At 68.7% G+C, this 53163-nt stretch carries 47 protein-coding genes and 1 pseudogene; 25 read left to right on the forward strand and 23 right to left on the reverse strand.

Annotated features, from left to right (window positions below):
• Positions 1-436: 436 nt before the first annotated feature.
• From L0P92_RS03115 to L0P92_RS45385, 8 genes are all read right to left on the reverse strand, one after another.
• On the reverse strand, positions 437-1258 hold the full coding sequence (locus L0P92_RS03115; protein WP_234760868.1) for an SDR family oxidoreductase: 822 nt from the start codon (positions 1256-1258) through the stop codon (positions 437-439).
• A gap of 72 nt (positions 1259-1330) precedes the next feature.
• Positions 1331-1927: a TetR/AcrR family transcriptional regulator gene (locus L0P92_RS03120; RefSeq protein WP_234760869.1), complete on the reverse strand. Its 597-nt coding sequence runs from the start codon at positions 1925-1927 to the stop codon at positions 1331-1333.
• 188 nt (positions 1928-2115) lie between these two features.
• Complete coding sequence (locus tag L0P92_RS03125) at positions 2116-2580, reverse strand: VOC family protein (protein ID WP_234760870.1); 465 nt, start codon at positions 2578-2580, stop codon at positions 2116-2118.
• 35 nt (positions 2581-2615) lie between these two features.
• Positions 2616-3644 (reverse strand): Rieske 2Fe-2S domain-containing protein, encoded by a 1029-nt coding sequence (locus L0P92_RS45380; protein ID WP_234760872.1) that lies wholly within the window; start codon positions 3642-3644, stop codon positions 2616-2618.
• On the reverse strand, positions 3641-4819 hold the full coding sequence (locus L0P92_RS03135; protein WP_234760873.1) for a Rieske 2Fe-2S domain-containing protein: 1179 nt from the start codon (positions 4817-4819) through the stop codon (positions 3641-3643). Before L0P92_RS03135 ends, L0P92_RS45380 begins: the two co-directional genes overlap by 4 nt.
• Positions 4820-4878: 59 nt before the next feature.
• The gene (locus L0P92_RS03140; protein WP_234760875.1) at positions 4879-6117 is read right to left on the reverse strand and encodes an acyl-CoA dehydrogenase family protein; all 1239 of its coding nucleotides are present in this window, start codon (positions 6115-6117) and stop codon (positions 4879-4881) included.
• 63 nt (positions 6118-6180) lie between these two features.
• The gene (locus L0P92_RS03145; protein ID WP_234760876.1) at positions 6181-7875 is read right to left on the reverse strand and encodes an AMP-binding protein; all 1695 of its coding nucleotides are present in this window, start codon (positions 7873-7875) and stop codon (positions 6181-6183) included.
• A gap of 226 nt (positions 7876-8101) precedes the next feature.
• Positions 8102-9283 carry an acyl-CoA dehydrogenase family protein gene (locus L0P92_RS45385; RefSeq protein ID WP_234760877.1) on the reverse strand — a complete coding sequence of 394 codons (1182 nt, stop codon included), beginning with the start codon at positions 9281-9283 and terminating at the stop codon, positions 8102-8104.
• Positions 9284-9635: 352 nt separating this feature from the next.
• Between L0P92_RS45385 and L0P92_RS03155 the strand changes: the two genes are divergently transcribed.
• Positions 9636-10490, forward strand: coding sequence for a fumarylacetoacetate hydrolase family protein (locus L0P92_RS03155; RefSeq protein ID WP_234760878.1), 855 nt, complete (start codon positions 9636-9638; stop codon positions 10488-10490).
• A gap of 63 nt (positions 10491-10553) precedes the next feature.
• A complete protein-coding gene (locus L0P92_RS03160; protein ID WP_234760879.1) occupies positions 10554-11477 on the forward strand; it encodes a VOC family protein in 924 nt (307 codons plus the stop codon).
• 196 nt (positions 11478-11673) lie between these two features.
• Here the strand turns inward: L0P92_RS03160 and L0P92_RS45390 are convergent, their stop codons facing one another.
• The 9 genes from L0P92_RS45390 to L0P92_RS03205 all read right to left on the reverse strand — a co-directional run bounded on the left by L0P92_RS45390 (position 11674) and on the right by L0P92_RS03205 (position 21025).
• Positions 11674-12630, reverse strand: a complete 957-nt coding sequence (locus L0P92_RS45390) for a helix-turn-helix domain-containing protein (protein WP_234760880.1) — start codon at positions 12628-12630, stop codon at positions 11674-11676.
• A 192-nt stretch (positions 12631-12822) separates the two neighbouring features.
• On the reverse strand, positions 12823-13860 hold the full coding sequence (locus tag L0P92_RS03170; RefSeq protein ID WP_234760881.1) for an alpha/beta hydrolase: 1038 nt from the start codon (positions 13858-13860) through the stop codon (positions 12823-12825).
• Positions 13857-14681, reverse strand: coding sequence for a carbohydrate ABC transporter permease (locus L0P92_RS03175; RefSeq protein ID WP_234760882.1), 825 nt, complete (start codon positions 14679-14681; stop codon positions 13857-13859). Before L0P92_RS03175 ends, L0P92_RS03170 begins: the two co-directional genes overlap by 4 nt.
• Positions 14681-15610: a carbohydrate ABC transporter permease gene (locus tag L0P92_RS03180; RefSeq protein WP_234760883.1), complete on the reverse strand. Its 930-nt coding sequence runs from the start codon at positions 15608-15610 to the stop codon at positions 14681-14683. The genes L0P92_RS03175 and L0P92_RS03180 overlap by 1 nt, the downstream gene beginning before the upstream one ends.
• Positions 15607-16950, reverse strand: coding sequence for an ABC transporter substrate-binding protein (locus tag L0P92_RS03185; RefSeq protein WP_234760884.1), 1344 nt, complete (start codon positions 16948-16950; stop codon positions 15607-15609). Before L0P92_RS03185 ends, L0P92_RS03180 begins: the two co-directional genes overlap by 4 nt.
• Before the next feature lie 1030 nt (positions 16951-17980).
• A complete protein-coding gene (locus L0P92_RS03190; protein ID WP_237695166.1) occupies positions 17981-18361 on the reverse strand; it encodes a MaoC family dehydratase in 381 nt (126 codons plus the stop codon).
• Between the two features lie 17 nt (positions 18362-18378).
• Positions 18379-18849, reverse strand: coding sequence for a hypothetical protein (locus L0P92_RS03195; protein ID WP_234760885.1), 471 nt, complete (start codon positions 18847-18849; stop codon positions 18379-18381).
• Positions 18849-20012, reverse strand: a complete 1164-nt coding sequence (locus L0P92_RS03200) for an acyl-CoA dehydrogenase family protein (protein WP_234760886.1) — start codon at positions 20010-20012, stop codon at positions 18849-18851. Before L0P92_RS03200 ends, L0P92_RS03195 begins: the two co-directional genes overlap by 1 nt.
• Before the next feature lie 41 nt (positions 20013-20053).
• Positions 20054-21025 (reverse strand): zinc-binding dehydrogenase, encoded by a 972-nt coding sequence (locus L0P92_RS03205; protein WP_234760887.1) that lies wholly within the window; start codon positions 21023-21025, stop codon positions 20054-20056.
• Between the two features lie 114 nt (positions 21026-21139).
• On the opposite strand from L0P92_RS03205, the gene L0P92_RS03210 reads away from it, so the two are divergent.
• The 5 genes from L0P92_RS03210 to L0P92_RS03230 all read left to right on the forward strand — a co-directional run bounded on the left by L0P92_RS03210 (position 21140) and on the right by L0P92_RS03230 (position 24998).
• Positions 21140-21907: an SDR family NAD(P)-dependent oxidoreductase gene (locus tag L0P92_RS03210; protein ID WP_234760889.1), complete on the forward strand. Its 768-nt coding sequence runs from the start codon at positions 21140-21142 to the stop codon at positions 21905-21907.
• A gap of 2 nt (positions 21908-21909) precedes the next feature.
• Positions 21910-23049 carry an acyl-CoA dehydrogenase family protein gene (locus tag L0P92_RS03215; protein ID WP_234760891.1) on the forward strand — a complete coding sequence of 380 codons (1140 nt, stop codon included), beginning with the start codon at positions 21910-21912 and terminating at the stop codon, positions 23047-23049.
• Positions 23046-23816 (forward strand): SDR family NAD(P)-dependent oxidoreductase, encoded by a 771-nt coding sequence (locus L0P92_RS03220; protein WP_234760892.1) that lies wholly within the window; start codon positions 23046-23048, stop codon positions 23814-23816. Before L0P92_RS03215 ends, L0P92_RS03220 begins: the two co-directional genes overlap by 4 nt.
• Positions 23813-24586, forward strand: a complete 774-nt coding sequence (locus L0P92_RS03225) for an enoyl-CoA hydratase/isomerase family protein (RefSeq protein ID WP_234760893.1) — start codon at positions 23813-23815, stop codon at positions 24584-24586. The genes L0P92_RS03220 and L0P92_RS03225 overlap by 4 nt, the downstream gene beginning before the upstream one ends.
• Before the next feature lie 106 nt (positions 24587-24692).
• Positions 24693-24998 carry a hypothetical protein gene (locus L0P92_RS03230; protein ID WP_234760894.1) on the forward strand — a complete coding sequence of 102 codons (306 nt, stop codon included), beginning with the start codon at positions 24693-24695 and terminating at the stop codon, positions 24996-24998.
• Positions 24999-25413: 415 nt separating this feature from the next.
• Here the strand turns inward: L0P92_RS03230 and L0P92_RS03235 are convergent, their stop codons facing one another.
• The gene (locus L0P92_RS03235) at positions 25414-25914 is read right to left on the reverse strand and encodes a flavin reductase family protein (RefSeq protein ID WP_234760895.1); all 501 of its coding nucleotides are present in this window, start codon (positions 25912-25914) and stop codon (positions 25414-25416) included.
• Positions 25915-26227: 313 nt separating this feature from the next.
• Positions 26228-27424, reverse strand: coding sequence for an acyl-CoA dehydrogenase family protein (locus L0P92_RS03240; protein WP_234760896.1), 1197 nt, complete (start codon positions 27422-27424; stop codon positions 26228-26230).
• Between the two features lie 131 nt (positions 27425-27555).
• Between L0P92_RS03240 and L0P92_RS03245 the strand changes: the two genes are divergently transcribed.
• Both L0P92_RS03245 and L0P92_RS03250 read left to right on the forward strand, forming a co-directional pair.
• Positions 27556-28128, forward strand: coding sequence for a TetR/AcrR family transcriptional regulator (locus L0P92_RS03245; RefSeq protein ID WP_234760897.1), 573 nt, complete (start codon positions 27556-27558; stop codon positions 28126-28128).
• 22 nt (positions 28129-28150) lie between these two features.
• Complete coding sequence (locus tag L0P92_RS03250; RefSeq protein WP_234760898.1) at positions 28151-28966, forward strand: siderophore-interacting protein; 816 nt, start codon at positions 28151-28153, stop codon at positions 28964-28966.
• A gap of 177 nt (positions 28967-29143) precedes the next feature.
• Here the strand turns inward: L0P92_RS03250 and L0P92_RS03255 are convergent, their stop codons facing one another.
• On the reverse strand, positions 29144-29971 hold the full coding sequence (locus tag L0P92_RS03255; RefSeq protein WP_234760899.1) for a nuclear transport factor 2 family protein: 828 nt from the start codon (positions 29969-29971) through the stop codon (positions 29144-29146).
• Between the two features lie 125 nt (positions 29972-30096).
• On the reverse strand, positions 30097-30744 hold the full coding sequence (locus L0P92_RS03260) for a TetR/AcrR family transcriptional regulator (protein ID WP_234760900.1): 648 nt from the start codon (positions 30742-30744) through the stop codon (positions 30097-30099).
• 90 nt (positions 30745-30834) lie between these two features.
• On the opposite strand from L0P92_RS03260, the gene L0P92_RS03265 reads away from it, so the two are divergent.
• The 12 genes from L0P92_RS03265 (at position 30835) to L0P92_RS03320 (ending at position 44994) form a co-directional block, all read left to right on the forward strand.
• Complete coding sequence (locus tag L0P92_RS03265) at positions 30835-32073, forward strand: cytochrome P450 (protein ID WP_234760901.1); 1239 nt, start codon at positions 30835-30837, stop codon at positions 32071-32073.
• On the forward strand, positions 32063-32302 hold the full coding sequence (locus L0P92_RS03270; RefSeq protein WP_234760902.1) for a ferredoxin: 240 nt from the start codon (positions 32063-32065) through the stop codon (positions 32300-32302). Before L0P92_RS03265 ends, L0P92_RS03270 begins: the two co-directional genes overlap by 11 nt.
• Positions 32303-32359: 57 nt before the next feature.
• Positions 32360-32872: a flavin reductase family protein gene (locus L0P92_RS03275; protein ID WP_234760903.1), complete on the forward strand. Its 513-nt coding sequence runs from the start codon at positions 32360-32362 to the stop codon at positions 32870-32872.
• Between the two features lie 294 nt (positions 32873-33166).
• Positions 33167-34324, forward strand: a complete 1158-nt coding sequence (locus tag L0P92_RS03280) for a thiolase family protein (protein ID WP_234760904.1) — start codon at positions 33167-33169, stop codon at positions 34322-34324.
• 74 nt (positions 34325-34398) lie between these two features.
• Positions 34399-34905, forward strand: a complete 507-nt coding sequence (locus L0P92_RS03285; protein WP_234760905.1) for an ester cyclase — start codon at positions 34399-34401, stop codon at positions 34903-34905.
• Between the two features lie 98 nt (positions 34906-35003).
• Positions 35004-35729 (forward strand): alpha/beta hydrolase, encoded by a 726-nt coding sequence (locus tag L0P92_RS03290; protein WP_234760906.1) that lies wholly within the window; start codon positions 35004-35006, stop codon positions 35727-35729.
• Positions 35722-36492 carry an SDR family oxidoreductase gene (locus tag L0P92_RS03295; RefSeq protein WP_234760907.1) on the forward strand — a complete coding sequence of 257 codons (771 nt, stop codon included), beginning with the start codon at positions 35722-35724 and terminating at the stop codon, positions 36490-36492. The genes L0P92_RS03290 and L0P92_RS03295 overlap by 8 nt, the downstream gene beginning before the upstream one ends.
• An 81-nt stretch (positions 36493-36573) precedes the next feature.
• Positions 36574-38583 carry an acetoacetate--CoA ligase gene (locus L0P92_RS03300; protein WP_234760908.1) on the forward strand — a complete coding sequence of 670 codons (2010 nt, stop codon included), beginning with the start codon at positions 36574-36576 and terminating at the stop codon, positions 38581-38583.
• Positions 38584-38641: 58 nt separating this feature from the next.
• The gene (locus L0P92_RS03305) at positions 38642-39229 is read left to right on the forward strand and encodes an NADPH-dependent FMN reductase (RefSeq protein WP_234760909.1); all 588 of its coding nucleotides are present in this window, start codon (positions 38642-38644) and stop codon (positions 39227-39229) included.
• A 157-nt stretch (positions 39230-39386) separates the two neighbouring features.
• Complete coding sequence (locus tag L0P92_RS03310; RefSeq protein WP_234760910.1) at positions 39387-40535, forward strand: CaiB/BaiF CoA transferase family protein; 1149 nt, start codon at positions 39387-39389, stop codon at positions 40533-40535.
• A gap of 97 nt (positions 40536-40632) precedes the next feature.
• Complete coding sequence (locus L0P92_RS03315) at positions 40633-41580, forward strand: alcohol dehydrogenase catalytic domain-containing protein (RefSeq protein ID WP_234760911.1); 948 nt, start codon at positions 40633-40635, stop codon at positions 41578-41580.
• Between the two features lie 390 nt (positions 41581-41970).
• A complete protein-coding gene (locus L0P92_RS03320; RefSeq protein WP_234760912.1) occupies positions 41971-44994 on the forward strand; it encodes a S8 family serine peptidase in 3024 nt (1007 codons plus the stop codon).
• A 214-nt stretch (positions 44995-45208) separates the two neighbouring features.
• Here L0P92_RS03320 and L0P92_RS03325 read toward each other — a convergent pair whose 3' ends face one another.
• On the reverse strand, positions 45209-46381 hold the full coding sequence (locus tag L0P92_RS03325) for a cytochrome P450 (protein ID WP_234760913.1): 1173 nt from the start codon (positions 46379-46381) through the stop codon (positions 45209-45211).
• A 255-nt stretch (positions 46382-46636) separates the two neighbouring features.
• Between L0P92_RS03325 and L0P92_RS03330 the strand changes: the two genes are divergently transcribed.
• From L0P92_RS03330 to L0P92_RS03340, 3 genes are all read left to right on the forward strand, one after another.
• Positions 46637-47248, forward strand: coding sequence for a TetR/AcrR family transcriptional regulator (locus L0P92_RS03330; RefSeq protein WP_234760914.1), 612 nt, complete (start codon positions 46637-46639; stop codon positions 47246-47248).
• Between the two features lie 396 nt (positions 47249-47644).
• Positions 47645-48328 carry an ABC transporter ATP-binding protein gene (locus tag L0P92_RS03335; RefSeq protein ID WP_234760915.1) on the forward strand — a complete coding sequence of 228 codons (684 nt, stop codon included), beginning with the start codon at positions 47645-47647 and terminating at the stop codon, positions 48326-48328.
• Positions 48329-48384: 56 nt separating this feature from the next.
• The gene (locus L0P92_RS03340) at positions 48385-50379 is read left to right on the forward strand and encodes an ABC transporter permease (protein WP_234760916.1); all 1995 of its coding nucleotides are present in this window, start codon (positions 48385-48387) and stop codon (positions 50377-50379) included.
• 673 nt (positions 50380-51052) lie between these two features.
• Here the strand turns inward: L0P92_RS03340 and L0P92_RS03350 are convergent.
• Entirely contained in the window at positions 51053-51913 is an 861-nt protein-coding gene (locus tag L0P92_RS03350; protein WP_234760918.1) for an IS701 family transposase, read from the reverse strand.
• A 276-nt stretch (positions 51914-52189) separates the two neighbouring features.
• On the opposite strand from L0P92_RS03350, the pseudogene L0P92_RS03355 reads away from it, so the two are divergent.
• Positions 52190-53074, forward strand: a pseudogene (locus L0P92_RS03355) (IS5 family transposase).
• The last annotated feature ends 89 nt before the right edge of the window (positions 53075-53163 follow it).

A 53163-nucleotide genomic window follows, 5' to 3' on the forward strand; every position in this document is an offset into this window, starting at 1 on the left:
CCTGACTCACCGCCCCATCCGAGACGGTCCCCCCGGTCCCAGGACACCCGCGGATCGTCCCCCGCAGATGTCGGTCGGTCGCGTTATGCCCATGCCGCTCTCGGGCACCGAGTCGAGGTGGTGGCCGTCGATCCGTCCGCCGCATCGGCGTCGAGCGCCCCACGCGATCTCAGGCGTGCCGCGCAGCGCGCTCGCACCCGGGCGGGGCCGCGAGCGCCGACCCGTGCGCCAACGCGGTGCGGCTGCTGCCCGATCGCGCACCCGAGGCCGACGCGGAGCTGGTCCCACCCTTGCGCAGTCTTCGTTCCCGGCTCCCTACTTCACGCGCGAAAGCCGTCTCGCCAGATTGCGTGCAGGCGCCGAGTCAGCTGGTCGATCAAGTGATCTACGTGCAAGTGCGGGCTCAGGGCTACGCATAGGGAGAGTCGAAGTCCCGTCAGGCGTCGTCTGCGGAGCGGGAGGTGGCCTCCCAGTCGGACCAGGTCTGCAGCCGCTGGGCGTAGACCCCTTGTGCGATGTCGTACGCCTGGCTGGACAGCAGCAGACGCAGGGGCGGGTTGTCCGAGTCCACTACAGCGAACAGGGCCTGGTTGGTGGTCTCCGGCCCCGGCGTGTGGTAGCCCTGCTTGGCTTGTTCGGCCCTGGCGTCGTGCATGGGCCGGTAGGCCGGGAGCTGTTCGGAGCGCACGGCCGAAGAAGTGCCCCAGTCAGTGGCGTAGCCACCCGGCTCGATCACCGTGATCTTGATGCCGAACGATGCGACCTCCTGGGCCAGGGCCTCCGAGAGGCCTTCGAGGGCCCACTTCGAGGCGTGGTAGATGCCCAAGGCGGGGAACGCTGCCACGCCGCCGATGCTGGAGATCTGCACGATGTGGCCGGCACCCTGGGCACGCATGAGCGGAATCGCCGCCTGGGTGACCCACAGGGCACCGAACACGTTGGTCTCGAGCTGGGCGCGGGCCTCGGCCTCGGTGATCTCCTCGACGAACCCGAAGTGCCCGTAGCCGGCGTTGTTGACCACGATGTCGAGCCCGCCGAAGTGGGCGTGGGCCTGCTCCACGGCGGCGAACGCCGCGGAGCGGTCGGTCACGTCGAGCTGTATCGGCAGGATCGCGTCGCCGAACCTGCCGACGAGGTCCTTGAGAGTGTCGGTGTCCCGTGCGGTGGCGGCGACCTTGTCACCGCGCTCCAGGGCCGCCTCAGTCCAACTGCGGCCGAAGCCACGGGAGGTACCGGTGATGAACCAGGTCTTGCTCACGAGGACATGTCCTTCCCGCGCCGCGACTCGCGTGGCGCAGACCGATGATGTGCGGGGTGTTGGTGGTCCGGGTCAGGTGTGGCGAGGCCCCAGTCCGTTGCTCGCCCGCTCGAAGCAGTCACGGGCGAGTTCCAGCAGGCGATCGAAGCCGTCGTCGGGCGACCACATCGCGTAGGCCGTCGTCATGACGGCCTGAGCGACATTGACGAGCAGGGCCCCCCGCAGCTCTTGTCCTTCAGGCGTGCGGGAAGCGGCCCATTCGCGCAGTTCGATCACGAAGTGTTCACCGTGACCGCGCACGGACTCGGCCAGTGCCGGCGAGGCGGCCTTGAGCCGCTTCTGTACCGCGAGCCGGTTGGAGAAGGTGGACAGGTACCCGACGAGAACCGCCTGCAGCGACAACCACAAGGGCTCGTCCGCCGGCCTCTCACCCATCAGCGAGCGCCATACGTGGGGCTCTTGGGGATCCGGGTCGAAGACGATGGCTTCCTTGGAAGCGAAGTAGTTGAACAGCGTACTGCGTGAGACGTTCGCGCCCGACGCGATCTCATCGAGACTCACCGTCTCGTAACCACGCTCCTCGATGAGACGGAGCGCGGCGGCTCGGATGGCCCGCCAGGTCTCCAGCTTCTTGCGCTCACGCAAGCCCAGAGCTTCGGTGTCGGTCACAGAACTACCGTAAGAAATAGTTGGACTGCATGCAAGTTTGTTCTGCATTCAGGTTTTGGGCGGCCCGGGACAGGCCGGAGTAGGCGTTCGCCATCAGTGGCCCACGCCCGGAATCCGTGCATCCGGCAAGGGCGGCCCAGGCACGCCCACCCCGGCCGGACGGCCTGCCCTGTCGCCGTTCCTGTCGCTCAGACTCCGGGAGCTTCACCGAGGCTCAAGGTGGTGGTGAGGGGATCGATGACGATGCGATCGGCCAGTAGGGGTGCGCGGGCAGCGGAGGCGTCGACCACCTCGATCCGGGCACCGAGTTCCGGCACCTCATGAAAAGACATGGGAAGCCCGGCCTTCAGCCCGTCGAGCAAGATCCGGCAGCCACGCGCGGCGAGCATGTCGCGGTCGTCGGCGAGGCGGGCCGACCAGAAGCCCAGGTGGTCGAATCGGGACCCGTCCGGCGCGGCCCAGGGACTGTCGGCCGGGCCTTCGATCAGTTCGAGAAAGGGCGGGCCCTCGATGGAAAGCGCCACCCAGATCGCCCAGTCGCCGATCTGCCGGGGCCTGGGTGGGCCGAACTCCACTGACAGAGCCCGACCGACGGCTCCCCGAGCGGCCTCGATGTCGGGGACGGCGAAACCTACGTGGTACAGGCCCCTCACAGGGCGTCAGCCTGTTCTCTGTGGACCATCATGGCTCAGCTCCCGGGAGTCACGCCGAGTTCCTCGGACACGTCCCGCCCGGGATCCCCGTCCGCCAGGTAGGAGTAATCTCCCGCCAGCTGGCGGGTCACGAGTTCGTTGTAGACGCGCCGGTAGCGCAGGCCCGCCTTGTCGAACCGGGAGCTGAGATCGCGTTGGCCACCCGGCTGCAGATAGCGGTCGTTCTGGGAGCGCACCGCCCAGTTGTCCTGCCGGCCCACCAAGTGCGCGGTGTACGGGAACAGAGCGCGGGCGTACCCGGGCATCCGTTGTGGGTCGTAGGTGACCGGAGTGCGAGCACGGGTGCGGGACTCGGGGTTGACCGGGTGCAGCATCCGGATGTCCATACCCGGCATGAAGTCTCCGTGCAGCAGACAGACGCCGCTGCGCACATGCGTGATGGTGACGACGCGGATGTCCTGCGTCTTGGCATCACCGACCAGGGACTTCTGCATGTCCGGAATGGGGCGGCCGTGGGCCGTCCGGATCATGGTGACCGTCTCGGAGGTGGATTTCACCTCGACGACATCGTCCTCGGAGAGTGAGTCGCCGGTCAGCTTGGAATGCAGGAAGTCGGCGTGGGTGAGGTCGAGCAGGTTCTCGCAGATCAGCTCGTAGGTACAGTCGAAGACTATCGAGCCCTGGAAGCGACGCGGCATGCCTTCGATCGGGATGTGAGGGACGCTCGGCAGCAGGTCCGCGGAGGCGTGTTCCGGATCGCCGTACCAGACCCACGCGTAGCCGTATCGCTCGACGACGGGATACTCACCGGTTCCGCCGGTGAACTCACCGTCACGGCGAAGCGCCGGAGGGGCGCCGGGCAGGTCGTCGGTGGCCCGGATCCGGTCGCCGTCGCGCGAGAGAATCACCGGTTCTCCGTGCATCGCGCGCCGGACGGGGCGCCTGCGCACGTCGGAGCTGTGCACCAGCGGGAACCATGTGTCGCGCAGCGCGAAGGTGGCAGGCCTGAACTCGGCGGGAACGGTTACCGCGGCCTGAGGAGCGGTGGCGGTCGGGGCGGTCACGGGGTTCCTCCTTGAGTGTGCTGGAAGCTTTCGGCGGGGCGGAGAGAACGAAGGGCCTCCAGTCCGTCGTCGACCGTGGTCGTGACACTGTCGGCCACCGCCTCCGGGACGTCGGAAGCCGTACGAATCAGCCGGCGCCGAACGCTCGACGCGGCCGCCAGGGTGGAGCGGACGATCGCGCCGGTGCCGCTTGACGTTGCACGCCAACGCAGAACGGTGCGGTACCGGCCGACCGGGGTGAGAGCGGCCAGCACGTGGCACCCTCCGTGCCTGCCGCTGGGCTCCACGGCCATCCGCGCGAGACCAGTGGTCGCGGAGAGCGTCGTGGCGCAGGTCACGACGCGGCGGCTCGCGTCCTCATAGGTGGCCAGGCGCGGGAGGTCACGGGCGAGCCTTGAGCGCTCGACGGTCACCGTTGCTCCTGCGCCACTTCCGCCTGTCCGCACCACGGGAGCGGACACCTCTGGACCCGCGCCCAGCAGTCCGGACAGCCCGAGCGTGGCACCCGGGTTGAGCACCAGCGCCTCGGCAAGGTCGGTGTAGGCCGAACGCACCAGGACAGTGCCGGTGACGGTGTGTCCGTCCACAGTGTGGGCACTTGACTGTGCCTCGGCCAGCGGCCCCAAGTCCGGAGGTTCGGAGGCCCCGGTCCACACGAGGATCAGTCCGTCGGCGAGCACGGCGTCGAACATGGTGGTGCCGCCATCCGGTTCCTCTCCGGACGGTTCACCGACGGCGGCACCGGCGATCCTCGTGCGCAGCCCGAAGCCGAGGGCGTCGGCGAGGTTCTCGGCCGTCGTGAAGGCGGCGACCTTGATCCCGCGCGGGACCCTCTCGGTGCGGCTGAGGTTGGGGATGGCGGTGCACTGCCCGGTGGCCCCGTCGAAGCACCAGCCATGGTAGGCGCACTGCAGGTGACCGTCCTCGGTGATCCTGCCCATCGACAGGGGCAGCCGCCGGTGCGGACAGCTGTCGTCCACGGCCCGGACCACACCCTGAAGATCGCGGTAGACGGCCAGGTCCCGCGTGCCGATCCGAAACGCCCTGGGGTGTCTGCCGATCTCGTCCCCGTGGGCGATCGGCCACCAGGCATCCGGAAGGCCCACGGACGGGCGCGGGCGCGCGGGTGTCCGGTGGTCGGCGGCAGGGCTCGACCCCGTGGTTGTGCCGGTCATCCGATGAGCCTCCTCGTCGAGGTCACGTTGCGTGTTCGGCGTCAGTCACCGGCTGGCCGTCAGTAGGTGCCGACAGGTGCGATGTTGGGGTCGATACCGAGACGGTCGCGCCCGTAGATCTCGTAGCCGAGGGACGGAATGTTCTGGATGTGGCGAAGGGCTACGTGGATGTCCTTCCAGAACCGCGAGAGCGGGTTGGCCGTGGAGAACGCCGAGGAACCGGCGATGAACATCAGCCGCTCGACGGAATCGTGGACCAGATCGACCACCTGCGAGCACGCCGCCTTGTTCCGGGCCGAGTCGGACGGTGTCCAGGGCCGTCCCTCGGCCGCGTAGGTGTCGACTTCCTCGGCGGCGTGCAGGGCGAGCAGCCGGGCGCTGTCGAGCTGAGCGGCGACCTTGCCCAGGTCGTGCACCACGACCTGGGACTCCGCCTTGGTCGCGAAGAAGGTGGTGACCAGCGGCTTCTCCTGTGCATTGACCTCGACCAGTTCGAGCATCGCCAGTGCCCCACCGACCAGCAGACCCATACCTGTGGCTCGTATGGACGGGATGAGTGGCTGGCGGTCGGAAGCCTCGCCGAAGTTCCGCTTGTGCGGGTCCGGGAACCCGAAGGGGCGATCGGCGGGGACAACCATGTGGTCGGGAACGAAGACGGAGTCGACGACAGTCGTGTCGGAGCCCGTGGCCTGCATGCCGACCATGTACCAGCTGTCCTCGACCGTGACCTGCTCCATCGGTACGTAGGCGAAGTTCATTCCCGGCGTCACGGGTTTGCCCTCCTCGCCCATGTGCACGAAGCCGCACTGGGCCCACTTGGCGAGCCGTGAGCCCGAGCTGTAGGGGAACCTGCCCGTCAGGCGGTACCCGCCGTCCACCTTGGTTCCGATCCCAGGCGGGTTGTAGGCGCCGCAGATGATCGTCGGACCCTCCGCGAAGAGGGTCTCCTGCAGACTGTCCGGTGCGATGCTGCCGATCCAGGTGGTCGAGTTGAGGATCTGCACGACCCACGCGGCGGCCAGGTCGCCCTGCCCGAGCTCCATCTGGAACTCGACGTAGGCCCGGTTGGACAGACCGGCTCCGCCCCACCTGCGCGGGGTGGTCAGTGAGAACATGTCGAGCCGGCGCAGGGCGGTCTCGACTTCGGGGGTCAGAGTGCGCAGTTCCTCGGCCCGTGCGGCCTGCTCCCTGAGCAGAGGACGGAGCTTGCGCGCCTCCTCCAGGAGCTGGGGCAGCCTGCTGTCGTCGTAGCCCTCGACGTCCCGGGTCTGGGGCGGCGTCTCGTCAAGTGCGGTCATGGTGATGCGAAGTCCTCTCGTCGCCGGCTGTTCGGTGCTCCCGGCAATAGTGGTGATGGGGCGTCAGCCGACGGCGTCGGCCAGCCCCGAAGCGTCCTCGACGCGTTCTGCTCCCGGACGGACGGTGGGGTCATCGGCGGCGAGTTCGGCGACGAGCCGTTCACGGAGCCGGAACTTCTGGATCTTCGTGGCGGACATCGGCCACGTCTCCACCAGGCGCACGTACCTGGGCACCTTGAACTTGGCCAGCCCGGACCGGCAGAAGTCCAACAGCTCCTCGACGCCGACGGCGGCCCCTGGCACCAGTTGCACGAAAGCCGCCGGGACTTCGTCGTACTTGGGATCGGGCACGCCTACCACCGCTGCCATGAGCACGGCCGGGTGGCTGGTCAGATACGCCTCGACTTCCAATGCGCCGACGTTCTCGCCCCCGACCTTGAGCATGTCCTTGGTACGGCCGCGAAACGTGAGGTTGCCGTCGGCGTCGAGCGAGGCCAGGTCGCCTGTCGTGAAGAAGCCCTCGGCGTCGAAGGACTCCGCCGTCTTCGCCGGATCGTTGTGGTAGCCGCCGAAGACGTTGAAGCCGCGCATCCAGACGGCACCGGTCTCTCCCGCAGGCAGTACGTCTCCGGTCATTCGGTCACGGATCTGGACCTCGATGCCGACGAACGGCCTGCCACTGGTGACTCTCGCCTCCAGCGGGTCGTCGAGCCGTCCCATCACGGGAGAGCCGCCCAGCTCGGTCGAGCCGTAGCAGCTGACCACCGCGGTGTCGTCGCCGAGCCTTTTCTGGTAGTCGCGCAACAGATCCGGCGGACCGACACAGAGCACCGCGCGGACGCCGGAGAATGTCTCCGGTGTGCGGGAGGGGTGCTCCAGCATCGGACCGAGGAGGGTGGGATAGGCCGGGTACATGAGCGTGGCGCGCTCCCTGACGATCTGTTCGATGGCTTCCGCCGGGGAGAAGTGCGACATCGACACGTACGCGGCGCCGGCCCGCAGCACGCCGGCGAGCGGGGCCTGGGAACTCACGTGGAACAAGGGCAGCGGGTTCCACATCCGGTCGTCCTCCGTGATGTGGAACCCCTCGGCGCCCACAGCGGCGCCGAGCCCGATGACCGATGAGTGCGACAACGGACAGCCCTTGGGCATGGATGTCGTACCGGAGGTGTACATCATGATGTAGGGGTCGTCCGGGGCGACGGCCTCGGCTCGTGCCCGTACCTCGGTGAGGTCTTGGTCCGAGCCCAGGCGCAGGAACTCCGCACCGGTCATGAATCCGGTCGCGCGGCGCGTGCCCAGGACGACGGCGTGTTCCAGATCCGGCGCGGCCCGCAGGACGAGCCGTTTCCCGGCCTCAGCCTCACGGAGGTCGGGGAATGCCTCGTAGACGCGGGCCGCATAGTCGACATGCTCGTCGGCGACATCGGTGAGCAGCAGCACCTTCATTCCCGCGTCCGGGATCACATAGGCGAGCTCACGCGGGCTCAGCCGGGAGTTGACCGGCACCAGCATCGCGCCGGCCATGGTGGCGCCGATCATGGCGTGGACGAAGTGCATGCAGTTGGGCATCAACAGCCCTACGGCGTCGCCGGGCCGGACGCCCAGTGCCCGCAGGGACGCCGCCACGGCGAGACAGGACGCCTCCAGTTCCCGGTAGGTCTGCCGTGTGTCCGGAAAGACGAAGGCATCGTGATCGCCGTAGTTGGAGGCACTGTCCATGACCAACTGGGGAAGGGTGAGTCCCGTATCCGTCATGTGTTGCTCCCTGGGGTGCGGGCCACGAGAACAAGAGGGCCGTGGCAGGTGCGCAAGGGCGTTGAAGGGAGGTCAAAGGGGTGGGGAAGGACTCGGCCGCCCGGCCGGACCGGCAGGGCGCCGCAGCCTTGAGACAATTCCACCAAACGGTGGGTAGGTGAAGATTCTAGAAACGGCACCGGGGCAGGGCAAGATGCGTGCGCGCACCGGCTCACCGGCCCGGACCTCAGATGCGACGCGAGGTCGGCTCCAGGCCCCAGCGGACCCGTGACCAGCTGATCGCGATCTCGTCCGGGGTGAGCGAGGCCTGCAGGCCTGCCATCTTCAGGTCACGCCCCCAGCGCTGCCAGCGATTGCTGTCGTACATCCCACTGGCGTCACCCGCGGTCAGCAGGCGCTCGCCGGCCTGGAGCACGAACTTGGCGGCCTGGGTCATGTCGCGACGGAGACGGACCCGTTCCTCCAATGTCATCTCGCGGTCCTCGCGGCCCCGCTCACACAGTTCGGCGAAGCAGTCCACGAGCACCTTCGCGGCGGTGTCGATCTCGAAGGAGGACTCGGCGAACTTCAGCTGCGTCACCTCACGCTGGAACGCCTTCTGGCCGGAGTGCAGGTCGACCCGGCTCTTGACGCGTTCCTCGAAGATGTCGAGCAGCCCCTGCCCCATGCCGATCATCGGGGCGAGCAACAGCAGGTTGGCCACCAGGTTCGGAGGCACCTGGTAGAGAGGAACCTCCGGATAGAGCTTCGCCCCGGGCGATCCTCCGGCACGGAAGTCGGCACCGGGCAGAATGCGATGCGGCGGCACCCATGCGTCATCGATGACCAGCGACTTGCTGCCTGTACCCCGCAGACCCATGACGTACCAGTCGTCGACGATACGGAAGTCGCTGCGGGGCACCAGACAGACGCCGAGCGGGATGGTCACGATGACCCACTCCGCATAGTCGATGCCGCTGGAGAACTTGATCGCGCTGTCGGTGATACGGGCTCCGTCGCCGTCGGGCCGCGCGTTCATCCGCATCACCGCGGAGGCGGTGGAGGACAGGGTGTCCGGGCCCGGCCCCCAGTACTCCTGCTGGAACTCCAGGCCCATCATCCCGACCAGGAACTGATGCCCCGGCCACTGACCGGTCATCCACGCCGTCGACGGACACCCCCGCCCGACCTCCCGGGCCACCTGAGCGGCAGTGTCGAGAGAAGCGGACAGACCTCCGAAGCGAATCGGCTGCCCTGCCAGATGGAACTGCTTCTCCTTCAGCTCCGCGACATTCTCGGGCGGAATGCGTCGCAGTTCCTCAGCCCGGGCGCTGCGCTCGATCAGCGTGGGCCTCCACCGCACGGCCCGGTCCACCAGTTCGTCATGGGACGGCCCGACACCTGCCGCCTTGGTCAGCACTTCGGTCACGTTCAGCTCTCCAGGTCGGACGAAGGACTCGAACGAGTCGGCAATTGGCACGGGAACGAGCATCGAGACCGGTGCCGCCCACCAACAACCAAACGATAGGTTGGTAATCCACCATAGAACCGATCAACGCTCGGGTCGAGGCCTGCGACAGATGCCGACCTTAGTGACCAAGCTCACCATACAACCGTTTGGTAGGTGTTGACAGGAAGCAAGAGCGGTCCTTCAATGAAAAGCGTTGATCAGCTTGGGACGCCCAGCGCGGGGCCTGACTTCGGGGGCGTCGAAGCCCGTTGCCGACGCCACAGACGGCTGTCGCCCCTCCCTGTCCTTCCTCCGAACCTGCGGAGTCCCCTTGCGTATCGCCAATCTGGCCGGACGCCTGGTCATCGTCGATCCGACCCCGAAGGGTCCGACCTCGATCGACGTGGAACGCGCCAGCTCCGGTCACTTCTCCTCCGATCCGCACAGCATCTACGACCGCTGGGACGAGTTCCGGCGCTGGGCAGCCACAGCCGAACTCCCGGCCGGCCAACCCTTTCCCCCCGAGGAACTCCTGGCGCCGTCGCCCAGGCCGCGCCAGGTCCTCGCCATCGGTCTGAACTACCGCGAGCACGCCGCCGAGACCGGTCACGCCGTCCCGGATGCCCCGCTGCTCATGTTCACCAAATGGCCGACATGCCTCACGGGCCCGGTCACCACCGTCGAACTCCCGGCCGAGGGCAATACCGACTGGGAGGTGGAGGTCGTCGTGGTGATCGGGCGGACAGCCCGTCACATCACCGCGGAAGACGTGTGGGGCCACGTCGCCGGACTGACCGTGGGGCAGGATCTCTCCGAGCGCATCACCCAGATGTCCGGTCCGCTCCCCCAGTTCAGCCTCGGCAAGTCGCTCGCCGGCTTCGGCCCCACCGGGCCATGGCTCGTCACACCCGAGGAATTCACCGACCCGGACGACCTGGAGTTCGGCTGCTCGGTGAATGGCGAGGAAGTGCAGAAAGGCCGTACGAGCGAACTGATCTTCAGCATCCCGCAGATCGTGGCGGCCCTCTCCCAGCGCATGACGCTGCTGCCCGGAGACGTGCTGTTCACCGGCACCCCCTCCGGCGTCGGCATCGGACGCAAACCCCCGCGCTTCCTCAGCCCCGGTGACGAACTCGTCAGCTACGTCGAGGGCATCGGCGAGCTCCGCCAGAGCTTCACCGCCTGAGCATCCAAGGCTGGGCCACCAGTCGGCCCACTCGTCTCCCACCACTGACAGGAGGCCGATTCGATGGCCCTTCACCGGCTCTCGTCGGTCACGATAGGCGTGCCCAATGTCGACCAGACGGCCCGCTACTACACCGACTTCGGACTGGTTCCGGAGGAGGACGGCTGGTTCTCCACCGTGGATGGAGGCCGCCAGCTCCGCGTCGTCCACGCGCCGTCCAGGCGATTGATCGAACTCGCGATCGGCGTCGACGACGCGGACGACCTGCACCGGATCGCCGCCCGGCTGAACAGCCTGGGCATCGATGCCGCGCCCGGGCCGGGCACACTCTCGGCCGTGGAACGGGTCACCGGTGTCCGGGCGGTTCTCGCGATCGAACCGCGGATCCAACAGCCCGAGGTCCCGGCAACCCCGTACAACGGCCCCGGACGGGTCGAGCGGGCCGGCACCCGGGCGCCCGGCATCCTGCGGGAGCATTCGGTCCGGCCGCGCAAGCTGGGCCATACCGTCATCGGTTCCACGGATTTCGAGACCTCGCGGTCCTTCTTCACCGATGGGCTCGGCCTGAAGGTCAGCGACGAGATCAAGGACACAGGCGCTTTTCTGCGCTGCTCGACGGACCACCACAATGTGCTGGTCCTGCGTGCTCCGGTCACCTTCCTGCACCACACGTCCTGGCAGGTGGACGACCTCGACGAGGTCGGCCGCGGGGCTTCGGCGATGCTCGCCGCCGATCCCGATCGGCACGTCTGGGGCCTCGGGCGGCACCATGCCGGCTCCAACTTCTTCTGGTACCTCAAGGACCCGGCCGGCAACTTCAGCGAGTACTACTCCGACCTCGACTGCATCGTCGACGACTCCCTGTGGACGCCCTCCGTCTTCGAAGGGGCCAAAGGGCTGTTCAACTGGGGCCCACCACCGCCTCCGTCGTTCCTGAAGCCGGACGACCTGGCCGAGCTGATGACGGGTCAGCACGCGACGCGCTGAACACGGCGACTTCCAGAACCACCGTCGCGCCGTCCAGGTAGCGGTCGGGCGGCCTCCCTGGCGATCCCATGCCGGGTATCCGCGTCGGCACCACGCTCCTCGGCTGTCTCGTCACCGCCGCCCCTTGTCGGTCCACATCGGGAGACCTTCCCCTCGGCCTCGACCAGGGCAGACAGACAGGGGAATGCCGTCCGGCTCACGGCACGGGGCTGGTCGTATGGGAGCCGGTCAGCCTCCGGACCCCGAATCGGTTGTGCTTGGCTCGGTGAAGAGCGAGGGCCATCAGGATGCGGGTGCGCCCTGTCGGAGAGTCGATCTTCAGGTCAAGGGCTTCCTCAAGATGGGACAGGCGGCTCTGAACCGTCGAGTGATGGAGACCGAGAAGAGCGGCGGCGCCGCGGTGAGTGTCAGTCACCGCGACGGCTTCCAGTGTGTCCAGCACCCAGGGCTCACGATCCGCCGACTCGATGAGGAGCACATCCGGAGGCGGCTCGTCGGAGTTGTCGATCGCGTCGACCAGGGGCCCGAAGGAGGACACCGTCCCCCACTGCAACCTCGGCTGAAGCCGGGAGGTCAGACGGAGCGCGCAGAGGGCTTTCCGCCATGATTTCGCCGTGTCGACGGCCATGACCTCGGGCCCACTGCCCCACCGCGTGCGAGCCACCGTGTCACCGGTCACCACGACGGAGGCGCGCACAGGCCCCACGAGGGTATCGACGACCGCTGATCGCCGGGAAAGGGCGTCCGCGTCGTCCGAATCACTGGCCATGACATACACCTGTGACTCCTCCCGCAGTTGGAGCCGCCGGAGTGCCTTGCGTCGGGCGTCGGACGTCGACGCGGCAGCGAGCAGTATCTCCACCGCCGACGCGTCATCGAGTGCCAGCGGGCCGGCACGCTCGATGGTCAGGTGGGCGGAGGCCGCCAGGCGTTCGAGGAGGAGTGCGTCGTGCATGGCTGCCTCCCCTGAACGCTCGATCCACACGAACCCGTCGGACTCGTCATCGAGCGGTTGACACGGCCAGTCGTTCACCTCCTCCGCGATCCGCGGTTGCCGGGCCGGCCGCCCCTGCTCGTCCACTCGGATGCAGATCTGATGCCTGGGGTGGACGAGCCCGGCCGGGCACCCCGCGAATACCGCCGCGCCGCGCACGAAGGCTTCGATTCCGGCGCCTCGGGCCAGGAGAGTGTCGAAGAAGGCGATCACCTTGAGCGCTTCCGAGGCATGTGCGTCCAAGGCACTCAGCCGCCGTACCAGTTCCTTCACGGCTGTGTCCTGCCTTTCGAGCCTGTCGGTCGTGTTCATCGGCCGGAACCGATTACACGACCGTGCGCTGACCGTCGATCATGCGGATGGGTGGACACCCGTGAACCCAAGCGTTCGGTTCATCCAGCTGTATCGTGCCTCAAGAGCGGCTTGGGCCACAGAGGTGTGGGCATGGGTATCGAAACCGTGGAACCCCCCCGCCCAGACGTGCAGCTCCGCCTGCCCTCCGGCCTCCCAGATGCGGGTGGCGTAGGCGGCGCATTCGTCCCGGAACACCTCGGCGGATCCCACCTCGATGTATGTCGGCGGCAGATCCGTGAAATCGGCGTTTCTCGCCGGAGCCGCGGTCGCCGGAACGTGCTCGCCGGCGGCCAGACGGCCCAGTAGGGCGCGCCAGCCCGTCGCGTTCTCCGAAGAGTTCCACAGCCCGGTGGTGAACTGCCGACTGGAGGCCGTCACTGCCCGGTCGTCGAGCATCGGGCCCAGCAGCAGTTGGCCTGCCAGCGAAGGGCCACCACGGGAGCGTGCCATGAGCGTCACGGACGCGGCCAGGCCACCGCCCGCGCTGATGCCCGCGACCAGTACCTTGTCCGGAGCAAGTCCGTACTCGGGGCCGTGTTCTCGCAGCCAGGCAAGCCCGCTGTAGCAGTCCTCCTGAGGGGTCGGATAGGGATGCTCGGGGGCGAGACGGTATTCCACGGTGGCCACGACGGCCCCGTACCGGTCGATCCATTCGGCGAAGGTCTCGTAGGAACTCCACCGTGTCCCCAGCATCATGCCGCCGCCGTGAATGTAGTAGATCAGCGGACTGCGTGGCGTGGTGTGAGGGCCCTGGATGAGCGTCATCGGCAGTTGCGCGCCGTCGGCTGTGTCGACGGTGACCTCGGTCAGTGTGAAGCCGCGCTGAGCCAGACGCTGCACGGCTTCCCCGGCCATCCGACGGTCCTCGGCGCGGACCGTGGGAAGGTCCGCGAGCGTGATGGGCGAAATGGTGGGGTGCATAGCGGCGAGCACCGCTTCGAGTTCCGGGTCGTAGGGGGGAACAGGTGGGTGCCCGGCGGCCCGCGTCGAGACTGACGACGACCCGGGGGGCCGTGTGGTGTCGATGTCACTCATCCCTTGACCGATCCTTGGAGCAGCGCAGCGGCGAAGTGTTTCTGGAACGCGACGAACACGAGGATGGTCGGCAGCATGATCAGCAGTGATCCGGCCGACATCAGCACAAGGTCCGGTCCGTACTGCCCGCGGAAGGCCCCGAGCGCACCCGCCATGGTGCGTCTGAGCGGGTCCTCCACCATCACCAGGGCCAGGATGAACTGGTTCCAGGTCCACAGGCTGAACAGTACGGCCAGCGATGTCAGGGCCGGTCGCGCGAGCGGCAGGTGCACGCTCCAGAGCAGACGCCATGAAGACGCCCCGTCGACTTCGGCGGCCTCTGTCAGCTCTCGCGGCACGCCCTGGAAATGCGCCCGCATCCACACGACGCCGAACGGCATGAACAGCGCGATGAGCGGAAGGGCGATCGCCCATCGGGTGTTCAGCAGCCCGTAGTCGCGCATCTGGTAGTAGAGCGGCGTGATGAGGCTTTCGAACGGGATCGTGAGGCCGGCGAGAAGTACGACGAACGCGATCCCGCCGAGCGGAACCCGGCGGACCGCGATGGCGTATCCGGCCAGCGACGCCATGACGAGGGCCGCGGGCACCACCATCAGGACGAGCAGCACGCTGGAAAGGGTCAGCTCCGGAAGGTGCGCGACCTGGAACGCGGTCTTGAAGTTGCCGATGTTCCGGAGGTCCGGCCAGGCGAGACCCGTCGGGTTGGATCCGGCCTCCTGGAGTGCCGCGCTGACGAGCGCGACGAAAGGCGCCAGGGTGAACACCACCATGAAGGCGAGCACTGCTCTGCCGACCATCAGCTCGGCTTTACGGGCTTTCATCACCGCTCCCTCATAAGGCGCTGGATGGGCAGGATCACGGCGAGGACCAGCACCATCAGAACGACACCCATGGCCGAGGCGGCGCCCACCTTCGCCTGTGTGAACGCAAGCTGGTAGATCTCCACGCCAGGCACCGCGGTGGCGCGTCCGGGACCGCCGCTCGTCATCACGTAGACGACGTCGAAGCTGGCCAGCGCCGCGATCATCGTCAATGTCACGCACACGGTCAGCTCTCTGCGCACCCCGGGCAGAGTGACGGCGAAGAACTCGGCCACCGGACCGGCGCCGTCGACACGCGCGGCGTCGTACAGGGCCGGGTCGATCTTGGCCATACCAGTGCTCAGCAGCAGCATGCAGAAGCCGAGCATCACCCAGGTGCCGACGAAGCCCACGGCGGGCAGAGCGGTGTCGAAATCCCCGAGCCAGGGGCGAGCCAGTTGGCCCAGGCCGACCCCGCGCAGGGTCTCGTTGATCACGCCGTCGCTGGAGTAGAGCCAGGACCACGCGATGGCCGCGCCCACCAGCGGCACCACCTGCGGCAGGAACAGCACCGTACGCGCGGCATGGGCCGCACCCGAGGACAGCCGCCTGGTCAGCGTGGCGGCGGCCAGAGCGAGTACCACCGACAGAACGGTGTAGAAGAGCATCAATTCGAACGCGTGAACAAGAGTGGTGAGCCGGTCGGGCTCGTCGAAGATCTTGATGTAGTTGTCCATGCCCACGAAACGGGCCACGCCGATGCCGTTCCAGTCGTACAGCGAGTACTGGACCGAACGGCCCAGCGGCTGAAGGACGAACAGCCCGTAGAAGACCATCGCCGGCGCCAGGTACAGCCAGCCGGTCCATTCGCGCCGTCGGCGCCGGGCACCCGCCGACAGGGACCGATCCCTGCGCCGGGAGCCCGAAACCGTACCTGAGCGACGGCTCATCGACCGAGCTCCGACTCGTACGCCTCCTGCACCGAGTCCACGAAGTCCCGCGGCGACATGCGGCCGGTCGCGAGTTCCTGAAGGCCGGGCGAGAGCGCGCCCGCCAGGATGCCCGCGGTCGCGTTCGCGACGAAGTCGACCGCCCCGTTCTCGGACGCCACCTCCTGGGCTCCCGCGAGGGTCTGTCGCTGCAGCTCGGAACCTGCCTTGGGCAGCGCCAGGCCGGACGGGCCGCCCGGGCTGGAGCCCGTGGTCTCGACCACGAGACGGCGTGCCTCCGGGGCGGTGTGGACCCAGTTGAGGAAGAACGCGGCCACGTCCGCGTGCTTGGCGTTCTTCGGAATGACGAAGGACGAAGGAGCGGCCATGGCGTAGTGCGGCGCGGACGCCGACGTGCCGGGCACAAGGAAGAAGCCGGTGTTTCCCTTGGTGTTCTTCTGGAGGTTGCTGGCCTCCCAGTCACCGTTGAACATGAACAGCCCCTCGCCCTTGGCGAACCGGCCCATCATCGTCGGGTAGTCGATGGCGTTGACATCGCTGGGCAGGTATTCGGCGCGGGCCCATTTCCGCAGGACTTCGGCGGCCTTCAGCGAGGAGGGCAGATCGAAGGTGGCACCGGGTTCGTTGTACAGCCACTTCTTCAGCTCGTCCGTGTTGCCGAACTGGTTCTGCAGTGCCTGGTACGGGAAGGCGAGTCCGGCGTCCTTACCGGACTGCATGATCGGCTGGATTCCCTGCTTCTTCGCCTTGGCCATCAACGACTCGAACTCGTCGATCGTCTTCGGCGGCTGTGTCATGCCGATCCGCTTGGCGAGTGTCTTGTTGTAGTAGACGCCGGTGCTGCCGTAGCCGATGCCCAGCCCGTACAGCGGTCCACTGCCGCGGACGCCCTTGGTGTTCACGGTCATCTGATCCAGAAGGGTCGAGGGCCAAGTGTCCCAGCCGTACGCCTTCGCATAAGGGTCGAGGTTCGTCAGCAGACCGTTCTTGGCCGCTGCCGCGACCTGCGGGTAGCGGACGATATCGGGAGCCTCGGGTGAGGCCATTACCTTCTGTGCGTTCTGGAGAAGGTTGGCGAACTCGTCGGACTTCACCGAGAACGTGATGTTGGGGTACTTCCGGGTGAAAGCCTCTGTCAGAGGCGTCATCTGCCCGGCGAAATTCGACTCCAGGTAGAGCGCGACGGTGGTCTTCTCCGTCGGCAGCGCGGTGCTCACGTTGCCCGAGGGGACAGAGGACGTGGTGGTGCCGGGACCCGGCGCCGAGCAGGCCGACGTGACGAGCGTGACACCCACGCCGGCCAGGGCGAGGCGGCGGACGCGGCGCCGGGCGCCAGTCATGAGCGGTAGGGACATGGTGACTCCAGGAGATCCGAGGCGTGCGGTGCGTCAAGCAGTGCCGTGGGGGACATGGGGAGGATGGTGACGCACGGCGAAACCTGGTGGTAACCGCCAGAGCACTGCGAAACCCGCGACGTTTCCGCCAGGTGGCGGCTCGGCGCCTTGTGCGACAGCCTCAGGACCGTTCAGAAGGCAGAGGTGAGAACCGCGCAAGGTGAGAGGTTCTTCGCAGACGTCCGCATCGTTCTCCAGCCGATGTGCCGACGAACGCGGGGCGCGGCTTGTCAGGGGGAAAACCGGCGGAGGGCCCGCCCCGGGGCGGGGTCGGTCAGCCCGCGCGCCTGACCGCAGGCGGTCGCGACGCCGGACAGTTCGCGCATCGTCGATCACCCAGGTCGCAGGCGCCTTGGCAGCTCAGCGACACAGACACCGAGCGTGCGGCGGTGCGCACCGCGCTGCCGATGCCTGGCGGACACGGACGCCAAGCAGCGGGCACGCAGATGGACTCCTCATGGCGACCGCGTCTGCGCATTCTTCGGGCGCTGGCGGACAAAGGACCCGATCAGCCGACAGAAGACCGACTTCGCGTCGGTGTGCGCAGCGGTCAGCGGTGGCGTCCCGCCAAGTGGTGTAGCCGGTCAGCCTTCGCGGCTTCGAAGGTCGCGGCCGATTTCGGCCGAACACCCCAGGGCCGGGCGGCCCGCACCGCCCTGACCGGCTCGCACAGCGGCGCGCGGCTTCGGCCGGCCGACCGATCACAGGCCGCCGTCCGGACCGGGGCGGTCCGGATGCCTACGCCACTCGGCGGGACGCCGCCTGGACAGCCACACACCGGGCCAACCGAAGCCGGCATGGACTCGCGTTCGGTGTACCTGGGCGCCCTTTCAACAACCACCTACGCGCGTCCGACTGACCGGCGTGACGGCCATCACCCCACGTCCCCGAGGCCCACTGTCGGCGCCGACCGACGCATCATGCCCGCCAGGTTGAAAGGGTCCACCGTGATCCCGGAACTGCACCGCCGAGCCGATCAATCATCCCCTGAGATCACGGTCCTGACCGTCGCCGTGCCGTGCAGGGCACGTCCGCCGGGCCGGTCGAGCCAGACCTCACAGGTGACGACGCCGTCGCCCGTGACGTCGGTGACCACGCCTCCCGCCGTCACCCTGTCTCCCGCGAAGACGTTGGCGAGCAACCGGGTGGACAAGTTCATGATCCGGCCCCCGGGGAATGCCTCTCGCAACATGTTGAGCAGGTAGGCGATGTTGACGGGCCCCTGGTTGACGGGCGCTTCGCCGAGGCCGAGCTGCCGTACGGCATCGGCGTCGACATGGATGACGTTGGGATCCCCGAGGATCAGCGCCATGACGTGCATCCGGGTGGCGTCCACCTCGGCTGTCCACACCGGCAAGTGTGTTCCCTTGCGGGTCATGCCTGTGCCGCCTCTCTCCGAGGCAGGACGAAGGTCTCCCTGCAGCGGGCCACGAGCAGGGAATCCGGTGCGTGGACCTCGTACTCGACGGTGACGAGATCGAAGACCCCCAGCGCACGGCCCTTCTTGCGCACGGCTCTCGTCACGCGTCCCGTCACGGCGTACTCCACACCGGTCTCGAAGGGCCGCAGCATGTCCAGGTCGCACTCGCCGAGCATCGGCCCGTCGGCGCCACTGCTTCCGAACAGTCCCAGCAGCCCGCCCACGTCCAGGCCGATGCCGGTTTGCGCGACGACGAAGGACCAGATCGGGTGGGGCTCGGGGGCCGGTCCCGGCGGGGTGGGTGCGCGCACCGCGGAGTCCAGCATGCGGCTGACCACCGGGTCGATCCGGTGGCGCCCCGGCGGCAGCTCGGTACCGACGAGGGCGATGAGCTCCGCCTCGTCGGGCGGGGTCGCGCCGCCCATCAGAACGACCTGGGCAGGCCGAGGCCCTCGGCGATCGTGTTGCGGGCCATCTCGTTGGTGATCGGGCCGATCCGGAAGAGCCGGGCGTCGCGCCAGTATCGCTGCATGTCGGTTTCCGCCGAGTAGCCCATCCCGCCGAGGATCTGGATGCCGAGGTCGGCGGCGTTGACGGCGTGCTCGGAGGCGATCACCTTGGCCATGTTGGCCTCCTGTCCGCACGGCAGGCCCTGGGACTGCAGCCAGGCCGCCTTCTGCACGACGAGTTCGGTCTGCGTCCGCCACATCGCGATGTTGGCGACATGGTGCTGGAGGGCCTGGAACTCGCCGATCTTGTGCCCGAACGCCTCGCGGACCTGCAAGTACGCGAGTGCGTCCTCCAGCACGCCGTCGAGGATGCCGAGACAGAACGACGACAGCATGATCCGCTCGTTGTTCAGGGTCGGCAGCAGCATGTACCAGGCACGGTTGGGCTCGCCGAGCACGAGCTCGTCCGGTACGAAGACGTCGTCGAGGTACACGTCGCATGAGCCCATGGCCCGCATGCCGAGCTTGGGGATCTCGCGGATTGTCACGCCCTCGGTCCTGGCAGGCAACGCGAAGAGCGTGACGCCCTGGTGGCGCTTGGGCGCGTCCTTGTCGGTGAGTGCGAGCAGGAGGATGTTGTCGGCCACGTGCGCCGCCGAGCACCAGGTCTTCTGCCCGTTGAGGATCCAGCCTCCGTCGCCGCGCACGGCGGTGGTACGCATCATGCCGAGCAGGTCGGTGCCGCCGCTCGGCTCGGTGAACCCGATGGACCAGCGGGAGCGGCCGGCCGCGATCTCGGGCAGGAAGCGCTGCTTCTGCTCCTCGCTGCCGTACAGGCCGATCGACTTGCCGCCCGCGAAGGAGGTGATGCCCCAGATCCAGGTCAACCCGGCGAGTGAGCGGGCCAGTCCGCGGGCCAGAGTCATCTGGGTGAGGATGTCGCCGCCCTGGCCGCCGTACTCCTCGGCGATGCCGATGCCGTGGAAGCCGGCGGCGGTCAGCTTGTCCCACAGGGCGAAGGGGTAGTCGTGCTCAGCTTTCTCCAGCTCGCGGGCCCACTCTTTCGGGGCCTCGCTCTCGACCCAGTCGTGCACGAGTTTGGTGAGGTCCCGCTGTTCCTCGGCCAGCTGGAAGTCCATGGTGTTCCTTCCTGGTGACAGCTCTTGGGGGCCTTGAGGGTCTAGAGACCCGGCCGCAGGATCGCCTTGCCGAAGACCTCGCCTCGTTCCAGCCGGGCGAAGGCCTTCGGCGCGTCCGCGAAGGAGTGGATCCCGTCGATGTGCGGACGGATTCCGTGGTGCACGCAGAGCGCCAGCACGGACTCCAGATCGCGGCGGCGCCCCATGGCGCTGCCACGTACGGTGATGTTGTTCAGGGAGAGCCGGGACAGGTCGGCGGCCGGACCCGCCCCGGTGGTCCAGCCGGCGACCACGACGGTGCCGCCCGGACGGACGCTGCGCACCGAGTGGGCCCAGGTGGCTTCACCGACGGTGTCGAGCACGGCGTCCACCCGCTCGGGCAGCCGCTCGCCGGTGGAGAAGGTACGGTCGGCGCCGATCTCGGCGGCCTTCGCACGCTTGGCCTCCGACCGGCCGGTCACCCACATCCGCAGACCGGCCGCCGCGCCCAGTTGGACCGCGGCGGTCGCGACCCCGCCGCCGGCGCCCTGCACCAGCACGGAGTCTCCGGGGCGGACATCGGCACGTTCGAACAGCATGCGATAGGCGGTCAGCCAGGCTGTGGGCAGACAGGCGGCCTCCGCGAAGCTCAACTGCTCGGGTTTGGCGACCAGGTTGGCGGTGGGTACCACTACCTGCTCGGCGAAGGCTCCGCCGAGCGCGTCGGAGAGCGTGCCGCGCCGGGGATCGAGCAGCTCGTCCCCGCCTCCTCGGGAGGCGTCGGCGACGAGGGCGTGAACGACGACAGGTGTGCCGTCGGGTGTGGTCCCGGCCACGTCGCAGCCGAGGACATGCGGATAGGCGGTGGCTGCTCCCGCACCGCGCAGAGTCCACAGGTCGTGGTGGTTGAGAGCGGCCGCGGCCACGGTGACCAGGGTCTGTCCGGAGCCGGGTTCGGGTGTCGGGAGGTCGATGACATCTACGCAACGGACGGGGTCGTCCGCATCGGCAGCGGTAGCGACAACTGCTTTCATGAGTCCGACGCTAGCGTACCTGCCGACCGTTTGGTAGATAATGGTTCACCCGAGCTCGGGGCAGCCGCGCCCAGCCCGGCGGAGGGCCCGGCACAGACAGCGAGGAGGCCGACAGTGCAGGTACGGAACTCGGTTGCCCTGATCACCGGCGGAGCGGGTGGTCTGGGAGCGGGCACGGCCCGGATGATCACCGAGGGCGGCGGTCGGGCGGTCCTTGTGGACCTCCCGACCTCGCCCGGCAAGGAACAGGTCGCGGCCCTCGGTGAGGACAAGGCAGTGTTCGTCCCCACCGACATCACCGACACCGAGCAGGTGGCGTCGGCGGTCGAGGCGGCCCTGGAGCGGTTCGGCCGCATCGACCTGTGCGTCAACGCGGCCGGGATCAGCCCCGGCATCCGCACGGTCGACCGCTCGGGGAGGCTCTTCCCGCTCGACGTCTTCCGTTCCGCCGTGGAGATCAATCTCATCGGGGCGTTCGACGTCTCCCGGCAGGCGGCCCTGGCGATGACCCGCAACGAGCCGGGCACGGACGGCGAGCGCGGACTGATCGTCCAGGTCTCCTCCATCGCCGCGGCCGAGGGACAGGCCGGACAGACCGCCTACACCGCGTCCAAGGCGGGCCTGGCGGCGATGGTGCTGCCGATGGCCCGGGACCTGGCCCCCTCCGGCATCCGAGTCATGGGCGTGATGCCGGGCATCATGGACACACCCATGCTGGCCGGACTGGACGACAAACGGCGCTCGGCCCTGGTCGGCCTGAGCCTGTTCCCCAAGCGCCTCGGCACCCCGGAGGACTTCGCCGTGCTGGTCCGCTCCTTCATGGAGAACACCCTGCTCAACGCGGACGTCGTACGCCTCGACGCCGCCGCGCGGCTGGCGTGACGATGCGCAGGACGCTGCTCACCGAGGGCCACGAGGATTTCCGGACGGCATTCCGCTCGTTCCTGCTCAAGCACGCCGTCCCCCACACCGAGCGCTGGGAGTCGCAGGGCTTCGTCGACCGCGCGTTCTGGAAGGAGGCGGGGGCCGCCGGTTTCCTCTCCTTCGAGGTGCCGCCGGAGTACGGCGGCCTCGGCATCGATGACTTCCGCTACAACGTGGTGATCGCCGAGGAACTGGTGGCGAACGAGGTCGCAGGCGATGGATTCGCCCTGCACAACGACATCGTGACGCCCTATCTGCTGCACTGGTGCAGCCCGCGACAGCAGCGCCGCTGGCTGCCCGGCTGCGTGGCCGGTGACACGGTGACCGCGATCGCGATGACCGAGCCCGGTGCGGGCTCCGACCTGGCCGGGATCAGCACGACCGCCCGGATCGAGGGTGACGAGGTCGTACTCGACGGGGCCAAGACGTTCATCACCAACGGGACCACCGCCGGGCTCGTCCTGGTCCTTGCCCGGAGCGGTGAGGCGGACGGGCGCGGGATGACCCTGGTCGCGGTGGAGGAAGGCACGGCCGGCTTCGAGCAGAGCCGGCCGCTGCACAAGATCGGGCGGCGGGCGCAGGACACCGGAGAGATGTCCTTCACGGAGTGCCGGGTGCCTGCGGCCAACATCGTGGGAGAACCGGGACGCGCGCTCGAACTGGTCAAGCGCAACCTTCCGCGCGAGCGGCTGTCCATCGCCGTGACCGCGGTGGCCGGGGCCCGGCACGCCTTCGAGCTGGCCCTTGCCCACTGCAAGGAGCGGCAGACGTTCGGGCAAGTCCTCGGCAGCCACCAGACGGTGCTGCACCGGCTGGCCGAGATGCACACCGCGATCGAGGTGACGGCCAGTCATGTCGACCGCTGCGTCGAGGCGTTGAACGCCGGGGAACTGACCGCGGAAGAGGCCGCGGCCGCCAAGCTCTGGGCCACCGAAACGCAGTGGTCGGTGACCGACCGGGCCCTGCAGCTCTTCGGTGGCTACGGCTACATGGAGGAGTACCCCATCGCCCGAATCTGGCGCGACGCACGGGTGCAGCGCATCTACGGAGGGACCAGCGAGATCATGGCCGAGATCGTAGGGCGGGGGCTGCTGCGGTGAACAAGCTCGACCTGACCGGGCGGATCGCCCTGGTCACCGGTGGCTCCCGGGGAATAGGCAGAGCCGTCGTGCGCGGGCTCGCCGCCGCGGGCGCGGACGTGGCCCTCTCCTACCGGCGCGAGAAGGATCAGGCCGAGATCCTGCGGGGCGATCTCCTCGCGGCAGGCCGCAGGGCCGCGATCTGCCAGGCGGACCTCGCTGAACCCGGGGCAGCCGCACGGCTGTACCGCGACTGTGTGGAGGAGTTCGGCGTGCCGACCCTGCTGGTGTGCAACGCGGGCAACGCATCGCGTGGCAACTCCGTCATCGAGACCCCCGAGGAGGAGTTCGACCTCTTGTGGCGGGTCCACGTACTGTCCACGCTGGAGCTGCTGCGGGCCGCCGTACCGGCGATGCGGGCGACCGGCGGCGGCTCGGTGGTCCTGGTCTCCAGCACGTACGCGGCCTCGCGCCCCGCGGGCACCGCCCCGTACGTCGCGGCCAAGTCGGCGCTGGAGGGAGTGGCGACCGTGGTCGCCAAGGAGGAGCGTCCGTACGGGATCAGGGTCAACGTCGTCGCCCCGGGCCTGGTGGCCACGGACATGGGCGACCGGCTGGTCCGCTCGGGCGGCGTCCACCACAAGGCGAGCGACCTGGACACCGACGCGCCTTTCGGACGAGTGTGCCGCCCCGAGGACGTGGCGGACGTCGTACTCACCGCCCTGGCCCCGCTCTCCTCCTACGTCACGGGTCACCGCTATGTCGTCGACGGCGGTGACTCCCTGTGACTCTCCACCATGACGAAGTACCCGGGGAGAACGGCACCATAGTCGTCGTCACCCTCGACAATCCCCCGGTCAACACGCTCTCTCGCGAGCTGATGCGTCAGCTCCTCGAGTACGTGGACAAGTGGCACGACGACGAGAACACCGCCGTTGTCGTCCTGGCCTCGGCGGTCCCCCACACCTTCACGGCCGGAGGCGATGTGAGCGAGTTGCTCGCCGCCGCCTCAAGCGCGGAGGATGTCGCCGCCCACACCGAGCTCACCGACATCCTGTTCGGGCGGCTCAGCGCGCTGCCCCAGCCGGTTGTGGCGGCCGTGGACGGGGTTGCCGCAGGCGGTGGGCTCGAACTGCTGCTCTGCTGTGACCTGGTGGTCGCCTCCGACCGCTCCCGATTCGGCACGCCCGAGGTCACCCTCGGCTTGATCCCCGGCGCCGGCGGCACACAACGGCTGCCCCGTCGGGTCGGTCCAGGACCAGCACTCGACCTGCTGCTCACCGGGCGCCTCGTCGACGCCGACCACGCTCAGGCGATCGGACTGGTGAACGAGATCACCGCGCCGGAAGAGACCAGAAACCGTGCACTCCGCCTGGCCGATCGCATGGCTCGCCTGCCCCGTAGCGCAGTGCGGGCCGCGAAGACCGCGGCTCGGGCGGCGACCCACCTGCCGCTGCCCGACGGACTGGCCCGCGAGCGGGAACTGTTCACCGGCCTGCTCCTTGAGAGCACCGCGCGGGACCGGCTGGCAGGCTTCGTCAGGGGCGAGCGACTGTGATCCGCCAACTTCGCCGCAGCGGAACGAGGTCGTCGCCGTAGAGGTCCTGAGCGGTATCACGCGAGTCGACATCAGGGCGGTGCCGCGGGATGCGGACCGGTCCTTCATGAGCTATGCCGACTACGTGACGGGATCTGCGCAGCGCAACTCCCCCGGCAATGACACCGGGCATTCGGCAAGCTGGGATTGCAAGGTCGGCCGCGTCACCGAGATCGCGAGCGGCATTGTCGTCCTTGAGCTGGAGGAGCGCAGTGACGTCGCGGGGCATCCGATCGTCTTCGACTCACTGTCCACATTCACCCTCGACGCCGCCCGTAAGATCGAACGGATCGACATCTACATGAAGATGGACAACGAAATGATCCGGATCTTTGCCGGCTTTCCCTCCCTGACCGCCCAGCCCGCTGACTGACGCTGTGCATCACCCGTCTTTGCGGTGCCTCACCAGCAAGTCCCGACCCACGCGGATGGGGCACCGCATTACGGACATAGGCTGATCGGCTCCTCCGGCGGCCGGCGCCCTCACGGCCGAGGCGCACTCTCCCTGGCCGCCATCGAAAGGGCCGCGCGCTTCAGGCACCGTACAGCCGCACCCCGGCGCATCTCCCGCCGGAACAGACTTTTCCGGACACCGGAGAATTCACAAACTCATGAGCGCCGAGACAGCAGACAGTTTCGCGCTCCGACAACCACTCGCGACCAGCGCAAGAAGACGATCAGCGAACCGGCTTCATTGCCGCACAGTCGCCTCCGTGCTCTGTGACACAGCGGTTGTGCGAGGCAGGCGCGCCGCGGCCCTCGGTCGTCGCGTGTTCCACGACACTCCGTCAGCTTCCTGATACAGGCTCAAGATGATGGAAGTCGCGCCGGTAATACAGGGTAGGGGTGCTGTCACCGAGACGGACGTCGTCGACTTGGCCGAGAAGGATCGTGTGGTCGCCGGCCGGATGAATGGCATAGGTGCTGCATTCGAGGGTGACCGCTGCGCCGTTGAGTGTGGGAAGGCCGTACTCATTGGGGGCGAAGCCGGCCTGCGCGAATTTATCGGTACCGCGTGTGGCGAAACGCATGGCAAGATCGGTGTGCTCGTCTGTGATGACGTGGACCAGCCAGCGGGCGGCGCTGGTGAAAGCGGGGTGGCATTCGGCGCTGGCCGCCAAGCACACCAGGACCAGCGGAGGTTCCATCGAAACTGAGCAGAACGAGGTCGCGGTGAAACCTCGCCACTTTCCGGAACCATCGGTGGTGGTGACGATGGTGACGCCGGAAGGGAAGGAGGCCATGGCCTCTCGGAAACGGCCTGCATCGGTGCTGAGGGTGTCTGTCATGGGCGTTCACTCCCGCCGCGTACGTGGTTGGGCCTCGTGCATGGGGTGCGCGGGCAAGCGATGTCCTCTGTGAGTGTTGGCCGGCACGACCGGGTGGCCGGCGCTGCGATGCCGCTCCCCGGTGACGGGGAGTGGGCAGGGCACGATTCGGATCGCGCCCGGCATCCGTACGTGGGTCCGCCGTCGCTCTCGGTGTGACTGGAAGGTGAGCTCGGTTTCCGGTGGATCGCTTGTTGAGCGCGTCGACGGCCCGGCCCGTGCCACCGGACGTACCGGTGGCACGGGCGGTTCTCCCATCAGGTATCTGACGCTTTCAGATCAGACAACCGATGTGCGCCTTGGTGAACGGCGGTTCGAGCGGGGCTCCGAAAAGGGTGGTGGCGTACATGCCCGCGTAGTTCTCATAGATCGCCTGCGGCTGGTTACGCATGCCCATCAGGGCGCGCAGATAGTGCTGGAACAACTTGTCGCTGCCCAGGACAGCACCACCGCCGATCTCGAACACCTTGTTGATCGCACCGAGGCACTGGCCGACGGTGTAGGACGCCTCGTAACGGGCCTGGATGCGCCTCTCATTGGAGATCGGCACACCCGCGACGACGTCGGCGTAGATGGCGTCCCAGGTGCGCGGGATGCGCTCACGCGCATCCTTGACCAAAGTCACGGCCTCTGCCAGTCGCAGATGAAGGGCCGGGTTCTGCGCGGCCGCCGTACCGAGAATGGCTGACACCCGGTGCTTGTTCTCGTCGATGAAGGCGTCAAGCGCTCCGACGGCGGCGCCGATCGCGGGGGACGCGATGTTGTAGGCCCACATCGTCAGCCAGGGAAGTTCAAAGATCGGGCCGGTGTTGACGGCCTTGCCCGGCTCGGTGTGGTTGTAGGCATCCTCGATTGTCTGCGTCCGGTACTCCGGGACGATGGCATCGACCGTGACTTCCTTGCTGCCGGATCCCTGGAGCCCCGCGACCCGCCAGCTGTCCTGGTCGATCTCGTAATCGGTCGCCGGCACGAGGAACACCCGGAACTCGGGGCCGTCGCCCTCGTCCGGGATGCTGCCCCCGAGGAGGATCCACTGGGCGTGGTCGACTCCGCTGAGGAACTTCCATCGCCCGGTGAGACGGTAGCCGTCGCCGACGCGCTCCACCTTGCCGGTGGGGGCGAGGGACGAAGCCGCGCGGGCGTCAGGGTTCTCACCCCAGACATCCTGCTGGGCCTGCTGGGTGAACAGGCCGAGGTACCAGGCGTGCCCGCCCAGGAGTGAGCCGACCCAACTGCTGGCCGGACAGGCCGAGCCGAGCCGGACGAGCGCCTCCTCCCAGGTTGTCGGGTCGACTTCGAGCCCGCCCCACTGCCGCGGCTGCACCGCGCGGAAGACCCCCGCGTCCGTCATCGCCCGGATGTTCTCGTCGGGAACGCGCCGCAGTTCGTCCGCCTTGAGGGTGTTCTCCCTCAGCAGCGGCAGGATGCTGTCGATCCGCTCCAGGTAGCGGGCGGAGACTTCGGAAGACATGGGTGCGTCGGCGGTTCGGGGCGACGGGACGGTATCAGCCTCGGTGGTTCGTGACATGGGTCACCTCTCTCAGGCGCTTCCTTGGATACTTAGGCTTGCCTCACCTAATTAGTACGCTACAGTTTCGTACTATGCAATCCAAGGTACGCATCAGAGAACGCGAGCGCCACATCCTCACGACGGCTGTCCAACTGCTCAGCGAAGTGGGGTTCGACCGACTGACGTTCGACGCCTTGGCCTCCCGGGCCAGCGTCTCCAAGACGACTCTCTATCGACGCTGGCCGAGCAAGCACGAACTGGTCGTCGACGCCGTACGCCGCCGGGTGGGCTTCTCCTTCACCGTGCCGGACCAGGAGAGCTTCCGCGCCGACGTGCTGCAGGCCCTGAAGCTGGTCAACGGATGGCTGCAGCGGGACTCCGCGATGCTACGCACCCTGGTGGACGCCGGCCGTCGTGACACGAACCTGCGCGAAGCCACCGAACGACAGCTCGCCCACCCCCTCGACGGCATGTGGGAAGAGATCATCGACAGAGCCCAGGGCCGCGAGGAACTACGTCCCGATGTGGACTTCTCCTGGCTCAGCGAGCTGGCGCAGGGCGTGCTGATCAATCGGATTCTCGTGGCGGACGTCTCCGTCACGGACGCGTTCCTGGAACGCCTGACGGACGAAGTCCTCCTCCCCGCCTTCGCGCGCCCGTCCTGACCGCCCCACCGGAGAGTTCGACATGCCCAGACACAAGTCGCCGACGCAGCGGAGGATGCTCCGCGCGACGGTCTCCCGCACCGAACGCACCAGCCCCAACTTCATCACCGTCACCATCCAGGGTCCCGACCTGGCGGACTTCACCCCCATGGGCTTCGACCAGGCCGTTCGGCTGTTCTTCCGCCGCGAGGGCCAACCGGAACTCGCCATGCCGACCGCTTCGCACAACGGCTGGCTGGCCCAATTCCTGCTGATGCGGCCGGCCGTCCGCCCCTGGGTTCGCCTCTACACAGTGCGCGCGTTCCGTGCCGAGGAATGCGAGATGGACATCGAGTTCGTGCTGCACGGCGACCACGCCGACGCGGGCCCCGCCTCGGCGTTCGCCTCCAACGCCCGCCCTGGGGACCCGGTGGGGCTGTTCCCCGAAGGAATCGGGTACCTTCCCACGCCGGCCGCCAAGTCGCACTTGCTGGTCGGTGACGAGAGCGCCGTACCCGCCCTTCTCTCCATCCTGGAACAGTCTCCCGCGGACCTCACCGGAGACGCCTACCTGGAGGTGCCAACGGGCAAGGACATCCGACCGGTCTCGGCACCGGCTGGAATCACCGTCCACTGGCTGCCCCGCGAGGACTCCACCTCCGTACCGGGACAGCTGGCCCTCCAGACCGTCACGTCCTCCTGGAATCTCCCCCCGGACGCACGCATCTACTGTTGGGTCGCGGGAGAGAGCGGCCTCCCCACGGGCCTGCGACGGCACCTGGTCAAGGAAAGGGGCGTTCCGAAGTCCGACGTCTCCTTCCTCGGCTACTGGAGACACGGCAAGAGCAGCCCCGGCTGAGAGGTGAACGACGTTCGACTGCTTGCCGCCGGTCGGTTTTCGGCACGCCACGGGCTCACCCGCCGACGTGTCGAAACCGGGCCGGATCCGCAGTGGGTGGCTACGCGGCAGAATGCCGCGCGCAAGTACCGCGTGAGATCCAACGGCATGATCTTCGGATGAGGTCCTGAGCCACCATCATTTTCCGTGTGGTCTACCGGATGTGAGCCTGCGGACCAGTCCGGCCCGGTCCGTGACCGCCTCGATCAGCCGCACGGAGGCGCGGCGCCCCCCTCCTCCGTCGACCCGGTGTTCCGCGACGCCAGTGCAGTAGAGGGAAGCCGGTGTGCCGCGACGCTCGTCCAGCTCTGGCAGGCCGCCGTCGTACACGCCGTCCACGCGCACCGCGAAGGGCACCAGGGCGCCGGCCGAGAAGGCGTCCAGAACCGTATGCCGGGCATCCGTGAGTACGGGACGTGCGAGGGCGGCGGCACCGAGTGATCCGTCATCGAGCCGGTCGATCGGGGCTCGGTCGAGGCCGCCTGCCCGCAGCCAATCCAGAACGGATTCCAACGCCGCGGGGTTCTCCGGTTCGATCGGGGTACTCCACGGGTCATGCCCGGGCGCGCCCACGGGATCCGGGACACCGTCGGTCAACTGCCGTCGTCTGGCGAAGTAGTCCTGCTCGACGCGGCAGTCGAGGAGTCGTGTGCCGTCCCAGCGGTAGAGGCTGACGCCCCGCCACGCGGCGAGCCGCCCGCCATGTCGTCGTGAGGCTCCGTGCTCGGTGAAGACCAGAGCGAGCCGTTCGCCGTTGGTGACAAGTCGGTGGACCGTGAATCCCAGGCCCGGGAACTGGTCGAACTGCCGCTGCGTGGCGGCACGGTACGCCGTGTCGCGGCCGTGGATCTCGTGTTCGCCCATCCGCAGCACATAGTCGTCCACCATCAGGGAGGCCAGCTGGGAGAAGTCGTGGGAGGCCGTGTACGCGAAGGCGTAACGGCGCATCAGGGCCTGGAACGCCATGAGGTCATCCGCGGAGTCCGAAGGCGCCGTATCCATGGGGCACATGAGCAGCTACCATACGTTTGTTTGGTAGTCGGCTCAAGACATCCGGGCAGCCCACCGAGAACGTGACGTCCAGGGAGCCTTCAGGCCTCGACCGACCTGCGGCATGTGCGCGCGATCTCGTCGGCGATCTCTTCCGGCGCCAGGTCTCCCTCGGGCCTGTACCACCGGTAGACCCAGTTCGCCGACCCAAGGATCACCAAGGCGCCCATGCGCGGATCGACGTCGGCACGAATCGTGCCGTCCTCCTGCCCTTCGACGACAAGCCCCTCAAGCCGGGCGATGAACCCATGCACGGGAAGCTCGGCCCGGCGTTCCGGGCTCAGCTGATCAGCCTCGTGAAGGTACACGGTGGTCTCGGTGAGGTGCTCGATGAGGAAGACCACGTGCTCGCGCACCAGTGCCTCCAGCCGCTCGACGGCCGGACCATCGACGGGGACACGCTCGGAGAGACGCTCCTCCGCCAGCACCAGCACCGCCTGGATGACCTCGAAGAGCAGGTCTTCCTTGGTGCGGATGTAGTAGTAGAGGCTGCCCTTGAGCATGCCGAGGTCATTGGCGATGCCCTGCAGGGTCGTCGCGGAGTAACCCTTGCTCGCGAAGGTCTTCGCGGCGACCTGCAGCAGCTCGGCCCACCGCTCGTCCCCGGACTTCCGAGTGGCCTCCGCACGTCGGGACCGACCCTTCCCCGCCGTGCGCCTGGCGCCACTCGCACGCGTTCCACCGATCACTTCGGGCACCTTACACGATCGCTGTTGACGGACTCCGGCTCATGACGCAGGCTAGTCTACCAACCGATCGTTTGACAGATGGGCTTCCCTATGACGATCCATGTCGCTCCCGGCTTGGGAGACCCGGACCTGCGCGGCGAGCCCGCGAGCCGGGATCCCTACGCCGTCTACGACGCCCTACGGGAACGCGGTCCGGTCGTCCTGAGCTCCGTCCACCGTGCGTGGCTGATCACCGCGCACGCCGCAGTCGCCGGCGCTCACACCCGTCCCGAACTGTCGTCGGACCGCATCGGGCCGATGATCGACGGCGGTCGGGTAAGCCTGACCCAGGAGTCGCTCAGGGTGTTGTCCCTGATGCGGGACTGGATGGTCGTAACCGACCCGCCCGCCCACACCCGACTGCGCCGGGTCGCCGCGGCAGCCTTCAAGCGCCAGCGAATCGCTCTGATGACCGACCTGATCCGGGACCGCGTCGACGAGTTGCTCGACGCCTTCGTCCGATCCGGGGAAACGGACCTCATCGAGCATGTGGCGCACCCCCTGCCGGCTTCCCTGATCGCGGATCTGCTCGGCGCCCCCCGGGAGGACCGCGACAGGTTCCGTCTCTGGTCCGACGACCTGGCCCTGGTGGCATTCGGTGCGGGCGGTGAGGCACAGGAGGAGCGGCACGTACGGGCGCTGTCCGGGCTGGAGAACATGTTCGGCTACTTCCGAGAACTGCTGGAGCGCGCCCGTTCAGCCGCCGACGACACGATCCTTTCCGTGCTCGCCGTCCCGCAGCCCGACGGCACACGACTCACCGATGACGAGATCCTGTCCATGAGTGCCCTGCTCCTGTTCGCCGGCCACGAGACGACGATCAACTCCATCTCCAACGGCGTCCTGGCCCTGCTGCGCCACCCGGACCAGCTCCAACAGCTCAAGGCTGACCGGTCGTTGATGCCGGGCGCGGTGGAGGAGATGCTGCGCTACGACGGGCCGGTCAAGCTCGTGGTTCGATGGGTGACCCGGGATCTGGAACTCGGCGGCGAGGTGCTGCGCGCGGGGGACCGCGCCTACCTCGTGAACTCGGCGGCGAACCGGGACCCTTCGGTGTTCGACTTCCCGGACTCCTTCGACATCCGTCGCTCCCCCAACCCCCACCTCGCCTTCGGCCGGGGCGTGCACGCCTGCATCGGGGCCCAACTGGCCCGGATCGAGATGCGGGTCGCCATCGAGCGGATCCTGGACCGGCTTCCGGGGCTGCGCCTGGCCGGGGAACCGCAATGGCTGCCGAGCCTCGCGTCCCGGGCGATGCGCGAACTGCGGGTGACGCACGATGCCCGCTGAGCGCACCGCCACGTCCGGCACCGAGGCCCCGGCAGGCATCCGGGTCGTCGCCCGGCCAGACACCTGCGAGGGCAACGCCCTGTGCATGTTGGCCCTGCCCGACCGCTTCGTCCTCGACGAGCGGTCCCGAGTCGTCGTCGAAGTCGCCGAGGTGGACGAAGCGGACTACGACGATGTCGCGGCAGCGGTGCGGAACTGCCCCACCGGCTCGCTGCGGATGGAGTTCTGATGGCCCGGTTCGCACCCGCCCCGCGGGCCACCGGCCGGGCCCGGAAGAAGGGAAGAGATGACGATCCATGAGACATCCCTGAGGAACGGGAGCGACCTTCAAGACCGGTTCCGTGAGGTGATGGCAGGAGTCGCCACGCCTGTCTCGGTGGTCACCACCCTGAGTGACGGCCGTCCGCACGGCACCACGGTCAGCGCCTTCACGTCGTTGTCGATGGCACCGCCGATGGTGCTCGTCTCCCTCGACCGCGGTTCGGACCTGCTCACGCTGGTCCGGCGTTCCGGCCGGTTCGGCCTGAACGTCCTGGGGACCCACCAGACCGCACTCGCCCTGGCGTTCGCCAAGAAGGGTACCGACAAGTTCGCCGGCGTGATCTGGAACGACGAGGACGGGCTGCCCCGTCTACCAGATGCGCTCGGCTGGCTCTCCTGCGATGTGACAGACCTCGTCGACGGCGGCGACCACGTCGTCGTGCTCGGCGCGGTCCACGCCGCCGAAACCAGCGCGGGCAGGCCCCTGACCTACCACGCGCGGGTGTTCGGCACCCACGCGGCGCTCGAACAGGTCTGATCGACCGGCCCCCGGCGTCCGCCGGGCAGCCTCACAGCGGGACACTGGTGACCGGCGTCTGCCGGGCACTCCCCGCGCACACGCCCCGAGCCCCTCCGTCCCTTCCCTCGCCCGGCACGGCGTCGGCGTGTCCGCCAGGCACGAGATCGGCACCGACGTCGGACTCACCAGCCGGAAGACTGCTCCTCGCCAGAACCACCGACATCACCTGAGACGCGGTCGCGAACGACGCGTGAGCACCGGCCCACCACCTGGACTTTCTTCCAGCCTGTCAATCCCTCCTGGAGTCCCCTGATGCGAGACGCAGTCATCGTCGAGGCAGTACGCACCCCTGTCGGAAAGCGCGGCGGCGGGCTGGCCGGTGTGCACGCCGTGGACCTGTCGGCGCACGTCCTCGGCGCCCTCGCCGAGCGCGCCGGAATCGACCCCGTCGTCGTGGACGACGTGTTCTGGGGGTGCGTCAGCCAGACCGGCGAGCAGACCTTCAACATAGGCCGCAACGCCGTCCTCGCGGCGGGCTGGCCGGAGTCGGTCCCGGGCACGACCGTCGACCGCCAGTGCGGCTCTTCCCAGCAGGCGGTCGCGTTCGCGGCGGCGGCGGTGATCAGCGGGCAGGCCGACGTCATCGTGGCCGGTGGAGTGGAGTCCATGAGCCGGGTGCCGATGGGCTCGGCCAACGGCGACGGCTCGGCCGGGCAGCCGCTCGGACCACGGTTCCTGGCACGTTACGGGGCGTACCCGGATCAGGGCCTGGGTGCGGAGATGATCGCGGAACGCTGGGGTCTCTCGCGGACCCAGCTCGACGAGTTCTCCCTCGGCTCGCATGAGAAGGCCGCGAAGGCCCAGGCCGCCGGGGCGTTCGAGGCGGAGATCACGCCGGTACCGGTCGGTGACGGACGGGTTGTCAGCGCCGACGAAGGCATCCGGCCGGGGGGCACGTTGGAGGTGCTCGGCGGCCTCAAAACGCCGTTCAAGACAGACGGAGTCATCAGCGCGGGCAACGCCAGCCAGATTTCCGACGGTGCGGCGGCCCTCCTGGTGACGACCTCGGAGAAGGCACGTGAGCTGGGGCTGCGCCCGATCGTCCGGATCCACACCACCGTCATGGCCGCCACCGATCCCCTCATCATGCTGACCGCCCCGATGCCCGCCACCGAGAAGGTGCTGCGCCGCGCCGGCCTGGCTCTGGACGACATCGGAATCTACGAGGTCAACGAGGCGTTCGCGCCAGTCCCCCTCGCCTGGCTGCACGACTTGGACGCGGACCCCGACCGGCTCAACCCCTTGGGCGGGGCGATCGCCCTGGGCCATCCGCTGGGCGGCTCCGGTGCCCGCATCATGACCACCCTGGTGCACCACATGCGGGCCACCGGCACGCGCTTCGGACTGCAGACCATGTGCGAGGGCGGCGGCATGGCCAACGCCACCGTCCTGGAGCTGCTCGATGTCTGAGCCGGGTGGGCGCATCTATCTACCGGTTGTTTGGTAAACCCGATATCGTCATGCCGTACGAGAGGACTCACGCCATGGAAAACGACAAGCCCCTGCCCCACGTCGACGTCGACTCGCTGACGTACCTCACACCGCGGCAGAAGAAGAACCTGCAGAGCTGGATAGATCTGCAGGAAGTCCTCAACGCCGGTGAGTTCGACGAGAAGATGGACGCCTTCTTCCACCCGGACATGACCTACGGAAACCCCTCACGCCCGGACCTGGGCAGCTACCGGGAGTGGAAGGAATCCCCCCGTCAGCTGTACAGGGTGTTCCCGCCTTCGCGCTACCGCGTGGTCGACGCCGTCGGCAAGGGCGACGACGAGATCTGGGTCTACTGCGAGCACATGGGCGAACACGTCGGCGGCCGATACATGGGGGTCGAACCGACGGGCAACCCGATCAAGGTCGAGTGGTTCTCCGTGGTCACCTTCAAGGACGGCCTGATCTACCGGATCTTCAGCATCGCCGACGTCCTGACCATGCTGATACAGGTCGGTGTGGTGGAGCCGTCGGCCCTGCCCGTCGACCCCTACAAGTAGCCGGTCTCCACCGTCGGCCGACCTTTCCGGTCGGTTGCTGGTGGCAAGTGAATCTCCTGAAGTTCTTCGGCGACTCTTCGACGGCGAGGCGAAAACCGATGACCACTTATGTCCTGCTGCACGGCGGTGGAATGGGCGGATGGGTGTGGCGCCATGTGGCAGCCCCGTTGCGCACGGCCGGCCATGAGGTGCTGACTCCGACGTTCACCGGCTTCGGTGAGCGGGTGCATCTGCTGTCCAAGGACCACGGGCACGACGTGAACGTCCAGGACGTGATCGGCGTCCTGCGGTACGAGGATGTCAGGGACGCCGTCCTCGTCGGACACAGCTACGCCGGGTCCGTGATCCCGGGCGTGGTGGCACAGGAGGGCGACCGCGTCCGGCACATCGTGTACCTGGACGCGATGATGAGCCGCTCCGGTGAGAGTGTCTTCGAGACGATGGGCTACGCGACCCGCGACGAGCTGCCCGGCATTCGCGCGGCGATCCAGGCCGGGCAGGCGGGGCCGGGGACAGGCGTTCACCTGCAGGAGCGTCAGAGGCTGACGGCCGCCCCGTTCGACATGCCGACGGAGCGTCAGGAATGGCTGCTCGATCACCTCTCCGACATGCCCATGCGGGTGGTCACCGACCCCGTCGCCGTCGGTGTCGAGACCCTGCCGCATACGACGGACTACATCGTGGCGAAGAACGACCCGACCATGGCCACCTCCCAGGAACGGGCGGTCGAACTCGGCTGGCAGGTGCACGAGTGGAAGGCCGATCACGGCTTCATCATCGGCCGTGCCGGGGAGTTGGCCGACTTCCTGCTCAGCCATGGGTGATCCGGGGAAGGAGAGGGCGGCCGAGCTGTTCTCCGTCGTCGGGCGGACCGCCCTGGTCACAGGTGCCACGTCCGGCATCGGGGCGATGGCCGCGGCCGCCCTGGCCGAGGCCGGTGCCGTCGTGCACATCGTGGCGCGCAACGCCGCCGACTGCGAGGAGACCGCCTCGAAACTCCCCGGTGCGGTCGCACTGCCCGCGGACCTGTCGACGCGGCACGGCATCGCCGCGTTGGCCGACCGCGTGCCCGGTCCCCTCCACATCCTGGTCAACAACGCCGGGACGCTGCGGGAGAACCCGCTCGGCTCCTTCACGGAGGCCGACTGGGACGATGTCATGGACCTCAATCTGAAGGCGCCGTTCTTCCTGACCCAGGATCTGCTGCCGGCACTGCGGGCCGGCGCCTGCCCACCCGCACCGGCCACGGTGATCCACGTCGGTTCCGTCGGCGGGCTGCGCGTCGGTCCCCGGCAGACGTACTCGTACGCCGCTTCCAAGGCCGGGCTGCACCAGCTGACCAAGTCGATGGCACGGTGGCTGGCCGCCGAGCACATCACGGTGAACGCGATCGCCCCGGGGCTCTTCCCCAGCCGGATGACACCGGGCGATGGCGAGCAAGTGCTGGCGGCGGTCAGCGCGTCGGTCCCCCAGGGCCGGACCGGGCGGGCCGAGGACATCGGCGGCGTTGTCCGCTTCCTCGCCTCGTCCGCCGCCGCTTACATCACCGGCGCTGTCATCCCGATCGACGGCGGTCTGAGCCTGTAGGCCGCCGACGCGACCACACGGCGGGCGTGCCGGACGACAGGGAACGTACGGAGAAGACAAGGAACAAGGGAGATCATCACTGTGGCTCCTGGAGCTGTTGACCCCAGCGACGGCGTACTGTGGCGGCCGACCGAGTCGTCGATCACGGCCAGCCGGCTCGGAGCGTTCGCCCACTGGGTGGCTGAGCGGCGCGGTATCGCCTTCGGCTCGCCCCTCGACTACGACACCCTCTGGCGCTGGTCGGTCGAGTCGCCCGGCCAGTTCTGGGGCGACCTGGCTTCGTGGACGGGTGTGCTGCCCGGTGTACCCGACGAGGAAGTACTGACCAGGTCGACCATGCCCGGGGCGACTTGGTTTCCCGGCCGTACGGTGAACTACGCGGAGCAGGTGCTGCGTCCCGCCGTCGACGGGAGGGTGGATCCGGACCACCCCGCGTTGATCGCCGTGGCCGAACAGTCCGAGCGGGTCGAGATCTCCTGGCGCACGCTGCGACAAGAGGTGGGTGCGCTGGCCGCGACCCTGCGGCGGTTCGGAGTGCGTCGCGGTGACCGGGTCGCCGGCTACCTGCCGAACGTACCCGAGGCCGTCGTGGCCCTGCTCGCCACGGCAGCCGTCGGAGCGGTCTGGTCCGGCTGCGCGCCCGAATTCGGGACCCGCTCCGTCCTCGACCGATTCGCCCAGATCGAGCCGGTGGTCCTGATCACGACCGACGGGTATCGCTTCAACGGACGCGAGTACGACCGGCGTCAGGCCGTAGGGGAGCTGCGGGCCGCGCTGCCCACGGTCCGCACCACGGTCCATGTGCCGTGTCTGCGTCCGGACGAACTCCCCGAAGGAGCGCTCGCCTGGGCCGACGCCGTCGCGCATCCGCAGGAGCCGGTCTTCGAGAGCGTCCCCTTCGACGCCCCCTTGTGGATCGTGTACTCCTCGGGCACCACCGGTCGTCCCAAGGGCATCGTCCACGGTCATGGCGGCATCGTGCTGGAGCAGTTGAAGAGCGCCCAGCTGCATCAGGACGTCCACCCGGGTGACCGCTACTACTGGTACGCCTCGACCGCTTGGATCATGTGGAACATCGCCACCTCCGCCTTGCTGTCCGGCGCCACCGTCGTCGTGCACGACGGCGCACCGGCGTTCCCGAACCTGGACGCGCAGTTCCAGACGGCCGCGGACACCGGCGTCACCCACCTGGGCACCAGCGCGGGATACCTCACCGCGTGTGAGAAAGCCGGCCTCCGCCCCGGCGAGAAGCACGACCTGGCGCAGTTGCGCGCCGTCGGATCCACTGGCTCGCCCCTGCCTGAATCGACGTTCCGGTGGGTGTACGACGCGGTACGGCCGGACATCTTCCTGGCCTCCATGTCCGGGGGCACGGACGTGGCCACCGGCTTTCTCGGGGGGACGTCGCTCCTGCCGGTGATCGCCGGTGAGCTGCAGCGCCCCATGCTGGGCGTCGCGGCAGCCGCCTGGGGCAAGGACGGTCCCGTCGCACAGGGCGAGCGCGGTGAACTCGTCATCACCCAACCGATGCCGTCCATGCCGCTGTACTTCTGGAACGACCCCGCACGTATCCGTTACCGCGAGGCCTACTTCATGATGTGGCCCGGTGTCTGGCGGCACGGGGACTGGATCGAGACCACGGACAGCGGCGGGGTCATCGTCACCGGGCGCTCGGACGCCACCCTCAACCGCGGCGGCGTACGCATCGGCACCGCGGACATCTACGCCGTCGTCGAGCGGCTGCCCGAAATCGCCGACAGTCTGGTCCTGGGCGTCGAGCAGCCCGACGGCGGCTACTGGATGCCGCTGTTCGTGCGGCTCAAAGACGGACAGGAGTTCACACCGGGGCTGGTCGATCGGATCAGACAGGCCATCCGAACCGAGGCCAGCCCCCGGCACGTTCCCGACGAGATCCTCGCGGTGCCGGGCATACCGCGCACCCGGACCGGAAAGCGGCTCGAAGTCCCGCTCAAACGGCTCTTCATGGGCGTCGCCCCTGGCTCTGCCGTCAACCTCGCCACCGTCGACGATCCCGAGCTCATCACGCATTATGCCGCGCTTGCCCGCAGGCGCGGCCGGGTCGGCGCCTGACCTCTCTCCCTCCGTATCGAGCCCCACTCATGTCGATCCCGTGAAAGCGAAACCCGCCATGCATCGCATTCTGGTCGTCAACAGCTCCACCCGACAGGGACGGTTCAGTGACGGAATAGCCACCTGGGCCGTTCAGCGGCTGAAGGAGCGCGGCGACTTCATCGTCGACCTGCTGGACCTGCGCGACCACCCGCTGCCCTTCTTCGACGACACTCCCCCGGTCTACCACCCGCGCGAGTACGCCGACGAGGGCGTCGCGCGGCTCGCCCGGCAGATCGACGCCGCCGACGGCTACGTCTTCCTGGTCGCCGAGTACAACCACGGGTACACCGCCGTACTCAAGAACGCGCTCGACCACACCTTCGTCGAGTGGCGGCGCAAGCCGGTGGCGTTCATCGGATGGGGCAATGTGGGCGGAGCCCGTGCGATCGAGCAACTTCGCGAAGTCGCGGTCGAGTTCGAGATGGCGCCGCTGCGCCATGCCGTACACGTCCTGCCCGACGTCATGCGGGCTGCCCGTGAGCGGGGCGGTCAGGCCGACAGCGCGCTGCTCGCCCCTTTGGAACCGCGGCTTGATCTCCTCGCGGACGATCTCGCCTGGTGGACGGAGGCGCTGGCCACCGCGCGTTCCGCGGAAGTCCGCTGAGCCGCACCCGCGAGAGCCGAAGGAAACCGGTCGTCAGCGCGAGGTGACACGCGGCTGCGGCTTTCTCGCTTCTTCCACGGCGCCCGAGAGCCCCGAAGGACCGCCGCCGGAGCGGCCGTACTCCCTCCCGTCCACCGCCCTCACCGAGGAGTCCCTCATGGCCACTGCCCCTTCGGGCCCGCTCGCCGGGCTGCGCGTCCTTGAACTCGGGGGCATCGGCCCTGGTCCGTTCTGCGGGATGATTCTCGCCGACCTCGGAGCGGAGGTCGTCCGCGTCGACCGGACGGCCGAAGCGGGGCGCCCTGCGTTCAACCCGGTCCTGCAACGAGGACGCCTGTCGGTCACTCTGGACCTGAAGGTCCCGGCGGGGGCGGCCACCGCCCTTCGACTGGTCGACACCGCCGACGCGCTCATCGAGGGGTTCCGCCCGGGTGTCGCCGAGCGGCTCGGCCTGGGCCCGGACGAGTGCCTGGCCCGCAATCCGAGGCTGGTCTACGGCCGTATGACCGGCTGGGGACAGCACGGTCCCCTCGCGCAGGCACCCGGACATGACATCAACTACATAGCACTGTCCGGGGCGTTGCACGCCATCGGCCCCGCTGAGGGAGATCCCGCCGTGCCACTGAACCTGATCGGCGACATGGGGGGTGGCGGTCTGCTGCTCGCCCTGGGGATAGCCGCCGGGCTGGTGCACGCCCGCACCTCCGGCCACGGCCAGGTCGTCGACGCCGCCATGGTCGACGGCAGTGCGCTCCAACTCTCCCTGGTCCAGGGCATGATGGCGCAGGGACAATGGACGGACCGGCGAGGAGCCAACCTCCTCGACGGTACTGCGCCCTTCTACCGCACCTACCGCTGCGCCGACGGCTCGCACATGGCCGTGGGCTGCATCGAGCCACAGTTCTTCGCGGAGTTCCTCGACGCCCTCGGCCTGAGCGCCGACCCGCTCTTCGCCAAACAGTCCGACACGTCCGCGTGGCCCGGCATGACCGATCGGCTGACGGAGATCTTCGCCCGGCGTACCCGATCCGAGTGGACGGAGGTCTTCGCCGGCCGTGATGCCTGCACGACGCCGGTCCTCGACTTCGCCGAGGCCGCCGCCCACCCGCACAACGTTGCCCGCGGCACCTACACCACTCAGGGCGGATCTCCCGTTCCCTCCCCGGCGCCACGGTTCCTGGGTACGCCCTCGGCCACGGCCGGTCCGGCACCCCACAACGGTGCCCACACCGACGAGGTTCTCAGGGCCGCTGGTCTCAGTTCCGATGAACTCACCGCTCTTCGCAGCCAGGGCATTATCGCCTGACCCGCGTCAGGCATGCGGCGAGGCCAACCGCACCCTCATCCACCGACAGGGCGAGCCCAGCCGAGGAACTCGCCACCTCGACGCACGGGAGTGCAGCATGAAGGCTTGGCAGTACGTGTCACCCGGCATGCCCCTCACCGAGGTCGATCTGCCCGACCCGGTCGCGGGCCCCGGCCAGGTCGTCATCGATGTGAAGGCGGCGGGCCTGTGCCAGACCGACGTCTCCTTCCTGGACGGGCACGTTCCTGGCATGCCGGTCCGGCTGCCGATGGTGCTCGGGCATGAGGTTGCGGGCGTCATCAGTTCCCGGGGCGAGGGCGTCACGGAATTCGAGGTCGGGGAACGAGTCGTCCTCGCCCCGATCGGGGACCCGTTCGGCGGGCCAGGAGTCGGACGTGACGGCGGATACGCCGAACAGACGGTCGGCCTCGTCCCCGAACTCGTACGGATCCCGGAGGGCGTCTCGTACGCCCAGGCCGCGACCGCGACCGACGCGGGCTGCACCGCGTACCACGCCGTCAAGGTCCTCGGCGGGATCGAGGCCGGTACGCGACTCGGTGTGATCGGCCTCGGCGGGGTCGGCCAGTTCGCCGCTCGCATCGGGGTACTGCAAGGCGCCGAGGTCTACGTCGCCGACATCCGCGAGGAACAAGGGGCCCTGGCACGGGAGTTGGGGGCGATCGAGTTCTTCACGGACGCCGCCGGTCTCTCCCCGCTGGGCCTCGACGTGATCATCGACTTCGCCGGAGTGGACACCACCGGCGTCGCGGTCGACGCGGTGCGTCCCGGCGGTCGCGTCGTCCAGATCGGCGCGACCAAACCGGACGCGAGGATCAACCTGGTCTCGCTCGTCACCCGCGGCGTCTCGCTGCTCGGCGCTCTCGGCGGCGACAGGTCCGATGTCACGGCGGTCATCGAACTGCTCGCCACCGGCAGGCTCAACCCGGCGATCAGCACGCTTCCCTTCGACGGGATCGGCCGCGGCATCGACGCCTTGCGGCACAGCCAGGGCCAAGGTCGCAGCGTGGCGATCCGGCCTTCATGACGGCAGGTCATACGCCCATGGCCGGTGCGGAGGCTCGGCGTTGAGGTGGCTACGACCCCTTCTGAGTTCACCGGGCATCAGCCCCGCGGTTGCTCTGCCGCCGCCCTTCACCTGCCCAACGGGAAGGCCGCCAGGCGGACTCAAGGAACAGTTGTGTGAATTACCTGTGCAGAACAGCTGAGATTTCAAGTTTCGGCGTCCGTTTCGCCGAAGACTTCTGTGACATTGGAGCCTTGGGGGAATCACACACGACGAATCGAACAACCTGGACCAGAGTTGTCTCATAATCACATATCCAACAGAGCAACAACCGGTGTACTCCTGATATCTCTTCTCGCCGGTGCTCTGTCTCTCGCTCCCGGCGCGACACCCGCACGCGCCAACTCCGCCGTGGACACCCGGAGTTACCGGGACGGCACCTTCGTGGTTCAGCTCACCGACACCCCGGTGGCGACCTACGGGGGTGGCCTGCCCGGACTGAAGAGGACCGCACCTGAGCCGGGCGGGCAGCTCGACGTGGGCTCCGGAGCGATCGAGGACTATCTGCGGCATCTGGATGCCCACCGCAAGAAAGTCCTGAGCGCCGTCCCGGGCGTGAAGAAGCTGTACGACTACGACTACGCTCTCAACGGCTTCGCCGCGAAGCTCACGGGTGAGCAGGCCGCGAAGCTGGTCAGGACGCCGGGCGTGGCGTCGGTGACGCGAGCAGGCGTCACCGCACTGCACCCCGTGCCGGAGGACACCGACGGACAGTCGGCCCCCCGACGGCCGGCCACCGTGCCCGACGACAGAGGCTCCATGGGCCACCTCGCCGGGAACCGGTCCCAGGCCGGAGGAGAAACCAGGGCCGGGGTACGCCCGCCCGACATCCCCGGGTTCCTGGGTCTCACCGGCCGGAGCGGTCTCTGGTCAAAGCTGGGCGGCCCCGAACACGCCGGCGAGGGCACGATCGTGGGCATCGTGGACAGCGGTTTCGACCCGTCGAACAAGATGCTCGCGCCGCTGCCCGAACCGCGTCCCGACGCGGACGTCATCGCCAGGAAGTGGCACGGAACCTGCGACCAGGGCAACGACCCTGCGCACAAGGTCACCTGCAACAACAAGGTCATCGGCGCCCAGTGGTTCCGTAAAGGCGTGTCCGACCCGGCGCCCGAGGACGTCCCCTCGCCCCGGGACACCGACAGTCATGGCACCCACACCGGCACCACCGCCGCCGGCAACCGCATCACCTCCGCGGTGATCGCCGGCACACCTGTGCGCGGCACCCTGACCGGCATGGCACCGGCGGCCCGACTGGCGTATTACAAGGCGTGCTGGCGCATGGGCTGCCCGGAGGTGGACACGGCGGCGGCGATCGACCGGGCCGTGGCGGACGGCGTGGACGTCCTGAACCTGTCGTTCGACGGGCACCTGGAGAGCCCGATCTACCGCGCGGCCACGTTCAACGCGGCAAAGGCGGGCGTCTTCATCGCCGGCAGCGCCGGCAACAACCCGTCCTCGGGAACGGCGAACCACACCGCGCCATGGATCACATCCGTGGCGTCCACCACCCACGACACCGACTACCGGGCGACCCTGCGCCTGGGCGACAGCCAGGAGTTCACCGGGCGTGCCCTCAGCCCCGGCATACCCGCGAGTCCACTGATCAACGCCGCCGACGCGGTCAGGGCGGGCGCGGACTCCGCGAAGGCCGCGCTGTGCGCCCCGGACACCTTGGACCCGGCGAAGGCCAAGGGGAAGATCGTGGTGTGCGACCGGGGCGGGGACGGCATCTTCATCCAGGACAAGGCTCTCGAAGTACGCAGCGCCGGAGGCCGTGCGGTCGTCCTCGTCAACACGCCCTCCAGTGCCCAGGACTCCTTCCTGGCACAGGCCGCCGTGCCGCTGTTCGTTCTGAGTCAGGAGGACGGCAAGCGCGTCAAGGCCTACGCCACCGCGCCCGCCGCCTCCGCGGCGCTCACCGCGTCCAGCAGGACTTCCAAGCACGCGCCGGAAGTCGCTGCCGACTCCAGCCCCGGCCCCGACCCCTACAGCGGCGGCGACATGCTGAAGCCGGACCTGTCGGCCCCTGGCGACCTCGTCCCCGCAGGAACCGTTCCCGGCGGCGGCAACAACGCCTACCCCGGGCCCTTCGGGTTCCTGTCGGGCACGTCGATGGCGTCCCCGCACGTCGCGGGCCTCGCAGCCCTGCTGAAGCAGCTGCATCCCACCTGGTCACCGATGCGAGTCAAGTCGGCCCTCATGACCACGGCGACGACAACCGACAAGCAGGGCAAGCCCCTCGTCCGTGTCGGCAGCAAGCCCGCGACTCCGCTCGATCACGGCGCCGGCCAGGTACGGCCCGCGTTGGCCGCCGCTCCGGGTCTTGTCTATGACTCCACCGTGACCGACTGGACGTCGTACCTGTGCGCCGTCGGGATCGCGCCCCCGGCGGATGCTGAACGCGACCTCTGCGGCACCGCGCGGAAGAGCGACCCCAGTGACCTGAACTACCCGTCACTGGCGGTCGGCGACCTGTACGGCAGGCAGACACTGACCCGCAGGGTCACCAACGTGTCGGAGAAGTCCGCCGTCTACGAAGCGGCGCTCAAGACCCCGCCGGGCTTCACGGCGAAGGTGTCCCCGCAGCGGCTGACCCTGCGGCCTGGCGGGTCGGCGACGTACCGCGTGACGTTCACCCGTACCGACGCCGCATTCGACTCCTGGTCCTTCGGTGCCCTCACCTGGAACGACGTGTCCAGGCAGCACCGGGTCACGAGCCAGATCGCCCTGCGCGCCCACCGGTTCGACGTGCCGGACGAGGCCGAGGCGCAGGGCACGTCGGGAACCGTTCGGATCGCCACGCACGTTGGCTGGAACGGACGGCTGACCGCGACCACCACGGGTCTGTACGCCGCTGAGAAGACCACCGGAACGCTCACCGGCACCGACCGAACCGAACTGGAGAACAATCCGTTCACCTCCGACGCGATCAAGAAGGTCCACCTCCACGTGCCAGGCAGCGCGAAGTTCACCCGGGTGGCGATCACTGCGGCTGACCACCTGGCCGACAGCGACATCGACGTCTACGCGTTCGACACCGAGGGCAACCTGGCCGGGCCCCTGCCCGTGCCCGGCTCGGACGAACGGTTCGACCTGCCTCCGGGCGACTACGACCTCTACATCCAGCAGTTCGCCCTGCCTGAGGGCGCGACCACGCAGCAATTCACTTTGTGGACCTGGCAAGTGGGCTCGGGCGACCCGGCGATCCGCGCCACGGTCACTCCCCCCACCCGCCCGGTCACCGGCGGCGAGCGCCCCGAGGTGACGGTGAGCTGGCAGGGTGCCGCCCGGGGTGAGCGTTATCTCGGTGTCGTCGAGTACGGCGACGGCTCGGCCACCGTCGGACGTACGGCACTGACCCTCACGCCGTAACAACCAGCACACGTACCGCCGCCCGGGCACCGGCATCGGTTCCCGGGCGGCACACGATCGCCGCCGGTCGCACCGGCGGCGATCACCACACCCACTCAACTCACGCGGAGCCGGCCTGCCCCCGGGAGACACCACAGGACCTCGCCGGTCCCTGACCCGTGTCGCCGAGATGTCCGGCAGAGCCGACGATGTGCCTCACACGGTTTCCCGTGGCTCACCACTCCACCATGAGCCGGTGCACTCCGTACACCGACATGTCGGTGCGCAGCGGCACTTCCTCGGGTGCCACGGCGAGCCTCAGCCCAGGGAAGCGCCGCAGCAGTGCGGGATACGCCAGCCTCATTTCCATCCGGGCGAACTGCTGGCCCAGGCACTGATGGGCGCCGTACCCGAACGCCAGGTGGCCGCGTGCCTCCTGTGAACCGACATCGAGTTTGTGCCCCTCCGTGAACCGGGCGGGGTCCCGATTGGCCGCGGGCATGTGCACGCCCACCGCCTCGCCGGCGCGGATCACCTCACCGCCCAACTCGATGTCCTCCCGGGCCGTGCGTACCAGAGGGAACTGGACGATGGTGAGATAGCGCAACAGCTCCTCGACGGCCTGCGCCGCATCGACCCGTCCCTCCCGCACGGCCTCGGCCTGCTCAGGATTGCTGAGCAGGGCGAACGTGCCCAGAGCGAGCATGTTGGCGGTCGTCTCGTGTCCTGCGATCAACAACAGCTGCGAGATCCCGATGAGTTCTTCCTCGGAGAGTTCGCCGCCGGCGGCCAGATCGCTGAGCAGGTCCTGACCGGGTTCGGCGGTCCTTCGCCGGACGTGCTCCCTCAGGTACCCGCCCAGCGAGGCCCGCGCAGCTTCCGCGTCCTCCTTGGAGGAATCCAGCGTGAACAGGACCTTGGTGGCGTGCTGGAAGCGCTCGTGGTCACCGTAAGGCACGCCGAGCAGTTCGCAAATGACCAGGGACGGGATGGGCAGCGCGAATGCGTCCACCAGGTCGACCGGCGGACCTGCCTGCTCCATCGCGTCGAGGTGGTCCGTGACCATCTGCTCGACACGAGGTTCGACCTGCCTCATACGGCGGACGGTGAACTGCCCGGACAGCAATCGCCGTAGCCGGGTGTGCTCGGGCGCGTCCATGTGGAGAAAGACGCCCGGAGGCGGGGGCGCGTCCGCCGGGTGGGCGCCGACCTGCACAACCGGCTGTCGACGGTGCGCGGCACTGAAACGGTCGTCCCCGAGCACGGCTCGTCCCAGTTCGAAACTGGTGACCAGCCACCCCAGGTGCCCATCCGGGAACCGGAACCGGCGCAGCGGACGCGGATCGTCGAGCACCTCGGAGGGCGGGTCGAACGGGGTGCTGCGGGTAGTGATCAATGTCTCGGTCATACAGAACTCTCCGATCGGTCACAACGGTGGACGGCCGCCCATGGGCCCCGACGGGTTCAGGGCCGACTCATCACGGGTATTCCACCGGGCTCGCAATTGCCCGGCCGGGCCAACGCCGACCCCACGGCCTGCTTCGGTGGCGCGAACCCAGGGCCGTGCAGCTGCGTGCTCGGCGCCAGACTAGACGATACATACTGTCTCGTCATTTCCCCAGAGCGGAGGCCTCCCCGAGATGCCCAAGTAGGATGAGCTCCGATGAATGCTCCGACCCCACAATCCGGCCGCACACCCGCCGCCCGGCCGCGCCGCGGACCGCACCGCAGCCCCGAGGCACACGCCGCGGTACTGGAGGTGACCCGCGAGTTGCTCGAAGAGGTCGGCTACCCGAAGGTGACCATGGAGCGGATCGCCGAACGGGCCGGTGTGGCCCGGATGACTCTCTACCGCTGGTGGCCGAATAAGGCCGCGGTCGTGCGGGAGGCGATCGCCGACCGGCTCACCGTACGGCCGGCTCCCGACACCGGGTCGGTACGCGACGACGCCCTCACCCTGCTGCTCGACCTGGTGCAGACCCTGACCCTGATCGGCAACCCCCGTGTGATGGCCGGTCTGCTGGTCGAACTCGGCGAGTCGGGCCGCGCCCAGTTGCGCGACTTTCTCAGCGAGCGGCTGGAGCCCGCCGCCGTGCTTCTGCGCCGCGGCATCGACCGCGGTGAGCTGCCTGCCGATCTGAAGGTGCGGGCCGTGGTCGACAGCTGGGCTGGATACGTGCTGTACCTGGTCATGTTCCAGGAAAGGAAACCCGCCCGGCGGGATCTGGCCGACCTCGTCGGCCTGCTTCCCTTCCGCACGGACGGCACCTCCTGACGACTGCGCGGCCATGAACGCACGTCTTGCTCGGAGCGCGCGCGGTGGTCACGGCCGTCGTCACGCGGACCACCGACACCGAGCCAGGGCACAGGCTTCAAGGAGCCGCTGACAGTCGGCAAACCTGCGCGTACCACACCCCACCGTGACAGCGCGCTGTGTCGAACCAGTCACGCCCGCTGTTCGGTTCCGAACCACGCTTGAGGGGATCAGTCCCGAACCACTCGTGATGAGACGGACCGTGCTCGACCGGCCGAGCGCATCGGCCATAAGACCGACCCGGAACACGATCACCGGCCGGGACCATGGCCGTTCGGCCGAGGCCGCCGCTCCTGCCTCACGGCAGGGTGGAAACGCACGCCTCCGCCACGACCATCAAGAGAGGGGCCTCACCTCATGAGCGCCGTTCTGGCCGGGAATCAACTCACCAAGACCTACGGCTCCACCACGGCCCTCGCCGGGGTGGACATCGAGGTGCACGGCCGGGAGTCCCTGGCCATCATGGGCCCCTCCGGCTCCGGCAAGTCCACCCTCCTGCACACCCTGGCGGGCATCATCCGTCCCGATGGCGGCCAAGTGCTGCTGCGTGGTGAACGCATCGACAACCTCGGCGAGGAGCGGCTGAGCGCCCTGCGCCGGAAGCGATTCGGGTTCGTCTTCCAGTTCGGCCAGCTGCTGCCGGAGTTGCCCGCCGAGGAGAACGTCGCTCTGCCTCTGATGCTGGAGGGCATGCCGCGGCGCAAGGCTGTGAAGCAGGCGCGCCGCTGGTTCGAGCCGCTCGGCCTCGACGGCCTGGAGCTGCGCCGCCCGGGCCAGCTGTCCGGCGGGCAGGCCCAGCGTGTCGCCATCGCCCGCGCCCTGGTGATCGAACCGGACGTGGTCTTCGCCGACGAGCCCACCGGCGCCCTCGACCAGACCACCGGCACCGAGGTCATCCGTCTGCTCACCACTGTCACCCGCGACCAGGGCGCCTCGCTGGTCATGGTCACCCATGACGCCGATGTCGCCGCCCACTGCGACCGGATCCTCCAGGTCCGCGACGGCCGGATCGGCGTCCACAGCCCGTACACGTCCGCCTGACCACCCAGCCGCGGCACGGTCGCCGCCTGATGGGCCCTGCCCTCGGAGATCCTGTTATGCGTTCCCCCGTCCTTCCCCTGACCTGGCACCTCGCCAAGTCCTCAGGCCGGCGCGGCCTGCAGAGCCACCTGCTGGCCGCAGCGGCGTCAGCGGTCGGCGCCCTGATCCTCCTCGTGCTGCTGGCGGCCACCCTCGGCTCCGCGGACCGCGCCGACCGCACCGCCTGGCGCACCCCCGATGCGGCACCCACCCAACGAGCCACCGCCGCCCAGACCCTGACCACCACGTACGTACGCGACAAGCCCGTCACCGTCGTCACCCTGGCCCAGCTGCCCCATCGCGGCCCCGCCCCCGCGCCGCCCGGAATCGACCGCTTCCCTGCCCCGGGACAGACCTACCTCTCCCCCGCACTCGCGAAGCTCATGCGTGAGCTGCCGGCAAGCCAACTGGGCGACCGCTTCCCCACCCGGACCGGCTACGGAACGATCGGCGACGCCGGGCTGGCGGCACCCGAGGAACTCGTCGCTGTCGTCGGCCGCACCTCCACCGACCCCGCGATCACCCGGGCAACGGACGGCGGCGAGGTCGACCTGCTGGCCGCCTCGGCCCTCGTGTCCGGCTTCGACGGCGCCAGCCCCAGCGCGTTCACCGCATCCGACCAGGACATCGCCCTGCTGGGCGGCGGGCTGCTCATCGTGCCGGTGATCGTGCTGGCGGCGGCCGCCGGACGACTCGGCGCGGCCAGCCGGGAACAGCGCCTCGCCGCGCTGCGCCTGGCAGGGGCGACCCCACGGCAGATCCTCACCATGACCGGTGTGGAGTCCGCCGCCGTCGGCCTTGCCGGCGCGCTGGTCGGCACGCTGGCGTACGTCCTGTTGCTGCCCGCGCTGACCGAAGTTCCGTACGGCATCGGCACCTGGTACGCCGAGGAGCTGTGGGTCGGGCTGCCCTGGCTGCTGTCGGTGGTGCTGGCCCTGACGGCGCTGACCGCGCTCAGCGCCGTCAGCGGCCTGCGAGCCGTGGCCCGCTCCCCGCTCGGCGTCGCCCAGCAGGCGGACCCACGCCGCACCCGCAAGGTCCGGCTGGCACTGTTCGCCGCCATCACGGGTTTCGTGGTGATCAGCGCCCAGAGCGGCAGCCAGGGCACCATGCAGAAACTCGGGCTGATCGTTCTCGTCTACGGAGCCTTCTGGATCCTCGGGCCCTGGGTCGTCGACAGGCTGGGCAGGACCGTCGGCCGTTTCGCACGCCGGCCGGCCACCCTGCTCGCCGCCCGTCGGCTCAGCGACGACCCGCGCGGCGCCTGGCGCACCGTCAGCGGACTGGTCCTGGCCGGTTTCGTCGCGGGGTTCTTCACCGTCGGCCAGATCGGCATCATCGGCGTGCACTACCCCGGCCAGATCGCCCTGCCCATGGAACACGGCAACCCACGGGTCGCCGTCGCGCAAGCGCGTGAACGGCTCAAGGAGGCGGAGGTGACCGCGACCGTGCGCACCGCGACCCCGGACAGCATCCTCGGGGCCACGGAGGGCGTGGTCGTCCAGGTTCGAGGGGGCCAGGCCGCCATCGACACCGCCATCACCGCCCTCACTCCGCTCACGCCCGGCAACCCGCCCCGGACCGATGACTACCCCAACGCCGAGAACACCGCGGTGAACAAGCTCATCGGGCAGATCGGCCTGGCCTCCCTGGCGTTGGGCTTCCTGGTCGCCGCCGCCTCCGCGGGACTCACCGCCGCGGCCACGGTCCTCGACCGGCGCCGCGTCTACGGCCTGCTGCGACTCGCCGGTGTCCCGCTCAAGGTGCTCGACCGGGCACGCGTACGGGAGACCGCCCTCCCTCTGGTCGTCCTCGCAGGCGGCACGACAGCTGCCGGCACCTTCGCCGCGTTGGAGATCAACAAAGCCTTCGGTACGTCGGTGAGCGCATCGGGTCTGGTGCAGCTTTCCGCCTGCGGTGTGGTGGGCTTGGCGACCATGTTCGCAGCATTGGTCGGCAGCAGGCCGCTGCTGCGCAAAGTCACCGAGGAACGGAGTCAGGATCCCGACTGACGGACGTACGGGCCGGTGCCGGGACGTGGGCCGCTTCGCGATCCCTCCCGGCACAGGCCGGTGCGACGAGGCGACAGCCTCGTGGATGGTGCAGCGGCTCCGTGACTGGTCAGCCGCTGTCACCGCCCGGGCCTTCCCCCATGAAGGTGCGCACGCGGTTATTGATCACGCGGCGAGCGTGAGTTCAGCGGTGTGGTGTCGGCGTTCGTATTCGTTGGGGCTGAGGTGGCCGTTGGCAGAGTGCCGACGACGTGTGTTGTAGCGGGTCAGCCAGGCAAATACCGTCCCTCTGCGGGTGGAGTGTCTCATCAACGGCGGATCCTTGTCCGTCCAGGCTCGCCACCACCGGTTGAGGGTGACGGCGGGGGTGAGCCAGGAACGCATGGCCCGTAAGGCCCTGGGCCAGCAGGGCTGTTGGGGCTGGTGGTGTCCGGTTGGCCCCCCTCTCTGGCCCCTCTTCGGGGCACGGGTCTGGCGCGCTGGCGTCCAGGGGTCCGGGTGGGGGGGAACCATTGGTCCCAGCAGAAGGAGAAGGCGCAGTTGACGAGGGCCTGGTGGCAGTGGATGGCGCGGTCGGAGCGGACTTGGAAGTCGGCCCAGCCCAGTTCGTCCTTGATCTGCTTGTAGCTCTGCTCGATCCACGACCGCAGGCCGTAGAGGCGCACGATCTCGGTCAGGTCGGCGGGCTGGTGGCGGCGTGGGGTGCGTCGGGGTGGAGCAGGTTGGTGGCCAGGTACCAGGTGGCCTTCTCCGGCGGGGCGGCCGGATCGGTGGTGGCCACGACCAGGCGGCAGGGTGAGTGGGGGCCGTAGCCGCCCAGGCGGGCATCGGCTGCCCACCAGGTCTCACTGTGCCCGTCGCGGAAGTGCCGCTCCACGGACGTCCAGTCGCCGGGACGTTTGGCGTCGTGCCAGGTCAGGGCATGCGCGGCATCGATGAGGGTGTGCGGCTGGTCGGCCGGGGCCCAGGTGCCGCGGTGCGGCTTGAGCGCGACCACGTAGGCCAGGCCGGCCTCACGCAGTGCGAGATACCAGTCGTCGCTGACGGAGTAGGCGCAGTCGGCGACCACCGGCCGGCAGCCGAAGCACGCCTCCTTCCCGCGGGCCGCGAGGGTGGCGGCCCCGGCTGGGGTTTCGTGCGGAAAGCCGGATCGGACCGGCCACGCGCGAAGTGGTGAGCGGGGGTGTGGGGAGTCGCGTGCAGCGGGTCGTTCACGCGGCCGTCGGTCCACACCGTGGTCACTTACGATGCCGTTGTCCGTCTTGCCGTACCGGCCCAGCCACTGCCGGCCCACGTGCGCGGTCGCCGTGCCGTCCTTGCGGTCCCCGGAGTCGTCGATCACGATGACCCCGCCGGCGTGCGGAGCGGTCGCCGGCTCCTCGCGCAGCAGTTCAAGACGCCGGTCGTTGATCTGCTCGGCCTCCCAGGGTGACTCGGACAGGAAGGAACTGCAGCCGCTGTACCCCCGGCTTCCCCCGCACCGGCCACTGGCTCCGCCCCGGCCGGGCAGGTGATCGTCTTGGTCCGCTCTCACGGCGCCAGCAGCCCGGTCAGATACTCACGAAATCCTCGCCGCTGGCCAGGCTGAAGAAGAGGTCGTCGAGCTGGGCCGCGTAGTCCTCCAGCGGCCCCGGCGCAGGCGGACACGGACGGCGAGCGGTCATCTTCAGCCCTCAGCACGGCAGTTGGCCCCTATCACCGGCCTACGACCAACTCGACCCGTCGTCAACCCACACCGCCGCCGAATTTGACGAACTGCCGGTAGGGCGTGTCTCACAAGGTTGAGAGGTCTGGCTGAAACGCTTGAGGGGTGTCGCGTTCCCAGCTCCTTTCGGATGATCAGTGGGTGTTGATCGCGCCATTCCTCCCGTCGCGGACGGGTCGGCAGGGCCGTCCGTTCGCGGACGCGCGGATGATCGTCGAGGGCATCATCTACCGCTACCGGTGCGGGATCGCCTGGCGCGACCTGCCACGCGAGTTCGGCCCGTGGCAGACGGTATGGCGGTGGCATCGCAATCTCGGCGGCGACCATGCCTGGGACCGGGTCCATCAGACGCTGCTCGCCGCGGCCGATCGGGACGGGTAGATCGGCTGGACGGTGTCCGGGGGCTCCACGATCGCTCGCGCGCATCAGCACGCGACCAACCTCACGCGCCTCACGGGGGGCTGGATCGAATTACACGGATCCGGCCGTCGAGCCGCCTGACCACGCGATCGGCCGCTCCCGCGGCGGGCTGTCGACGAAGATCCACCAGCTCGTCGACGATCACGGCCTGCCGCTGGTGATCGCCGTCGCTCCCGGCCAGTCCGGCGACGCCCCGGCTCTGCTGCCTCTGCTGAGCAGGCTCCGCGTGGCCCGTCCGGTCGGGCGTGCGCGGACGCGTCCCGACGCGGTCCGCGGCGACAAGGCGTACTCCTCGCGCGCGATCCGCTCCCACCTGCGCAGAGGCGGGATCCGCGCCGTGATCCCGCAGCCACGAGACCAACAGGCCCACCGGAAACGGCGCGGGTCGCGTGGCGGGCGACCACCCGCGTTCGACGCGGTCGACTACAAGGGACGCAACGTCGTCGAACGCCGCTTCTGCGACGTCAAGCAGTGGCGCGGTCTCGCGACCCGCTACGACAAGCTCGCGATCGTCTACGCGCCGCAGTCGTCCTCCACGCCGTCATCGCCTGGAGCCAGCGATGTTCTTGAGACGCGCCCCTTAGGGCTCGCAGAGAATCAAGGTGTTGCTTCCCGTGATGCGGCTCGTTGTTGTGATATGAGCGTCTCCGATGAGGTCC

This window comes from Streptomyces muensis, assembly GCF_021474425.1.
Lineage (GTDB): Bacteria > Actinomycetota > Actinomycetes > Streptomycetales > Streptomycetaceae > Streptomyces > Streptomyces muensis.

Coding starts and splice junctions, on each gene's coding strand:
- L0P92_RS03140 (WP_234760875.1), bottom strand. CDS start 6,117: ATGACCGCACTTGACGAGACGCCGCCCCAGACCCGGGACGTCGAGGGC.
- L0P92_RS03290 (WP_234760906.1), top strand. CDS start 35,004: ATGACCACTTATGTCCTGCTGCACGGCGGTGGAATGGGCGGATGGGTG.
- L0P92_RS03250 (WP_234760898.1), top strand. CDS start 28,151: ATGCCCAGACACAAGTCGCCGACGCAGCGGAGGATGCTCCGCGCGACG.
- L0P92_RS03325 (WP_234760913.1), bottom strand. CDS start 46,381: ATGACCGAGACATTGATCACTACCCGCAGCACCCCGTTCGACCCGCCC.
- L0P92_RS03265 (WP_234760901.1), top strand. CDS start 30,835: ATGACGATCCATGTCGCTCCCGGCTTGGGAGACCCGGACCTGCGCGGC.
- L0P92_RS03340 (WP_234760916.1), top strand. CDS start 48,385: ATGCGTTCCCCCGTCCTTCCCCTGACCTGGCACCTCGCCAAGTCCTCA.
- L0P92_RS03270 (WP_234760902.1), top strand. CDS start 32,063: ATGCCCGCTGAGCGCACCGCCACGTCCGGCACCGAGGCCCCGGCAGGC.
- L0P92_RS03305 (WP_234760909.1), top strand. CDS start 38,642: ATGCATCGCATTCTGGTCGTCAACAGCTCCACCCGACAGGGACGGTTC.
- L0P92_RS03245 (WP_234760897.1), top strand. CDS start 27,556: ATGCAATCCAAGGTACGCATCAGAGAACGCGAGCGCCACATCCTCACG.
- L0P92_RS03285 (WP_234760905.1), top strand. CDS start 34,399: ATGGAAAACGACAAGCCCCTGCCCCACGTCGACGTCGACTCGCTGACG.
- L0P92_RS03200 (WP_234760886.1), bottom strand. CDS start 20,012: ATGGACTTCCAGCTGGCCGAGGAACAGCGGGACCTCACCAAACTCGTG.
- L0P92_RS03315 (WP_234760911.1), top strand. CDS start 40,633: ATGAAGGCTTGGCAGTACGTGTCACCCGGCATGCCCCTCACCGAGGTC.
- L0P92_RS03335 (WP_234760915.1), top strand. CDS start 47,645: ATGAGCGCCGTTCTGGCCGGGAATCAACTCACCAAGACCTACGGCTCC.
- L0P92_RS03185 (WP_234760884.1), bottom strand. CDS start 16,950: ATGACTGGCGCCCGGCGCCGCGTCCGCCGCCTCGCCCTGGCCGGCGTG.
- L0P92_RS03330 (WP_234760914.1), top strand. CDS start 46,637: ATGAATGCTCCGACCCCACAATCCGGCCGCACACCCGCCGCCCGGCCG.
- L0P92_RS03310 (WP_234760910.1), top strand. CDS start 39,387: ATGGCCACTGCCCCTTCGGGCCCGCTCGCCGGGCTGCGCGTCCTTGAA.
- L0P92_RS03145 (WP_234760876.1), bottom strand. CDS start 7,875: ATGACGGATACGGGACTCACCCTTCCCCAGTTGGTCATGGACAGTGCC.
- L0P92_RS03295 (WP_234760907.1), top strand. CDS start 35,722: ATGGGTGATCCGGGGAAGGAGAGGGCGGCCGAGCTGTTCTCCGTCGTC.
- L0P92_RS03175 (WP_234760882.1), bottom strand. CDS start 14,681: ATGAAAGCCCGTAAAGCCGAGCTGATGGTCGGCAGAGCAGTGCTCGCC.
- L0P92_RS03280 (WP_234760904.1), top strand. CDS start 33,167: ATGCGAGACGCAGTCATCGTCGAGGCAGTACGCACCCCTGTCGGAAAG.
- L0P92_RS03135 (WP_234760873.1), bottom strand. CDS start 4,819: ATGACCGGCACAACCACGGGGTCGAGCCCTGCCGCCGACCACCGGACA.
- L0P92_RS03195 (WP_234760885.1), bottom strand. CDS start 18,849: ATGGGCGGCGCGACCCCGCCCGACGAGGCGGAGCTCATCGCCCTCGTC.
- L0P92_RS03180 (WP_234760883.1), bottom strand. CDS start 15,610: ATGAGCCGTCGCTCAGGTACGGTTTCGGGCTCCCGGCGCAGGGATCGG.
- L0P92_RS03230 (WP_234760894.1), top strand. CDS start 24,693: ATGAGCTATGCCGACTACGTGACGGGATCTGCGCAGCGCAACTCCCCC.
- L0P92_RS03170 (WP_234760881.1), bottom strand. CDS start 13,860: ATGAGTGACATCGACACCACACGGCCCCCCGGGTCGTCGTCAGTCTCG.
- L0P92_RS03255 (WP_234760899.1), bottom strand. CDS start 29,971: ATGGCGTTCCAGGCCCTGATGCGCCGTTACGCCTTCGCGTACACGGCC.
- L0P92_RS03275 (WP_234760903.1), top strand. CDS start 32,360: ATGACGATCCATGAGACATCCCTGAGGAACGGGAGCGACCTTCAAGAC.
- L0P92_RS03235 (WP_234760895.1), bottom strand. CDS start 25,914: ATGACAGACACCCTCAGCACCGATGCAGGCCGTTTCCGAGAGGCCATG.
- L0P92_RS03240 (WP_234760896.1), bottom strand. CDS start 27,424: ATGTCTTCCGAAGTCTCCGCCCGCTACCTGGAGCGGATCGACAGCATC.
- L0P92_RS03215 (WP_234760891.1), top strand. CDS start 21,910: ATGCGCAGGACGCTGCTCACCGAGGGCCACGAGGATTTCCGGACGGCA.
- L0P92_RS03205 (WP_234760887.1), bottom strand. CDS start 21,025: ATGAAAGCAGTTGTCGCTACCGCTGCCGATGCGGACGACCCCGTCCGT.
- L0P92_RS03160 (WP_234760879.1), top strand. CDS start 10,554: ATGGCCCTTCACCGGCTCTCGTCGGTCACGATAGGCGTGCCCAATGTC.